The sequence below is a fragment of the Limisphaera sp. 4302-co genome, assembly GCF_049537155.1.
Taxonomy (GTDB): domain Bacteria; phylum Verrucomicrobiota; class Verrucomicrobiia; order Limisphaerales; family Limisphaeraceae; genus Limisphaera.
This window is the reverse complement of the sequence record NZ_JBMVQZ010000002.1, coordinates 1-57671: the sequence shown is the minus strand read 5'-3', so window position 1 is coordinate 57671 and position 57671 is coordinate 1. Positions and strand designations below refer to the sequence as shown.

The 57671-nt window shown below is 65.8% G+C and carries 45 protein-coding genes and 1 tRNA gene (1 of these 46 running past the window's edge); 28 read left to right on the top strand and 18 right to left on the bottom strand.

Annotation, left to right across the window (positions count from 1 at the left end):
• Both ACPDIX_RS02615 and ACPDIX_RS02610 read left to right on the top strand, forming a co-directional pair.
• Positions 1–1427 carry the 3' portion of a hypothetical protein gene (locus ACPDIX_RS02615; protein ID WP_423430222.1) on the top strand. It extends 1264 nt beyond the left edge of the window, so only the last 1427 of its 2691 coding nucleotides appear in the window; its start codon lies off the left edge, out of view; it ends in the stop codon at positions 1425–1427.
• A gap of 44 nt (positions 1428–1471) precedes the next feature.
• Complete coding sequence (locus tag ACPDIX_RS02610; protein ID WP_423430221.1) at positions 1472–2887, top strand: Gfo/Idh/MocA family protein; 1416 nt, start codon at positions 1472–1474, stop codon at positions 2885–2887.
• 13 nt (positions 2888–2900) lie between these two features.
• Here the strand turns inward: ACPDIX_RS02610 and ACPDIX_RS02605 are convergent, their stop codons facing one another.
• Both ACPDIX_RS02605 and ACPDIX_RS02600 read right to left on the bottom strand, forming a co-directional pair.
• Positions 2901–5309 (bottom strand): glycoside hydrolase family 36 protein, encoded by a 2409-nt coding sequence (locus ACPDIX_RS02605; protein WP_423430220.1) that lies wholly within the window; start codon positions 5307–5309, stop codon positions 2901–2903.
• A gap of 83 nt (positions 5310–5392) precedes the next feature.
• Positions 5393–5764 (bottom strand): metallopeptidase family protein, encoded by a 372-nt coding sequence (locus ACPDIX_RS02600; RefSeq protein ID WP_423430219.1) that lies wholly within the window; start codon positions 5762–5764, stop codon positions 5393–5395.
• Between the two features lie 311 nt (positions 5765–6075).
• Between ACPDIX_RS02600 and ACPDIX_RS02595 the strand changes: the two genes are divergently transcribed.
• The 14 genes from ACPDIX_RS02595 to ACPDIX_RS02530 all read left to right on the top strand — a co-directional run bounded on the left by ACPDIX_RS02595 (position 6076) and on the right by ACPDIX_RS02530 (position 23722).
• Positions 6076–6987, top strand: a complete 912-nt coding sequence (locus ACPDIX_RS02595; protein WP_423430218.1) for an SCO family protein — start codon at positions 6076–6078, stop codon at positions 6985–6987.
• A gap of 223 nt (positions 6988–7210) precedes the next feature.
• A complete protein-coding gene (gene pfp / locus ACPDIX_RS02590) occupies positions 7211–8509 on the top strand; it encodes a diphosphate--fructose-6-phosphate 1-phosphotransferase (protein ID WP_423430217.1) in 1299 nt (432 codons plus the stop codon).
• Positions 8510–8694: 185 nt separating this feature from the next.
• Positions 8695–10464 carry a multiheme c-type cytochrome gene (locus ACPDIX_RS02585; RefSeq protein WP_423430216.1) on the top strand — a complete coding sequence of 590 codons (1770 nt, stop codon included), beginning with the start codon at positions 8695–8697 and terminating at the stop codon, positions 10462–10464.
• On the top strand, positions 10461–11345 hold the full coding sequence (locus ACPDIX_RS02580) for a cytochrome c3 family protein (RefSeq protein WP_423430215.1): 885 nt from the start codon (positions 10461–10463) through the stop codon (positions 11343–11345). The genes ACPDIX_RS02585 and ACPDIX_RS02580 overlap by 4 nt, the downstream gene beginning before the upstream one ends.
• Before the next feature lie 6 nt (positions 11346–11351).
• On the top strand, positions 11352–13544 hold the full coding sequence (locus ACPDIX_RS02575; protein WP_423430214.1) for a hypothetical protein: 2193 nt from the start codon (positions 11352–11354) through the stop codon (positions 13542–13544).
• A 49-nt stretch (positions 13545–13593) separates the two neighbouring features.
• A complete protein-coding gene (locus ACPDIX_RS02570; protein ID WP_423430213.1) occupies positions 13594–14277 on the top strand; it encodes a 3-keto-disaccharide hydrolase in 684 nt (227 codons plus the stop codon).
• A gap of 647 nt (positions 14278–14924) precedes the next feature.
• Positions 14925–15623: a PTS sugar transporter subunit IIA gene (locus ACPDIX_RS02565; protein ID WP_423430212.1), complete on the top strand. Its 699-nt coding sequence runs from the start codon at positions 14925–14927 to the stop codon at positions 15621–15623.
• Positions 15624–15637: 14 nt separating this feature from the next.
• Positions 15638–17623 carry a proton-conducting transporter membrane subunit gene (locus ACPDIX_RS02560; RefSeq protein ID WP_423430211.1) on the top strand — a complete coding sequence of 662 codons (1986 nt, stop codon included), beginning with the start codon at positions 15638–15640 and terminating at the stop codon, positions 17621–17623.
• Positions 17620–18531, top strand: coding sequence for a respiratory chain complex I subunit 1 family protein (locus ACPDIX_RS02555; protein WP_423430210.1), 912 nt, complete (start codon positions 17620–17622; stop codon positions 18529–18531). The genes ACPDIX_RS02560 and ACPDIX_RS02555 overlap by 4 nt, the downstream gene beginning before the upstream one ends.
• A gap of 4 nt (positions 18532–18535) precedes the next feature.
• The gene (locus tag ACPDIX_RS02550) at positions 18536–19177 is read left to right on the top strand and encodes a hydrogenase (RefSeq protein ID WP_423430209.1); all 642 of its coding nucleotides are present in this window, start codon (positions 18536–18538) and stop codon (positions 19175–19177) included.
• 3 nt (positions 19178–19180) lie between these two features.
• On the top strand, positions 19181–20665 hold the full coding sequence (locus ACPDIX_RS02545; protein ID WP_423430208.1) for a proton-conducting transporter membrane subunit: 1485 nt from the start codon (positions 19181–19183) through the stop codon (positions 20663–20665).
• Positions 20662–22188, top strand: coding sequence for a hydrogenase (locus ACPDIX_RS02540; protein ID WP_423430207.1), 1527 nt, complete (start codon positions 20662–20664; stop codon positions 22186–22188). Before ACPDIX_RS02545 ends, ACPDIX_RS02540 begins: the two co-directional genes overlap by 4 nt.
• Before the next feature lie 7 nt (positions 22189–22195).
• Positions 22196–22972 carry a 4Fe-4S dicluster domain-containing protein gene (locus tag ACPDIX_RS02535; RefSeq protein WP_423430460.1) on the top strand — a complete coding sequence of 259 codons (777 nt, stop codon included), beginning with the start codon at positions 22196–22198 and terminating at the stop codon, positions 22970–22972.
• Positions 22973–23017: 45 nt separating this feature from the next.
• Positions 23018–23722 (top strand): PTS sugar transporter subunit IIA, encoded by a 705-nt coding sequence (locus ACPDIX_RS02530; RefSeq protein WP_423430206.1) that lies wholly within the window; start codon positions 23018–23020, stop codon positions 23720–23722.
• A gap of 60 nt (positions 23723–23782) precedes the next feature.
• Here ACPDIX_RS02530 and ACPDIX_RS02525 read toward each other — a convergent pair whose 3' ends face one another.
• From ACPDIX_RS02525 to hoxE, 9 genes are all read right to left on the bottom strand, one after another.
• Positions 23783–25399, bottom strand: coding sequence for a hypothetical protein (locus tag ACPDIX_RS02525; protein ID WP_423430205.1), 1617 nt, complete (start codon positions 25397–25399; stop codon positions 23783–23785).
• A gap of 9 nt (positions 25400–25408) precedes the next feature.
• A complete protein-coding gene (locus ACPDIX_RS02520) occupies positions 25409–25882 on the bottom strand; it encodes a hypothetical protein (RefSeq protein ID WP_423430204.1) in 474 nt (157 codons plus the stop codon).
• On the bottom strand, positions 25866–26471 hold the full coding sequence (locus ACPDIX_RS02515) for an RNA polymerase sigma factor (RefSeq protein ID WP_423430203.1): 606 nt from the start codon (positions 26469–26471) through the stop codon (positions 25866–25868). Before ACPDIX_RS02515 ends, ACPDIX_RS02520 begins: the two co-directional genes overlap by 17 nt.
• Positions 26472–26821: 350 nt before the next feature.
• Positions 26822–27268, bottom strand: a complete 447-nt coding sequence (locus ACPDIX_RS02510) for a hydrogenase maturation protease (protein ID WP_423430202.1) — start codon at positions 27266–27268, stop codon at positions 26822–26824.
• A gap of 37 nt (positions 27269–27305) precedes the next feature.
• A complete protein-coding gene (locus ACPDIX_RS02505) occupies positions 27306–28730 on the bottom strand; it encodes a Ni/Fe hydrogenase subunit alpha (RefSeq protein ID WP_423430201.1) in 1425 nt (474 codons plus the stop codon).
• A gap of 105 nt (positions 28731–28835) precedes the next feature.
• Entirely contained in the window at positions 28836–29384 is a 549-nt protein-coding gene (locus ACPDIX_RS02500; protein WP_423430200.1) for an oxidoreductase, read from the bottom strand.
• Complete coding sequence (gene hoxU / locus ACPDIX_RS02495; RefSeq protein WP_423430199.1) at positions 29372–30088, bottom strand: bidirectional hydrogenase complex protein HoxU; 717 nt, start codon at positions 30086–30088, stop codon at positions 29372–29374. The genes ACPDIX_RS02500 and hoxU overlap by 13 nt, the downstream gene beginning before the upstream one ends.
• A 21-nt stretch (positions 30089–30109) precedes the next feature.
• Positions 30110–31735 (bottom strand): NADH-quinone oxidoreductase subunit NuoF, encoded by a 1626-nt coding sequence (gene nuoF, locus ACPDIX_RS02490; protein WP_423430198.1) that lies wholly within the window; start codon positions 31733–31735, stop codon positions 30110–30112.
• On the bottom strand, positions 31707–32258 hold the full coding sequence (gene hoxE / locus ACPDIX_RS02485) for a bidirectional hydrogenase complex protein HoxE (protein ID WP_423430197.1): 552 nt from the start codon (positions 32256–32258) through the stop codon (positions 31707–31709). The genes nuoF and hoxE overlap by 29 nt, the downstream gene beginning before the upstream one ends.
• Positions 32259–32528: 270 nt before the next feature.
• On the opposite strand from hoxE, the gene sufT reads away from it, so the two are divergent.
• From sufT to ACPDIX_RS02470, 3 genes are all read left to right on the top strand, one after another.
• The gene (gene sufT, locus ACPDIX_RS02480; protein WP_423430196.1) at positions 32529–33083 is read left to right on the top strand and encodes a putative Fe-S cluster assembly protein SufT; all 555 of its coding nucleotides are present in this window, start codon (positions 32529–32531) and stop codon (positions 33081–33083) included.
• Positions 33084–33112: 29 nt separating this feature from the next.
• Positions 33113–34408 (top strand): cysteine desulfurase, encoded by a 1296-nt coding sequence (locus ACPDIX_RS02475; protein ID WP_423430195.1) that lies wholly within the window; start codon positions 33113–33115, stop codon positions 34406–34408.
• Between the two features lie 284 nt (positions 34409–34692).
• Entirely contained in the window at positions 34693–35436 is a 744-nt protein-coding gene (locus tag ACPDIX_RS02470; RefSeq protein ID WP_423430194.1) for a hypothetical protein, read from the top strand.
• Positions 35437–35481: 45 nt separating this feature from the next.
• Here the strand turns inward: ACPDIX_RS02470 and argS are convergent, their stop codons facing one another.
• The gene (argS, locus tag ACPDIX_RS02465; protein WP_423430193.1) at positions 35482–37221 is read right to left on the bottom strand and encodes an arginine--tRNA ligase; all 1740 of its coding nucleotides are present in this window, start codon (positions 37219–37221) and stop codon (positions 35482–35484) included.
• An 84-nt stretch (positions 37222–37305) separates the two neighbouring features.
• Entirely contained in the window at positions 37306–37773 is a 468-nt protein-coding gene (locus ACPDIX_RS02460; protein ID WP_423430192.1) for a PTS sugar transporter subunit IIA, read from the bottom strand.
• A 151-nt stretch (positions 37774–37924) separates the two neighbouring features.
• Here ACPDIX_RS02460 and ACPDIX_RS02455 point away from each other — a divergent pair, with 151 nt between their 5' ends.
• The 3 genes from ACPDIX_RS02455 to ACPDIX_RS02445 all read left to right on the top strand — a co-directional run bounded on the left by ACPDIX_RS02455 (position 37925) and on the right by ACPDIX_RS02445 (position 42532).
• Positions 37925–39406 carry a glycoside hydrolase family 28 protein gene (locus ACPDIX_RS02455; protein WP_423430191.1) on the top strand — a complete coding sequence of 494 codons (1482 nt, stop codon included), beginning with the start codon at positions 37925–37927 and terminating at the stop codon, positions 39404–39406.
• Between the two features lie 152 nt (positions 39407–39558).
• Positions 39559–42297 carry a hypothetical protein gene (locus tag ACPDIX_RS02450; protein WP_423430190.1) on the top strand — a complete coding sequence of 913 codons (2739 nt, stop codon included), beginning with the start codon at positions 39559–39561 and terminating at the stop codon, positions 42295–42297.
• Between the two features lie 150 nt (positions 42298–42447).
• Positions 42448–42532: transfer RNA gene (locus ACPDIX_RS02445), tRNA-Leu, on the top strand.
• Positions 42533–42566: 34 nt separating this feature from the next.
• Here the strand turns inward: ACPDIX_RS02445 and ACPDIX_RS02440 are convergent.
• On the bottom strand, positions 42567–43925 hold the full coding sequence (locus tag ACPDIX_RS02440; RefSeq protein WP_423430189.1) for a (Fe-S)-binding protein: 1359 nt from the start codon (positions 43923–43925) through the stop codon (positions 42567–42569).
• A 243-nt stretch (positions 43926–44168) separates the two neighbouring features.
• Here ACPDIX_RS02440 and ACPDIX_RS02435 point away from each other — a divergent pair, with 243 nt between their 5' ends.
• The 6 genes from ACPDIX_RS02435 (at position 44169) to ACPDIX_RS02410 (ending at position 51091) form a co-directional block, all read left to right on the top strand.
• Positions 44169–45140 carry an aldo/keto reductase gene (locus ACPDIX_RS02435; RefSeq protein ID WP_423430188.1) on the top strand — a complete coding sequence of 324 codons (972 nt, stop codon included), beginning with the start codon at positions 44169–44171 and terminating at the stop codon, positions 45138–45140.
• Positions 45141–45440: 300 nt separating this feature from the next.
• Positions 45441–45713 carry a WXG100 family type VII secretion target gene (locus tag ACPDIX_RS02430; RefSeq protein WP_165106231.1) on the top strand — a complete coding sequence of 91 codons (273 nt, stop codon included), beginning with the start codon at positions 45441–45443 and terminating at the stop codon, positions 45711–45713.
• Between the two features lie 3 nt (positions 45714–45716).
• The gene (locus ACPDIX_RS02425; protein ID WP_423430187.1) at positions 45717–46301 is read left to right on the top strand and encodes a hypothetical protein; all 585 of its coding nucleotides are present in this window, start codon (positions 45717–45719) and stop codon (positions 46299–46301) included.
• Complete coding sequence (locus ACPDIX_RS02420; protein WP_423430186.1) at positions 46298–46504, top strand: hypothetical protein; 207 nt, start codon at positions 46298–46300, stop codon at positions 46502–46504. The genes ACPDIX_RS02425 and ACPDIX_RS02420 overlap by 4 nt, the downstream gene beginning before the upstream one ends.
• A complete protein-coding gene (locus ACPDIX_RS02415) occupies positions 46497–50429 on the top strand; it encodes an FtsK/SpoIIIE domain-containing protein (protein ID WP_423430185.1) in 3933 nt (1310 codons plus the stop codon). The genes ACPDIX_RS02420 and ACPDIX_RS02415 overlap by 8 nt, the downstream gene beginning before the upstream one ends.
• Positions 50430–50455: 26 nt before the next feature.
• On the top strand, positions 50456–51091 hold the full coding sequence (locus ACPDIX_RS02410; protein ID WP_423430184.1) for a pseudouridine synthase: 636 nt from the start codon (positions 50456–50458) through the stop codon (positions 51089–51091).
• Between the two features lie 703 nt (positions 51092–51794).
• On the opposite strand, the gene ACPDIX_RS02405 is transcribed toward ACPDIX_RS02410, so the two are convergent.
• The 4 genes from ACPDIX_RS02405 to ACPDIX_RS02390 form a co-directional block, all read right to left on the bottom strand.
• Positions 51795–52967, bottom strand: coding sequence for an RHS repeat-associated core domain-containing protein (locus tag ACPDIX_RS02405; RefSeq protein ID WP_423430183.1), 1173 nt, complete (start codon positions 52965–52967; stop codon positions 51795–51797).
• Positions 52968–53475: 508 nt separating this feature from the next.
• Positions 53476–54450, bottom strand: coding sequence for an RHS repeat domain-containing protein (locus ACPDIX_RS02400; protein ID WP_423430182.1), 975 nt, complete (start codon positions 54448–54450; stop codon positions 53476–53478).
• Positions 54451–55539: 1089 nt separating this feature from the next.
• Positions 55540–56085 (bottom strand): hypothetical protein, encoded by a 546-nt coding sequence (locus tag ACPDIX_RS02395; protein WP_423430181.1) that lies wholly within the window; start codon positions 56083–56085, stop codon positions 55540–55542.
• 1243 nt (positions 56086–57328) lie between these two features.
• Positions 57329–57671, bottom strand: a 343-nt coding sequence (locus ACPDIX_RS02390) for a hypothetical protein (RefSeq protein ID WP_423430180.1), incomplete at its 5' end; no start/stop codon positions are given.

The following is a 57671-nucleotide window of genomic DNA, read 5'->3' as shown; positions in this document are numbered from 1 at the left end:
GCCTGCAGGGCTTGTGGCGGACCTGGGTGGAACCGCGCCCCGGCGCCCTCGAAAACCCCGGGCCGCGCACGCGATCCGCCCCGGCCGGGCCGACCGTGTTCGAACGCCGCTGGCTGGTGGGCAGCGCCGTGGCCTTCGGACTGGCCGTCGTGGCGTGGCTCCTCTATGCGCAGGCAAGGCCGAGGTTGGAAGCCTACCTGACGGACATGCATCTCCTGGAGATGCGGGCCCAAGGGATCGCAGGGGACGAACAGGCAGCGGTCCAAAAGGCCCGGGAACAGGCGGCTTTCAGTGTGGGGCGCGTGGGACGTTCGGTCTTGTTCCTGGGGCTGGCGCTCGGTTGGACCGCTCTGGTGATCAGCGGGCGATTGCGGGGCAAAGCCACACTGGCCGGAGGCGTCGGCTGTGCACTGGCCGTGCTCGATCTGGCGCCGGCCAACCGCCCCTGGGTGGTCACCTACAACTGGAAGGAACGGCTCGTGGAGGCCGGGAACAACCCCGTGTTCGATCTCCTGCGTCAGCGGCCGTGGGAGTACCGCGTGGCATTGGCCGAACCGTTTCTGCCTGCACGGTATGCCCTCCTGGCCCAGCTCTACCGGGTGGAGTGGATGCAACATCTCTTTCCTTTCTACAACATTCAGTCGCCGGACATCGTCCAGATGCCGCGCGTCCCCGTGGAGGTGGAGGCGTTCGAACGTGCATTGACACGCAGGCCTTTGCCGGGCGAGGACCTGACCAACTGGACCCGGCGCATCCTGCGGCGTTGGGAACTAACCAGCACCCGCTACCTGTTCGGAGCGGCGGGCATGGCCGAGGCATTGAACCAGCAGCTCGACCCCGAAAAACGACGGTTCCGTGAACTGCTGGCCTTCGAAATCCGCCCGAAAGGGCCGGAGGGACCGTTCCTGATCCGCACCAACACCACCGGGCCGTTTGCGCTGATGGAGTTCACCGGGGCACTGCCCAAGGCCGGGTTGCACGGCCACTGGCAGGTGGTCACCAACGACGCAGAGGCATTGGCCCTGCTGCCGGATCCGTCCTTCGACCCGCACCGAACGGTGTTGGTCTCGGATCCGCCGCCGGCATCGGCGGCAGCGGAGACCAACCGCCCCGGCACGGTGGAGTTCGAGCATTACGAGCCCAAACGGGTGGTCCTCCGGGTGCGGGCCGAACACCCGTCCGTGCTGCGGCTCAACGACAAATTCGACGTTTACTGGCACGCCCACGTGGACGGCCAACCGGCAGCGGTGCTGCGCTGCAATTATGTGGTCCGCGGCGTGTACGTGGAACCGGGGGAACACCGGGTGGAGTTTCGGTATCAACCGCCCGTGGGCCCGCTTTACGTCAGTCTGGCAGCCATTGCCGCGGCCGTGGCCTTGCTCGGATGGGCCTGCCGGATCGAGCGGGCGGGGGATCGTGACAAATGATGACGTGACAACGCCACGGTCCCGGCACAGACTCGAGCCGGCTTATGAAGACGAACCGTTCTCAACCTCGCCAGATCAGCCGACGCACCTTCCTGAGCACCGCGGCCGCGGCCGTGGCATTTCCCACCATCATACCGGCCAGCGCACTGGGCGCCAACGGACGCCCGGCCCCTTCCGAGCGGATCACCATGGGCATCGTGGGCTGGGGCATGCAAGGTCCCAGCAACACACGAGGGTTCCTGGTTGAGAAGGACTGTCAGGTCGTGGCCGCCTGCGACGTGCACAAAGGCCGGCTTCAGGCCGCCGTGGACACCATCAACCGCCACTACGGCAACAAGGATTGCAAGTCCTACACCGACTTCCGCGAGATGTTCGCCCGCAAGGACATTGACGCGGTGATGTTGGCGGTGCCGGACACCTGGCACGGAATCATGTCCGTGGAGGCAGCCCGCCAGGGCAAGGATATCTACGGGGAAAAACCGCTGGCCCGGACCGTGGCGGAGCAACAGGCCATCGTCCGCGCCGTGCGCCGCTACGGTCGCATCTGGCAGACCGGTTCCTGGCAACGATCGGAACGCCACTTCCGCTACGCCTGCGAGATCGTGCGCAACGGATTGATCGGCAAAATCCGGCGCATCGAAGTGGGTCTGCCCGCAGGGCACCATGACTTCGCCGGCACGCTCAAGGCCTTTCAGGAAAAAATGGCCCGCATCCCGGGTGCGCCCAGGAACCCCGCCGAAGTGGTCCCCGGCACACCCGCCTGGGACGCGGCGGTTTCCGACCCGCCCCCGGAGCTGAACTGGGACATGTGGCTCGGCCCGTCACAGATGGAGCCCTACATCGAGGTCCGGGCCCACATGAACTGGCGCTGGAACTACAACGTGGGCGGCGGCCAGTTGCTGGATTGGATCGGCCATCACTGCGACATTGCCCACTGGGGCCTGGGCAATGACGACCGCATCGGGCCGCTGGAGATCGAAGGGGTGGGCGAGTTCCCGCCCGCCAAGGCCATCTGGAACACCTGCACCCGTTACCGGCTGGTCGCCAGATACCCGGGCGACATCGAGGTCATCATCGCCGGAGGTCACGACGACATCCGCAGCGGCACCAAGTGGATCGGCACCGACGGCTGGGTCTGGGTCAACCGCGGCAACGCGTTCGAATCTTCCAACCCCGAATGGAACGAGCGCAGGTCGTTGCCCGATGACCTTCGCAAGGTCAGGCTGTACGAGTCCCCGGGACACTTCCGGAACTTCCTGGACTGCGTGAAGTCGCGCCAGCCGACGATCACGCCCGTGGAAGTGGCGCATCACTCCGCCATCCCCGGGCACCTCGGATTGATCGCGTTGCTCGTCGGCCGGAAGATCCGTTGGGATCCGAACAAGGAGATCATCCTGGGCGATCCCGGCGCCAGCCAGCTCCTCTCCCGCGAGCTGCGCGCGCCATGGCGGCTGACCTGAGGGCCCGCCTGACTCAGTCTGTATTCGAAGCATCCGGGCCCGGGCGCCGGTCGCCGTGCCCGGGCCACTGAACCTGCCACTCCGCCACACCGCCGTGCGGCGGAAGAAAACCGATGCGCACCAACCTGCCCTCGGTCCGCAGAGCAACAGGCACCCGCACGGCGACTGTTCCCGGCAGGCCGCGCAGGGTCACCCACGCACGCACGGGCGCTCCGTAGCCGCCGGTTTCCGGCAGGACCACCCGCAGCTCGTACGGGTCACGGCCGACCACCCGACTGCGCCCGCCCAAGGTCCGGCGCGCCCGGTCCCAATGCTCCTCCTCCACGTCCACAATGCCCTGCGTCACATGCCGCGAGGTGCTGATCACCTGCGGATGATCCGAGGTCGGACGCAGCATCCAGATCCGGCAGGCCCGTGCCGGCACCGTCGCCGACAAATGACCTTGCGCCGGCGCGGCAAGGGAATCCTCCCAGAACTCGAAGCGTTCCCAGAAACGCGCCGGGTCCAATCCCAGCTCCGCCAGTGGTTCGTCCGCGCTCCAAGGTTGCGCGTCCCAATTGAACAGGCCGACGAGCACGCGCACCCCGTTGGTCCGCTCGTCCCGCACCACCCACACCCGGGCGGGCTCGCGCTCGAACAGATCCACCGGCCGGGCCGGCCGGCCATGCGACGGCAGCGTCCGCTTCAAGATGTCAAGTCGCTCGGCCGGCAGATCCGGCAGCCAGTCGCTGTTCATCCACAGGTTCCCGCTGACGGTCACCCAGGAAGCGATCAGCCGCGCCTGTTCGAGCGGCACACTCGGGCGGACATACACCGGGTCCGGATCGTTGTACCAGACCCGACCGTTCAAAAAGTACTGTCGGGAACTGAACAGCGGTCCCCGGATCAACCGGTCCCATTCCGGTCCGTTGTCCGGTCCCACGCGCATGGCATCCACCCATCCCATGGCGGCTCCGTAGGCCCGCATGTTCTGTGCCGCGTTGCAACCCAGCAGGAAGACCTCCGGCCCCGCAGCTTCCCGCACCAGTTTCAAACCCTCACGCAACGCCTCGATGTTGGACCGGTAGGGATCGTGAAACCGTGCGTCGCCCATGTGGTCCTCCTGGTACCCGCTGTTGATGTACTGCTGCCGCGTGGCGCTGCCGGTCCACAGCCCGTCCAGCTTGAGATACCGGAAGCCCCACTCGTGCACGATCCGGCGTGTGACCGATTCCACATGGGCTCGGGCCCCGGGATGGGTCAGATCCAGACAGGTGCCGCCCCAAGCCGTCTCGTACGGTGCGCCGTCCTCGCGGCGCGCGAACCAGTCCGCATGCGGCGCAAACCACGGATCATACCACGTCCCCGCAAAGGGCATGTACCAGAGACCCGGCACGAGCCCCAGACGACGAATCGAATCAGCCGCCGCCTTCATTCCGGATGGATAGGGTCCGGCAGGATCGTGCGTGGTGAAGTTGCGGCGCGGTCCGTTGGTCGAAAAACCGGCCTGCCACTTGTCGTCAATTTGAACCACTTGAAAGCCGAAGGGAGCGAGTTCACGCGCCGCCAGCTCGGCCAGCTGCCGCAAATGCACCTCGTCGGACGCCCCTCCGTGCGGGCGCGAGTACCACGTGCAGTACCCGCACGGCTGCGGCGGCAGGCGGATCCCATAATGATGCGCCACGAGCTCCGCCCATTGTTCCAAACCAAGGCGCGCGTCTCCGAACCAACCGACAGCGAACACCTCGGAGGTCACCTCCCCGTCCGGCTTCAGCCGGACACGCCCGTAATCGAGCCTCGCCCGGAGTTGCACCCGCTCGTCCCGAACCGACGGAAACCAAACGCCACTGGCCCGGTCGTGGGTGATCCAGCCCGCAACCAAGCCGGCCCGGCTCCGCGGACGCGCCACCGCAAGCCAGACGTACGAGCCGGGACTTTGCGCCGGGGAGGCCAACCCGCCCGTTCCCAGCACGCGCCATCCCTCCGGCTCCGGCTCTTCCGTCAACCGCCCCTCCCAAACCTCCCACCGAGTCAGCTCCTGCCCGGGAAACCCTGCCGCAGGCCGGATCGCCCGGCCGCATACGAATCCCGAGCCCGCCACGGGCCAGATCTGCAAGCGGCACCCGTCCTGCAGCCGCAGCTCCCACGCCGCGCATCCGTCCGCCGGCACGTTCGACACGGCCACCCGGTGAATCGCGGTCACCGTCGCGCCGGCAGGCCGCATACGAAAGAACTCCCGCCCGTCCGACGAACGGGTCAGCACCAGCCACTGCCCGGTAGCGTCCCAGCGCAGGGCCACCGTGCCGTTGCTCAACTCCGGCGGGTCGGACCCCGCCACGGTCAGCATGGAAAGCACGAAGACCGACAGCCAGAACCGGCCCACCGCAGCCCGGCCGGCGGGGCCGTGACCCCGATTCGCACCAGCTCTTCGTGCTCGGTTCACAAGGTCGAGGGTAGCCGGGATCACACCGTATGCCTGTCGGACAAACGTTCGAGTCCGGTCGTCCCCGCTCCGCTGCGCGTCGGTCATTCCAGGCCGCGTTCCGTCAGCTCGTCCTCGCTCAAGCCCAGGTAATGCCCCAGCTCGTGCAGGTAGGTGGTCCGGACCTCCTCGCGATACACTTCTTCGTCCCCGCCGGCAAATTCCCACAGGTTCAACAAAAACAACAAAATCTGCGGCGGCAGCGGTACCAGCCCTTCCTCGGCAAAAGCGGCGCCGGTGAACATCCCCAGAGTGTCGGGCGCAAAACCTTCCTCCTGCAGGGCCCGGTTGGGACGGCGTTCGAAGGTGACCGGCACCTCGCGCGCACGCGCCTGCAGCGGCTGCGGCAGCGCGTTCAGCGTCGCCTCAACCTCCTCCTCCGCCAGCTGCTTCAGTCTTTGCCAGCAAGGTTGCATGGTCTCCAACGGTCCGAATGCGGCACGGCTGGCACCACAGGCCCGATCCGCGACCGCTCCCGCCCACCGAGTTTCCAATGTGCCGTCCCGCCAGGCCAAGCGCGAAAGCAACAGGCGGGCTCACCCTCGAGCGGAAATCCGATGCACCCCGCCGCGCGGCGCCGGGCAACAAGCCGGTGTAACCCCGGCCGCCAGTCCACGGCTCACCGGACGGACCGCCGGCGCCCTGTGCGCCCGCGCCAGGTCCGCGCAGGTCCGGCACCCGCTCATGACTTGCCGGAGCTCCCCACCTGCTGCAGGCTCCCCTCGACATGATGAACTTGGGGAGCACACGAGCCGCGGTGTTGGCAGCGTGCGCGCTGGCAGGTTGCTCCCGGGGCCCCCGGTCGGCCGAACCCGCAGGACCACCTCTGGCACCCCGGCAGTACGAGGTGCGGGGGACGGTGGTCAGACTCGACCCGGCTGCCAGCAACGTGGTGATCCAACACGAAGAGATCCCCGGTTACATGCGGGCGATGACCATGCCGTTTCCGGTCCGCGACACCAACCTGTTGGCCGGTCTTCAGCCGGGCGACACCGTGCAGTTTCGGCTGACGGTCACGGAGACCGACGGCTGGATCGAAGCCCTGGAAACGATCGCCACGCCGCGCACCAATCGGCTGCCCCTCACCGGGCCGTTTCGACTCGTCCGGGACGTGGACCCCCTCGAACCGGGCGACCGGCTCCCGGCCTATCCCCTCACCAATCAATGGGGCCGCCCGATCTCCACGACCAACTTCTCGGGCCGTGTCCTGGTGCTGTCGTTCATCTACACCCGTTGTCCGTTCCCCACCTTCTGCCCGCGCACCATGCAGCAGTTGATCACCGCCTGGCGGGAACTGGCCCGCCTCCCCGACACCGCCGAACGGGTGCATTTTCTGGTCGTCAGCTTCGATCCGGAACATGACACCCCGGACGTCCTGCGCGCCTACGGTCGCAGCCACGGTGCACCCGACGAGGGCTGGACGCTGGCCACCGGCGCCCTGATCGAGGTCACCGCACTGGCCGAACAGTTCGGACTCACCTTCTGGCGCGAAGACGGCGGCTGGGCCCACAACCTCCGAACCGCGGTGATCGCCCCGGACGGCCGCATCCGCACGATCCTACCGGGCAACCAATGGACGGCCGCGGAACTGGTGCGGGCAGTGCGAGACGCCCTGGAGGCGGCCCCTTCCGGTTCGTGACCCGGAGCCGCCGGACCCGGAACGCCCGGACTCCGCCGCGGCCGCCCCTCCCCACGCGCCGCCTGCCCGGCCCTCTCGACCAACAGGTTGGGACCTCTCGCCGCGAGTTGTTTTGACGTTGCGGCAGTTTTTGGCACACTCCCCGCGCCGGGGTCGAGGAAAAGGGGTGACAAGTCCCACTGAAACCCGACCCCGTTGGAATCAATCGGACTGAACACGATTTATGGCAAACGCAACCAACCGAGGCAAACTGGGCATCTTGGTGGGGGGCGGACCGGCACCCGGCATCAACGGGGTCATCGCCGCCGCCACCATTGAGGGAATCAATCAGGGGTTCGAAGTCATCGGGTTCCGAGACGGGTTCAAGTACCTGGCCGACGGCGACAGCCAGCATTACACCCGGCTCACCATTGACGACGTCAAACACATCCATCTGCGGGGCGGATCCATCCTCGGAACCGCACGCACCAACCCGGCCAAGTCCGACACCAGCATGCACAACGTCCTGGACGTGCTGAACAAACTCGGCGTGACGGCCCTGGTCACCATCGGCGGCGACGACACCGCCTTCTCCGCCAGCCAGGTCTACAAGCGCGCCGAGGGGCGCATCCGCGTGGCGCATGTGCCCAAGACCATTGACAACGACCTGCCCCTGCCGGGTTCCACCCCGACCTTCGGGTTCGAAACCGCGCGACATTACGGCGTCCAGCTGGTCCGAAACCTCAGTGAAGACGCCCAAACCACCTCGCGGTGGTACCTGATCGTCAGCATGGGTCGCTCGGCCGGACACCTGGCCCTGGGCATTGGCAAGGCCGCCGCCGCCACGCTGACCATCATTCCGGAAGAGTTCCGCGATCGTCCGGTCACCCTGGAGGAGGTCTGCGACATCATCATCGGTTCCATCATCAAACGCCGGGCCATGGGCCGGTACTACGGCGTGGTGGTGCTGGCCGAGGGCCTGATCGAGGCCATGGGCGAAAAGGGCCTCAAGAACGCCGTGCCGGGCGGCCAGCTCGAACGCTACGGCCGCGTGATCCGCGACGACCACGGCCACCTGCGCTTGGGCGAGATCGCCTTCGGTCGCCTGGTCAAGGACGCCCTGATGGCCCGGTTGGAACCGCTCGGTCTTAAAATCAGTTTCATTGACAAGGACCTGGGCTACGAACTTCGCTGCGCCGATCCCATTCCGTTCGACGCAGAGTACACCCGCGACCTCGGCTACGGGGCCATCAAGTTCATCCTGTCGGCCGATGCGGCCCAGTACGGCGCCATCATCAGCTTCATTGACGGGAAGATGGTGCCCCTGCCGTTCGAGAAGATGCTCAACCCGCAGACCGGCCGCTTCAACGTGCGGCGCGTCAACGTGGACGGCGAGTCCTACGAATGCGCCCTCCACTACATGATCCGTCTCGAGCGTTCGGACTTCGAGGACGTCGCTCAACTGTCCCGGCTGGCAGCCGTGGTCAAGATGACTCCCGAGCAGTTCAAGCAGCGGTTCGGTTACCTGGTCGGTCTGGCCTGAGGGCCACCCCTCCGGCCACAATTCGAACCTTCCCGCCGCAGTCGGCAAACCGCCACTGCGGCGGTTTCTCTTTTGGACCCGACTCCTCACCCGCTCCGGCCGCAACCGGCCAGAGCAAGTCCGGGAAAGGGTTCGGCAATATTCGTTTGGCCCCCCGACTCCACCGGCCTAGGCTGGCCTTGTCTATGGTCCGGCTCACGCATCGTCCACGCGATCGGTCGGGCTCCGGAGTCCCGATCCGCTGCGCCCTTGCCGCCGCCCGACAGACCGGGGCCGGGCCCGGACGCCGGCCCGCCCGGTGTGCGCATCTCCCGGCCCGCGGCCTCCTCATCCGCATTGTCCTGGCCCTGGCCGCCCTCGCCACAAGCCTCCATGCCCAGGCGCCCCACCTGAACCGCCCGGTCCGCGGCGGCATGCCCGGCCTGCCAATCCTCACCGGGATCGAATGGGTCACCAACGGACTTCGCCTGACCTGGGAAGGGCCGCCCGGCTACTACCGGGTGGAGTACCGGACCGCTCTCGACGCTCCCTGGCAGCCCCTCACCCCCGCCACCAACTTCGGGCGCATCACCACCGTACCGGCCCCGGCCCAAGCAGCCTTCTTCCGCATCGCCGGACCCGCGCCACACTACGCCGGCGCGGAAGCCTGCGCCACCTGTCATGCCGAGATCCACGCAGAAGAATTGCAGACCCGGCACGCCCACGCTCTCGAGTCGCTCGAACGGGTGGGCCAGGCCGACAACCCGGCCTGCCTGCCCTGCCATACCGTCGGTTACGGCCTGCCCGGCGGATTCGTCAGCCGGACCCTCACCCCCCACCTGGGCGGCGTCCAGTGCGAAAGCTGCCACGGACCGGCCGGCCTCCACGCCGCCAACGAAAACGACCCGCTGTTCCGGCCGCGGGTGGAAATCGCTGCCCAGATGTGCGGCGGATGCCACAACCAGGACAGCCACCGCACTCACTTCGAACAGTGGGCCGGCTCCGCACACGCGACGGTCACGGAAGACATGAACCCGCCCAACCGGATCAACTCCTGCGGCCGCTGCCATTCCGGTTCTTCCCGGATCGCACTCCTCAAGGGCGCCGATCCCGCCGCCACGGTGACCGGCGACGCCAACATGCCGGTCACCTGCGTCGTCTGTCATGATCCGCACCGCCGCACCGGTCACCCCGCCCAACTGCGCAATCCACTGGCCTCCTTCACCGATTACTCGCTCGGCACCGGCGCGAACTTTGCCACGGCTTACGATCCGGACATCCAACTCTGCGCCCAATGCCACAACCAGCGCGGCGCGACCTGGACCTCGAACACCCGTCCGCCACATCACTCGCCCCAGTACAACATGCTGCTCGGCACCGCAGGTCTGGTGCCCGAACACACCGCCTCCCGGCCGGCCGCCCATGCCTTCCTCGAAAAACAGTGCGTCTCCTGTCACATGCCCGCCGAGGGAGGCCGGGACGAGCAACATCCGGCCTTCGCCGCCCACACCTTCCGTGTCGAATCGTTCGATTCCTGCCTCGGTTGTCATCCGGCACCGGAGGCGCTCGTGGACTTCACCCGGTCGCTGGTGGACATGCAAATCCAGCGCGTCAAAGCAGCGCTGGACCTGTGGGCCCTGACGCGCGCACCGGAACCCCTCCGCCAATACGGCCCACGGGCCTGGGAGTACAACATCCCGGGCAGCCTCTCCAACCCCACCGGCTCCCCCCAAATACGCGGCCCGCGCAGCAGCAACGACCCGGCCCAGGACGAACAAGCCCTGATACCCGACCGGATTCGCAAGGCACGGTTCAACCTCTACCTCGTGGCGTATGACGGCAGCCACGGCGTCCACAACGGACCCCACGCGGCCCTGTTGTTGGACGCGGCCCTGCAATGGGTGGCCGAGGAACTGCAGATGCCGCCCGCTGCCGCGGCAACTCTGGCCCCGTCGAAAACCGATCCGCAACCATGAGCGAGCTTTCCCAACCCGTGGTGGTCCAGCGCCGCACGACCCGCCCCGTTCGCATGCGTCCGCTGGTGCGTTCCGGTCCCTGGATGCTGACGGCCTGCGCGGCCGTGGCACTGGCCGGATTGGCCTGCCGCACGGTCAATCGTGGCGTGGTCACCCTTCCCGAAGTGCCGGGCGCCACCTACGTGGGCAACGGCGAATGCGAACTCTGTCACGAGGAGATCGTGCGGGATTTCCTCACGGCGGATCACGCCCGTTTGATGGCGGCCGGCCCCCGGGCTCTGGCGGTCGGTTGCGAGTCCTGTCACGGACCGAGCAGCCTGCACGTGGAGTCAGGCGGCGAAGTCCTGCCACCTTACAGCTTCCGTGCGGGTCGTCCCCTGCCGCTGGGCGATCACCCCGTGACCGCCACCCTGGAGCAGCGCACCGTGGAACAGGCCTGTTACCGCTGCCACGGCCACATCCGCGCCCAGTTCAACCTGCCCTCGCACCATCCCCTGCCCGAGGGCCGGATGTCTTGCACGCAGTGTCATCCGCCGCACAAGGGCACGGCCCACGCGGCAGGCGGCACCCGGCTGCGAGCGGCAGAGGAAAACTGTCTCGAGTGCCACCCGGCCCAGCGCGGTCCTTTCGTCTTCGAACATGAAGCACTGCACGAGGGCTGTACCGTCTGTCACGTGCCGCACGGCAGCATCCATCCCAAGCTGCTGGTCACCCGGGACAGCAATCTCTGCCTGCGCTGTCACTTCCAGCAAATCCAGGGCGGCGTGCTGCGCATCGGCGGGGTGGACCACACCACCCGCGTGCGACAGGGCACCTGCTGGACCGCCGGTTGCCATGAAGCCGTCCACGGCTCGCGCGTCAGCCCCTCGCTCCGGTTTTGACCACCCATGAAAGCGACCCGATCCATGCTTCGTCCCCGCTCCCGGCTTCGCCGGCCCGCCCCGTTCTGGGTCGGACTGCTGCTGGCCCCGGCCCTCCCCCTGTACGCCCCCGGGGCGCCCGCCCAGTCCGAGGGTGCGGACCCCCCCGCCGAGGCGGACGCAAACACCGGAGAAACCGCGGAAGAAACCGCAGACACCGCCACGTTTTCTCCCCAGGAATGGTTCGAGGGCGGCGGCGAGGGCCTCAACAACTGGATCGAATTCGCCTTCGGCGGGTTCTTCACGCGCGGCAACCGCGCCGAGGCCCAGGCACGCCACCAGTTGAGCGACGGTCCGTTCGGCGGCATCCAGGACCTCCATTACCAGGCCGAGGTCGCCAAGGGCACCCAGCTCACCCTCGACGGCCGCGCCCTGTTCGATGAGCGGGATTATCGCCTGTCGCTCGCACTTTCCAAGGAAGACCTCGGGTTCATCCGATTCCACGCCTCGCAGTTCCGTCTCTGGTCCGATGCAGCCGGCGGCGGGTACGGCCCCGACCAACGTTGGCTCACCTTCCCCGGCGAGGAGGTCTGGGGATTGGACCGCACGGAACTCGGCGTGGAAGCCGGCCTGGTCCGGGAAAACCTTCCACGGGTCACTTTCCGCTACCGCCACCGCACCCGGGAAGGTGCGCGCGACTCGACCTCCTGGGGCATGGCCCATCCCTCCACCACCGACCCGAATCGCGCCCTCGGCGTGGGCCCGGCCTTCCATGACCTGGACGAAGCCATTGACACGTTCGAACTGGACCTGCGCCACCGAATCAAACAGACCGACGTCGGACTGAACCTTCGCTACGAAACCGCCGATCTCGACAACGCCCGCAAGGTGCTGGAGTACCCGGGCGAACCGATCGAACGCAAACTGACCGATCGCCAGGGAACCCGCTACGACCTGTTCAACCTCCACGCCTGGACCGAAACCTGGCTGCGCAAAAACCTGTGCTTCTCCACCGGCTACCTCTACGCCAACCTCGACAGCGATTTCGACGGCAGCCGCATCTACGGCAACGACTTCGACGTGGGTTACGTACCGGGTTATCCCCTCGGGTACACCACGCTCATCGGCGGAGCCCAACAACGCGAACACGTCCTCAACGCAAATCTCCTCTACCAACCACACGCACATTGGACCCTCGTGCCCTCGCTCAGGGTCCAACGACTGGATGCCGACGCAGACTCCCTTGGCCAGGGCACCCTCGGCAGCGCCGGCACGCTCTTCTCCGCACAATCGGAGCGCGATCTCATCGACGTGCGCGAACGGCTCGAGGTGCGTTACACCGGCCTGACCAACTGGTCCTTCCAGGCGGTGGCCGACTGGACCCAGAGCGACGGGAGCCTGGACGAACTCGGCGGGTTGAGCCGCGTCGGCGGCACGGGCGTGGCACCCGTCCAGCGCCGGACCGACGACAGCCGCTTCTTCCAAAAATACAGCCTGGGTGCCCGCTGGTACGCCGCCCGCTGGGCCACCCTCGAGGCGGGCGCCTACTTCAAGCGCCACCGCTACGAGTACTCCCACCAAACCGACAGCACCCCCAACAACGGTTTCGACCGCTACCCGGCCTACCTCGAGTACCAGCGCTTCGACACATGGGATGCCCATCTCGGGTTCACCCTCCGGCCCTGGACACGGCTGACCCTCATCACGCGCTACGAATTCCAACAGTCCACCGTCAACACGCGACCGGACCCCGCCTCTGGCCTGGGCCAGACCGAGTCCGCAGACATCACCACCCACATCCTGCAGCAAAGCCTCGGATTCACGCCCTGGTCGCGCCTGAGCCTCCAAGGGAGTTGGAGCTACGTATGGAGCCGGATCGAAACACCGGCCTCGGACCTCACACGCGCGCTGCTGGCCTCGCAAAACAACTACTGGATGGCCCAGCTCAACGCACTGTTCGTGGTGGACAACCGCACCGACCTGAATGCCGGTTGGTTCTACTACCGCTCCGACAATTTCGAGAACACCTGGGCCGACGGCCTGCCCCTGGGCGCCGGCGTGGAAGAGCACGGAATCACCGCCACCGCCACACGCCGCATCAGCCCGCACTTGCGTCTCACGCTGCGGTACGGCTACCTTCACCACCGCGATGAAACCTTCGGCCAGTCCCGCAACTACGAAGCCCACTGGATCGCCTCCAGCCTCCAATACCGCTTCTGAAACTGCGCCCGTCCGGGGCCGCATCCGGCACCCGGCGGCACGAACGTTCTTGCCCCCGGCCTGCACGGCAGGGTTGCTCGCCCTCCTGATCTGCGGCTGCCGCACCCCGCAACCGGCCGACACGGCCCTGGATCTGTTCAACGGCCGAGACCTCACCGGCTGGACCCACGTCCTTGAAGACCCCTCCGTGCCGAAAGAGGCCGTCTGGTCCGTGCAGGACGGCATCCTCGTCTGCCTCGGCAAGCCCACCGGTTTCCTCCAAACCACCCAGCGATTCACCAACTTCCGGCTCTTCGTCGAATATCGTTGGCCCCCGGGCAAGGAACCCTCCAACAGCGGCATCCTCACCCGCATCCAGCCGCCGCCGCGCCCACTGCCGCGCTGCATCGAGGTCCAACTCCGCCACGGCAACGCCGGGGACGTCATCGGCCTGCAGGGCATGCGCATCGGCGCCGGTCAATTGCGTTTCTTCGAAGGGCGCAGCCCGGCCGTGGGCGAGATCAGCGGCGTGCGCAAACTGGTGGACGCGGAGAACCCGCCCGGACAATGGAACCAGGTGGAAATCCTGGCCAAGGACGATGAATACACCGTCTGGATCAACGGCCAGTTGGTCAATCACGTCCGTTGCGTGACCCGCGCCGCCGGCCCCATCGGCCTCCAATCCGAAGGAGGCGAGATTCACTTCCGCCGCGTGCGGCTGATTCCCCTGCCCTCGGCAATTCCCATTCGCTGAAAACCAGCCAACGCCGGCCCACGCCACCCCATCGCCCACGGCGCCAGGGCATGACCCTCCCATTCCCCGGCATGCCCGCCCGTGCCACGACTTGTATTCGCCAAGGAAACCTCCGCCACCCACGGCCCGGCCTGATCGCCTGACCTCTTTCGGACCCGGGCAAGGGCTGCGCCAGGTCAGGTGTGGCCTCCGAGGAAATACCGGCAGCCTGCCGCAGAAACCGGCGGACACAAACCCCACCCACCCAGGCGCCCCCAAAGGACGTTTGTATGGGCAGGAACACCTCCGCCCCCAAGCGACCCGGCAGGCGCGTTCGGTTCACCTCCCTTCAGGGTCGGTTGCAGTCCGGACAACCCTCCTCATCGCGGTGCGCTGGTCGATGCCAGCCCCGCAAAGCACCCCATGCCTCCGGGCCATTGCGGGCTGTTGCGACTCAGGATCCCCTGCTTCAGAAAAGTTGCACTTGGCCGCGATTGAAAAGCCCGCTTTGCCACGGCCGGGTTTCACATCGCTGAGCCTTTGTTGCGGCTGGACCGGCCGGTTTCACGGGCAATCCCGCTTCGGACGACTTGACACGGATTGGTATTTATGTCAGAAAGCGGCGGCTTTGTCTTTTGTTCGGGATTTATGTCCATTCGAAGGGACGAATGCAATTGACCGTCAAAGACGTGGCCCGGTTGTTGGGCACCTCCGAAAAGAGCGTGTATCGGTGGATGCGCGAACGCGGGCTACCGGCGCACCGGGTGGGCGGCCAGTTCCGGTTCAACCGGGCGGAGTTGATCGAATGGGCAACCGCTCAAAAGGTGAACGTGTCGCCCCAAATCTTTGAGGAACCGGAAGCGGCCGGGCCGCTGCCCACGCTGGCCGACGCCCTCGAGACAGGCGGCGTGTTCTACCGCATCACCGGTGCGAACAAGGAGGCCGTCCTGGCCAGCGTGGTCGAGTACCTGCGTCTGCCCGAGGGGGCCGACCGCCGGCTGTTGTTGCAGATGCTCATCGCCCGGGAAAAGCTTGCCTCCACGGCCATCGGGGACGGCATAGCCCTTCCGCACCCGCGACACCCGATTGTGTTCCACATGGACCGCCCCCTGATCACGCTCTGTTTTCTGGAAAGGCCGGTGGATTTTGGTGCTCTGGACGGCAAACCTGTGCATGCGGTCTTCACGCTCGTGAGCCCCACCGTCCGTGGCCACCTGCACCTGCTCTCCCGACTGGCGTTCGCGTTGAAGGACGAATCGTTCAAGCAACTCATCCAAGAGCAGGCCGGACGGGAACAAATCCTGGCCGCCGCACGGGAGCTGAGCCGGCGTTTCGATGGGGTCTCACCCAACGATGCGCAATCTTGAGGAGAAGAAACGTCATGGAATGGCTCCTACTGGCTTTTTTCCTTTGGATGGGCTCGGGCTCGGCCGCCTGGCTGTTGTCCCGCTGGCGCGCCCTGAGCTCGCACATTGCAGCGGCGGGAACGGTCATTGCCGCGACCCTGGCGGCCCTGCCCGCCCTGCGCGTGCTGGCCGCCGGCGATGCACTGAGTTTCGTGCGGCCGTGGTCGGTGCCGTTTGGGGAGTTCGCACTGCGGCTGGATGCGTTGTCGGCGTGGTTTGTTCTGGTGATTGTGCTGGTGTCGGCGTTGTCAGCGGTCTATGGGGTGCAATACCTGGCTTCGACGCCGACCGGCAAATCGCTCGGGCCGTCGTGGTTCTTCTTCAATCTGCTGGTCGCCAGCATGGTCCTGGTGGTCGTGGCGGCAAACGCGGTGTTGTTCCTCGTGGCGTGGGAGGTGATGGCGCTGGCGTCGTTTTTCCTGGTGACGTTCGAGGACGAGAAGGAGGCGGTGCGCGAAGCGGGCTGGGTATATCTGGTGGCCACGCACCTGGGCGCGGCGTTTCTGCTGGCGTTCTTCCTGATCACCGCGCGCGAGACGGGCACGATGGATTTCGCGCGCTGGGCGGAGGCGGGGATTCATTCGCCGCAACTGGCGGGGGTGTTGTTCGTGCTGGCGCTGGTCGGGTTCGGGTCGAAGGCCGGCTTCATGCCGTTGCACGTGTGGCTGCCCGAAGCGCATCCGGCGGCGCCGAGTCACGTGTCGGCGTTGATGTCGGGCGTGATGATCAAGACCGGCATCTATGGCCTGTTGCGCGCGCTGACCTTTCTGGGCACGCCACCGGTGTGGTGGGGTTGGGTGCTGGTCGGCGTGGGGCTCAGCTCGGGCATCCTGGGCGTCTTGTTCGCACTGGCGCAGCGCGATCTGAAACGGCTGCTGGCATACAGCAGCGTGGAGAATCTGGGGATCATCACGCTCGGGCTGGGCGTGGGGCTGCTGGGTGTCAGCCTCGATCTGCCGGCGCTGATGGTGCTCGGGTTAGGCGGCGGGCTGTTGCACGTGCTGAACCACGCGTTGTTCAAGAGCCTGCTGTTCATGGGCGCGGGCAGCGTCCTGCACGCCACCGGCACGCGCGATCTCGAGCACCTCGGCGGGCTGCTCAAAAAAATGCCGTGGACGGGCGTGACGTTCGTCATCGGCGCGGCGGCGATTTGCGGACTGCCGCCGTTCAATGGGTTCGTCAGCGAGCTGCTGGTTTACCTGGGCGCGTTCCATGGCGGCAACGCGGCGGCGCAGGCGGCGTTCCCCGGCTGGCTGGTGATCGGCGGCCTGGCATTGATCGGCGGACTGGCGACGGCGTGTTTCACCAGGGCGTTCGGCATCGTCTTCCTCGGTGAACCGCGCACGGAACACGCGGGGCACGCGCACGAATGCGGCCCTTCGATGCGCTGGCCGATGGTGTTGCTGGCCGCGGCTTGTCTGGCGGTGGGCTTGGGTGCGCCGGTGGTGTTGCGCGGTGTGGCGCCGGCGATTGGCGCGTTGACGGGATTGAACGCGGAGCAAGTGGCGACGCCGTTGACGCGGGCGGGCGGTTGGCTGCAACCGGTGACCGTCGTGGCGTTGATCCTCATCGCGCTGGCGATCGGGTTGACCGCGCTGCGCCGGCGATTGCTGGCCGGACGCGAGGTGGGCGAAGCCGGCACGTGGGATTGCGGTTACACGCGGCCCACGGCGCGGATGCAATACACGGCGTCGTCGTTCGCCCGGCCGTTGACGTCCTTGTTCGCGCCGCTGTTGCGCACGCACGAACACGCGCACGCCCCGGAAGGGTTGTTCCCGAAGCACGGAAGCCTTGCCACGCACACGGAGGATGTCTTCCAGGAAGGTTTTTACGCGCCGCTGTTCCGCGCGGTGCGGTCGGGCCTGGGCCGGTTGCGTCGGCTGCAACAGGGAACGGTGCAGCTTTACATCCTTTACCTCGCGCTGGCATTGCTGGCGCTGCTGATCTGGAAACTGCGATGAGCCCGCTTTCGATTCTTTCCCCGATCCTGGCGCTGGGGCTGTCGCCGCTGTTGTTGGGCGTGATCAATCGCACCAAGGCGGTGTTCGCCGGGCGCAAGGGCACGCCGCTGCTGCAGGCCTATTACGATCTCTGGAAGCTGTTGCGCAAGGGCGCGGTCTACAGCCGCACGACGTCGTGGATGTTTCGCGCCGGACCGATCATCGGACTGGCGGCGGTGTTGACGGCGGCCCTGCTGGTGCCGCTGGGCAACGTGCGCGCGCCGCTGGCGTTTGCCGGCGACCTGATCCTGTTCGTCTACCTGCTCGGGCTGATGCGGTTCGTCACGGTGCTGGCCGCGCTGGACACTGGCTCGGCGTTCGAGGGCATGGGCGCGAGCCGCGAGGTGTGGGTGTCGGCGCTGGCCGAGCCGGCGTTGCTCCTGGGGCTGGCGGTGATCGCGCGGCTGACGCACAGCCTGTCGTTGAGCGAGATGTTCGCCGGGCTGCGCGTGGCGCACTGGCTGCAAATCGGCCCGGCGCTGGCGCTGGTGCTGGCCGCGTGGATCGTGGTGGTGCTGGCCGAGAACGCGCGCATCCCAGTGGACGATCCCAACACGCACCTCGAGCTGACGATGATCCACGAAGTGATGGTGCTGGATCACAGCGGGCCGGACCTGGCGTTCATCGAATACGGCGCGGCGCTGAAGTTTTGGGTGCTGGGGACGCTGGTGGTGAACACGCTGTTGCCCGTGGGCGGCGGGCACGCGGGCCCGAGCCTGGTGGTGGCGGTGGGTGGGTTGTTCGGCCTGGCGGTGTTCGTGGGCGTGGTGGAATCGGTCATGGCCCGGCTGCGGCTGGTGGTGCTGCCGCAGCTGTTGGTGGGCGCGGGCGCGCTGGCGGCGGTGGCGTTGATTCTGGTGATGAGGTAGGGCGATGAATCTCGATTTGATCCTGGTGCTGGTGATTCTCATGAACCTGCGCGTGCTGGCGTCGGGCCGGCTGGGCGCGGCGATCCGCATCGTGGCGTTGCAGGGCGTGTTGGTGGGGTTGGTGCCGTTGCTGGCGCCGGGGCACGCGCCGGGCTGGCGCGCGGCGAGCCTGGCGGCCGGCAGCGCGGTGTTGAAGGGCGGCGTGTTTCCGTGGTTGTTGTTCCGCGCCCTGCGCGAGGCGGAGATCGACAGGGAAATGCAACCTTTTGTCGGTTACGTGGCTTCCAGCCTCGCCGGCGTGGCGGCCCTGGCGGTGTCCTTCTTCCTGGGAACCCGATTGCCGGCTCCGGCTGTGGAGACGGCCGAATTGCTCGTCCCAACGGCATTGTTCTCGATCCTGACGGGCTTGTTTCTCCTGGTGGCGCGGCGACGGGCGGTGACCCAGGTGCTGGGTTTCATCATCCTTGAAAACGGTGTGTTCGTGTTCGGCACGGGCGTGATGCCCGGGACTTCCCTGCTGGTGGAGGTGGGGGTCCTGCTCGACCTGTTCGTGGCGGTTTTCATCATGGGCATCATGCTGTTTCACATCCGCCGGGAGTTCGATCATCTCGATGCGGATCGGCTCAGCACCCTGCGGGACGTGTGACATATGATCACCGGGACACTGCTGATTCTTCCCTGGTTGGCGGGACTGCTGGCCTTCGCCCTTCGGCCTGCCGGCCTGCGCAGGGCTCTGCTGGTCGGCACGGCGCTCGCCCATCTCGGGCTGACTGGCTCCCTGTGGTGCCGGCGGCCGTCGGTGGGGGGCACCGGCTGGTTCGGCCCGGATGGGCCGGGGCTGTTGTTCCTGGGCATCACGAGCGGGCTGTTTCTGGCGGCCTCCGTTTACGCCCTCGGCTACCTGGCACGCGAAGCCCGCGTCACCCACCGGGATTTCGAGGAGGGATTCCTGTTCCAAAACGAACCGGAAAGGGTCTTTGTGGGCTGCCTGCTGTGTTTCCTGGGAGCCATGACATTGGTGTGCCTGAGCCGGGAGCTGGGGCTGCTGTGGGTGGCGGTGGAGGCGACCACGCTGGCCAGCGCGCCCTTGATCTATTTTCATCGTCACCACCGCTCGCTCGAAGCCACTTGGAAATATCTGTTGGTCTGCTCGGTCGGCATCGCGCTGGCCTTGCTCGGGAACTTCTTCCTCGGGATGGCGGCGGCCCGGGCGGGGTCGAACGGCCAACCCGTGCCGCTGTCGCTCGACGCACTGCTCGTGGCCGCGCCCGGGCTGCAGATGCCCTGGCTGAAGGCGGCGTTCATTCTGTTGCTCATCGGCTACGGCACAAAGATGGGTCTCGCGCCGATGCACACCTGGTTGCCGGATGCTCACAGTGAATCCCCTTCGGTGGTGTCCGCCCTGCTGTCCGGGGCGGTGCTGAATTGTGCCTTCCTGGGAATCCTCCGCGCCTACCAGGTCTGCGCGGCAGCGGGGCAGGGGGAATTCGCCCGCGAGTTGTTGATTCTGTTTGGACTGCTCTCCATGGGTGTGGCGGCGGTGTTCATCCTGGGCCAGACCGACTACAAACGGCTGCTGGCCTACTCGAGCGTCGAGCACATGGGGATCCTTGCCCTGGGCGTCGGCCTGGGCGGTGCGGGCGCATTCGGCTCGGCCTGGCACGCCATCAACCATTCGCTGACGAAGGCCGCGCTGTTCCTCGTGGCGGGCAACATCCTCACGGTCTATCAAACCAAGTCCATCCACGACGTGCGCGGCGTGTCGCATGCGTTGCCATGGACGGGCGCACTGTGGACGGCCGGTTTGCTGGCCGTCACCGGCACACCGCCGTTCGGATCGTTCCACAGCGAACTGCTGATTCTCAAGGCGGCCCTGGACGGTCATCAGGGGTGGATTGCCGGGTTGTATCTCGCTTTGCTGGGTCTGATTTTTGTGGGCATGGCCACCGCCTTCCTGCGCATGGCGCAGGGCCGGACCCCGGGAGGGTTGGAGGTCCAACGGCTGCAGTACCTCGGTCTGGCCCAGGCACCACCGGCGGTGCTCCTCCTGCTGGTGCTGGCGCTGGGCGTGCATCTGCCCGAGGGCCTGCGCCTGTGGCTGCAGGAGGTGGCCCACGCATGGGGAGGCGCATGAGCACGGCTCAAAAGAGACTCTGTTTTCCCAATGCGCGGCAGCTCGGACAGGGCGAGATACCCGTGCTGCCGCTGGAAGCGTTCCGCAGGGAGGTCACCGCGGCAGTGGAACGCGGTGCGCGGGTGGCTGCGTTGTTCGCCCGGCCGCACGGTGCAGAAGGAATCCGCCTTCATGCCGTCCTGGCCGACGGCGCCCGGGGTCTGCTTTCGTGGTGCGCAGCCGACGTGGGCGATCGGTATCCCGCGCTCACGCCGGACTGCCCGCAGGTCCATTGGTTCGAACGGGAGATTGCCGAGCAATGGGGCGTCCTCCCGGTGGGACATCCCTGGCTCAAACCGATTCGATTCCACCGCGCTTATCGCGACGGCAAGGACGCCTGGAGCCGGCCGCCCCAAGCGCCCATCGAGCCGGGCGTCACCGATTTCTTCCGAGTGGAAGGAGACGAAGTGCACGAGGTCGCCGTGGGCCCCGTGCACGCAGGCATCATCGAGCCGGGGCATTTCCGCTTTCAATGCCACGGCGAACGCGTCTTGCACCTGGAGATTTCGCTGGGCTTTCAGCATCGCGGCGTGGAGCGGGCGCTGATCGGCGGGCCGAACAAGCGTACCGTGCCCTGCATGGAGACGCTGGCCGGCGACACCACCATCGGCCACACGCTCGCTTACGCGCAGGCCATCGAATCGCTGGCCGGCTGCAAGGTGCCCGCGCGGGCGCAGGCGCTGCGGGCCATTGCGCTCGAGCTGGAACGGCTGGCCAACCACACCGGCGACCTCGGCGCATTGGCGGGCGACGTGGGATTCCTGCCAACGGCCAGTTATTGCGGCCGGATCCGCGGCGATTTCCTGAACCTCACCGCGCTGATTTGCGGCAACCGGTTCGGACGGGGCCTGGTGCGGCCGGGCGGCGTGGCCTTCGACCTCGACGCCGATCGCGTGAAGGAATTCCAGCAGCGGCTGGACCAGGCTTATGCCGACGCGGCCAACGCCATCGAGCTGTTGTGGAACACGTCGTCGGTGCGCGCTCGATTCGAAAACGCCGGGCCGGTGTCGCGCCAGACCGCGTTGGATCTCGGACTGGTGGGCGTGGCGGCGCGGGCCTGCGGCCTCGAGCGCGACGTGCGTCACGAGTTTCCGCACGGCATGTATCAGTTCGCGCAGATCCCGGTCTCGACCTTCCCGACCGGCAACGTGTTCGCTCGGGCGTATGTGCGATGGTTGGAGATTCAACGGAGCGTCAGCTTCATCCGCGAACAACTCCGAGCCCTCCCCGATGGCCCCCTTTGCACGGACGTAGGCCCGCTGAGTCCCCACGCCGCCGTCGTATCGCTCACCGAAGGTTGGCGCGGCGAGATCTGCCACGTGGCGATGACCGATGCAGGCGGCCGATTCGCACTCTACAAGATCGTGGACCCCTCCTTCCACAACTGGGCCGGCCTGGCCATGGCTCTGCGCGATCAGCAGATTTCGGATTTTCCACTGTGCAACAAGAGCTTCAATCTCAGCTACTGCGGCCATGACCTCTGAGATTCCCATCCTCAACATCGTTGCGGCCCGGCTGCGCCAGGGGCACCGGACCATCCGCTACCCCGACGCGCCGCCGACATTGCCGGACCGGTTCCGGGGACGGCCGACCCTGGATCCGTCAAAATGCCCTCCGGATTGCCGCCTCTGTGCCGAGGTCTGTCCCACGGATGCAATCCGGTTCGAGAACGGGCAGCCACGGGTGGACCTCGGCCGCTGCCTCTTCTGCCCCGAATGCGAGCGTGCCTGCCCCGGGGAAGCCATCCGCTTCACCCCGGAACACCGCCTGGCCGCGCGAGCCCGTGAAGACCTTTTCCTGACCGGGAAGGAGTTCAAGCTCGCCAAAGCCCTTGACGAAGAATCGCGCCGCCTTTTCGGGCGGTCGCTCAAGCTCCGCCAGGTCAGTGCCGGCGGTTGCAATGCTTGCGAAGCGGACGTCAACGTGTTGAACACGGTGGTGTTCGACCTGGGCCGGTTTGGCATCCAGTTCGTGGCCTCGCCCCGTCACGCCGACGGCCTCCTGATCACAGGACCCGTCACCGCAAACATGAAAGCCGCCCTGCTCAAGACCTACGAGGCGGTGCCGCACCCGAAGTTGGTCATCGCCGTCGGTGCCTGCGCCATCAGCGGCGGACCCTTCGTGGATCATCCCGAGCAGCACAACGGCGTCACCGGACTTCTGAAAGTGGACCTGTACATCCCCGGGTGCCCGCCCCATCCGGTCACCATTCTGGACGGGTTGCTGCGGTTGCTGGGCCGGTTGCACGAACCGCACGCAGCCTCCTGAGCGTTGACCGATCGGACGCCGCGCCCGACACTGGAGGACGTTGCCATGCCGCATCGCACCCTGTCGCTCCACGAAGCGGCCGAACTCCTGCACGTGCCCGTGCCGGAACTCGAACGGCTCGTGAAGAAGCAGCTCATCCCGTTCGAGCGCCGGGCCGGTCGCGTGGTCTTCCGCAAGGCCGACCTCGAAAACTGGGCCTCGCAACGCATCCTCCGGGGCGATCCCGGCGAGTTGTCCCGCTTCCATCCCATGCGGCCCGACACCCTGGGCGCGCAACAGCCCATGCTGCGCGGCCTGATCCGACCCGAGTGGGTGGAGCCGGCGCTTGCCGCGCGTACACGCCCCTCCGTCATCCGCGAGATGGTGGCCGTGGCGGCGCGGACCGGTTGGGTTCACGACCCCGCCGAGCTGATCCAAACCCTCGAGGCCCGGGAAGAACTCTGTCCCACGGCCGTACCCGGCGGGGTGGCCTTTCTTCATCCGCGCGTGCAACAACCCTGGCGATTCGAACGTTCCTTCGTCGCTCTGGGCCGGGTCGAGCACCCGATCTACTTTGGTGCCCCGGATCAGGAACCCACGCGCTTGTTTTTCCTGCTTTGTTGCCTCGACGACGCCTCACACCTGCGCTTGCTGGCACGGCTCTGTCTGCTGGCCCAACGGACGGCCATGATCCAGGTGCTGTTGGCCGCTGCGGATGCCGAGGCCATGTGTGAAGCCGTCCTGGCAGCGGAGGAGGAAGCCCTCGGTTGATCCGCGCGCCGCGTCGGGTTCCCCCGGGACCCCGTTTCTCCCATCCTCCTTTGCGAAGCCTTATCGACCTCCTGCTCCGGCCGGTCTGTCACCGGACGCGGCAGGTGGCACGCGCCACACCAGATCCTCGGGCCACCGGCTGCCCTTGGCGACCTCGCTCTGCCCGCCATCGTCCCGGCGGTCCGGCCCGATGGAGTACAGCACGAACGCTTGCGGGCCCGTCCGACTGTAGCGCAGGGGTTTCCCGTCGAACGGATCGCGTGCCCACGAAGCCCCGCCGGCGACAGACTGGAGATCCGCCGGGAATTCCCCCCGCTCGACGCGGTACTGCTCCAGAACAGCCGCGGTACAGCACTCGCGAGCCACCGCCTGCGCAGTAACGATTCTCCGGACGATGTTGAAAACCGGCGGTGCCCAGATCCGGACCACGAAGTTGTAGGGCCCGGCCACGCCATGAGGTTCCACCTGCCTTTGCAACCGCTCCAAAGCCTCCCAGTCCGGCACCAAAGGATCGGCGGCCGGCACCGACGCAATCACCGCGGAATAAAACCGGCTCAACCGCACCATGTTCTGCCGGTACCAGCCCGATGGAACCCAACGTGCCAGTTCAACCAAGAGGGAAGGGTCCGAACCTTCGAAGATGGGAGTTCCCGCCACCAGACCCCGGTTGCGACGAACCTGTTCGATGCTGCTCAGTTCGAGGACCCGTTCCCCTCGCAGGGCCCGATGCAACGGCAGAATGAAATCCGACCGCTCCATCTCCTTCCGGACCGCCTGCCACTTCGCGACGTCCCACGCCCGAAGTGCCATGGCCTCCCACGGGATCTGAACGGTCATCAAATGCGCCGCCACCCGTGCCATCTGACTCACAAGGATCGGCTCCTCCTCCAGCGCCGCAACCAGACGCCGGGCCGTCTGCCAGTCCCTGTAGGCCTCGTCCGCGCGGCCCAATCGCAAATAACTCACGCCCCGCAACACCAGCGCGGTCACGTGAGAGCGAAGCAGATAGAGGTGAGGCAGCAACGCATCGGCGTTGTCCTCGTACCGGACGGGGAACCGTGCACGGGGCCGGCGCGCGGCTTCTTCGATCTGGCGAAACTGCTCCTCATAGAGGGAGAGCGCCGCCAGGACCTGTGCAGCCGCCGGGCTTCCCTCCGGCGCACCCGGAAACGGGCGTTCCACCTGGTCGGGCTGTTCAGGGTTCCGGAAATGCGCCGCCCACGCCTCCAGATCCACGAGCCTGCCCTGCATCCATGGTCTGATGTCCGGCAGACGGGAGCCGTAACCCCGCGGTGCCAACTCAATCACGACGCGGCGCTGAACGGCGTGCATGGCATCGAGCCGGTTGCTCACCCCCGGCTCAGCAAGCTCCCCATACAAGGCATCGAACATTTGCGCGTAAATCGGCGCAGCAGCCAGGTTCTCCTCCGGCTGGGGCGCGGCTGACAGCAGGTCCTTCCAGGTGAGCGGTTCACCGGACTGCCGCAGCCGGGCCTCCTCGGCCTTCCACGCACGCCATCCGCGATAGTTCTCCACCGCGTAAAACAGCACGAGACCGGAAACGACAACGAGAACCGCCCACAACAGCAGTCGCGTCCATTGTGCCCCGCCGGTACCGGCGTGGGCATCGCCCGCCGGGGCCGCTGAACCGATATGCATGTCTCGTTTCATGTTCACGGCAGCACCTCACGCAAGGAGGGAACGGCTTGACACCACGTGGTGCCGGTGCGCCCGCCCGGACAACGGCCTCACCGGGTCGGTCTGCCAGTCCGCATCGTCACCGGAAGCGTCCCATCGGCTGACCGATACATCGTGAAGGTCGAACTCCAGCAAGCGCCTTAGTTCGGCCCGCTCCCGGGCCGCCCCCACGGGGGCGGATGATTTCCCAGCCACGGCCGAGGCCAGCACGCCGTGACGGCTGTCCCACGCCACCCAGCCCTGCAACAGCGCGGCCATCAACCAGGTGACAGCCAGCCCCAGCCGGAGCCTCCGCGGCATGCCGAACCACTGCCCCCACCAGCCGGCAACCGCGGCGCTGAAGACCCGCACCGACGACCGACGCCGCCGATCGAGCGAAAGCAACAGCCCGGCACGCACGGCATCCAGCCGCGGCGTGGCGTCCCGATGGCGTTCCAGCAAAAGTTCACGTACGCTTTTCATCCTTTCTCTCGACCTCCCATCCTGGCTCCCCGCATTCGGCCCGAAGCCGGCGGCGCGCGTGGTGGAGCCGGCTTTTCACCGTGCCCACAGGGACCTCAAGAATTCGCGCAATGTCTTCGAGGGAAAAATCCTCCAGGCAATGAAGCACCAGCACCGCCCGCTGACTCTCCGGCAGACCCGCCAGCGCCCGGAAAAACCGCTCTTCGTCCTCGCGCCGGATCAGCCATTCATCGGGCGAAGGTCCCGGATCGGGCGCAGCGGTGAGATCGCATCCAACCTCCTCCTCCGAAGGGTCCGGCCCCTCCGGATGGTGGCCCCGGCGGCGCAGCAGGTCCGCACAACGCTGGCGTGCAATGCCAAAGAGCCACGGCCCAACCCTTTCGGGATCCCGAAGCCGGTCCACGTACCGGACGGCCCGCGCGAAGGTTTCCTGCACAACGTCCAGGGCGTCCTCTTCGCTCCGGACCAGCTCCCGCACCCACACGAACAACGGCAACTGGTATCGGCGGAACAACCGATCCCAAACGGCCGCGTCGCCCCGGCAGGCGCGTTCCCATTGCTCGCGCGTCCAGTGGCCGTTTTCTTGCATGGCCACCAGTAGGAACGCACACGGGGTGCAAAGGTTCAACCCCCCGCAGGACAGCCGCATGGCACCCCCCACGATGTCGCCCCGCCGGCAAACGGCCTGCCCGATCGCGACGCGAATCGGACTGCGCCCGGGTTCACACGGAGCGCCGGTTCAAGCGCGGCCGGGGGAGACTTAAGCCCGTACGTCCAGCCCGCCACTGCACGAGGCACGCCACTTCTGCCCCATCACACCATGACGTGCAGAGAACAGGAAAACCGGGGACCATCGTTGGCAACTCGGGGGGCGCAGCCCACCACACCGGCAGGGATGAAGATCATCCACAGCGGCGCTTCAACGGCGTGCGGTATTCCTCAGCCCGCTGCGGACCGGCAGCGGCGGTCGAGCCAGCGCCGGAGTCGGTGGAGCCCTTTTTGAAGCGACTCGACCCCGCGTGCGGAGAGTCCCTCGCCCAGAGCGAAATCCTCGCCCGGCAGCTCCAGCAACCACGCCGGGGGCACCCGGCCGTACAGCGCGCCCGCCAGACCGAGAATGCTCTCGGGCGCGCAATCGTGCGAACCGACCGTGGCGGCGGTGTTCGGACGCAGGCGCCGCAGTCGCACGGACCCGATGCCCGGCAGGGCGGCATCCACAAACACCACGGCCGCCGCCCGACTGACCGGTTCGGCCAGCTCGGGTGTGAGCTGGTGACAGGCGCGCACCTCCACGCCGGCCGGACTTTCGGCGGCCAGTGCCTCGGCCAGCGCCACACCGAGTCCGTCGTCCCGGCGGAGGGTGTTGCCGTAACCAAGGATCAGCACCGGTCCCTCCGGCTGGGTCTCAGGCCGCCGGAACGCTTCAGTCGCGCCGCAGTTCCTGGAGAAGCCGGCCATCCGGACCGAGGATCCGCACCACCATCGGCATGCGCCCCACTGCATGCGTGGAGCAGCTCAGACAAGGGTCGTAACACCGGATGCCGTGTTCGATCCGGTTCAGCACGCTCTCCGGCACGGGCACGCCCCGCACGTAGTGACGGGCGATCTGGGCCACCGTCCGATTCATGGCCAGGTTGTTCTGCCCGGTGGCGATGATCAGGTTGACCCGGCGCAGCAAACCGTGCCGATCCACCGTGTAATCGTGGAAAAGGGTGCCGCGCGGGGCCTCGCTCACCCCCACGCCGCGCAAACTGTTGATGCCGGCGTCGGCCCGCAGCTCGTCACTCAACAGGTCCGGATCGTCCAGCAAACGCTCGATCCGTTCCACGCACGCCAGGATCTCGATCAGCCGCGCATAGTGATAGAGGAACGAGGAATTGACCGCCCCGCGCCCCAGCTTCTTGAAATACTGGAGTTCCGCATCCGCCAGGGGCGTCCCCATCCGGTGCGCCACGTTCAACCGCGCCAGCGGACCCACCCGGTACATTCCCTCCGGCAACCCCAGCGGCTTGTAGAACGGCGATTTGAGGTAGGAACTCGACTGGACCGCCTCCCCGATCACCTCGTCGTAATGCTGCGGATCCACCGCATCGGCCAGCACATTGCCGCTGCCATCCACAAACCGCAAACGGCCGCCATAATGTTCCCACGTGCCGTCCTCGGCAACCAGGCTCATGAACAGCGAGGGAAAATTCCCGTAAATCTGAACCTCGCGCCCGTGGGTCTTGAGGGTTTTCTTGAACAGATCAATGGCCGTGAGCACGGTGCTGCGGGCTTCCGGAATCCAGCCACGCAACCGGTCGCGTCCCTCGGCCGTCAGGGCGTTGCGCACGCCGCCGGGCACCGCCCAGGAGGGATGGATCTTGCGCCCGCCCAGCCGTTCGATCACCTCCTGACCGAACTGGCGCAGCCGGATGCCCGCCCGTGCCAGATCCGGCTGCGCCGCGATCAACCCAAACACGTTCCGTTGCTCGGGTGGACTGTCCCAGCCCAGCACGAAATCGGGCGCGCTCAGATGAAAGAAACTCAGGGCATGACTCTGGATGATCTGCCCCATGTTCATCAGCCGGCGGAGTTTCTCCGCCGCCGGCGGGATGTCCACCGCCATGATGGCATCGCCAGCCTTGGCCGAGGCCAGCAGATGACTCACCGGACAGATCCCGCAAACCCGGGCAGTCAGGCCCGGCATCTCGGAGAACGGCCGGCCTTCGCAGAACTTTTCAAACCCGCGAAACTCGACCACGTGAAACTCGGCGTCGGCCACGTTGCCGGCCTCGTCCAGGTGCAGACTGATCTTGGCGTGGCCTTCGATACGGGTGACCGGATCAATGACAATGCGTTGGGCCATGGTGTCTCGTCAAAAGGCTCGCACTCGCCGCGGCCGCGCGCCGCGGCGCGCCGTCCGGTAAAACGCTCGGGAACGGTTTCCGGACATGTCGCGCAGCTCCTCCATTCAACCAAACTTCAGTTGCGGCCCCTCCAGCACCGGCGGCCGCCCCTCCAACAGCGCCGTAAGCACGGCACGAATCCGATCGGCCGGAGGCGGGCACCCGGGCAGGTAATGCTCCACGGGCACCACCTCGTGCACGGGCATCACCCGCGGCAGCAACGGCGGCACAATGCCCTCCTCCCGCGGGATGCCCGGATTTTCCTGCGCGCATTCCACATAGGCCCGCTGCAGCACCAGCTCGGCATTGCGCGGGCCGAGCTGATTGCGGATGGCGGTGACGTTGCCGGTCACGGCGCAATCCCCGAAGCTCACCAGCACCTTCGTGCAGCGGCGGATCCGGGCCAGCAGTTCCAGGTGATCCGTGTTGCACACGGCCCCCTCGATCAGGCACACGTCCACGCCCTCCGGATACTCCTTGTGATCCACCAGCGGGCTGTAGACCACTTCGACCCGCCGGGCCAGTTCCAGCAGGAACTCGTCCAGGTCGAGAAAGGACATGTGGCAGCCGGAACAGCCGCCCAGCCAGACAGTGGCCAGTTTTAGGCGATCCATTGTTTCTCCTCCCGCGCCGTCACAATGAACTCGAGTTTGTGCCGGTCATGCCGCATCTCGCCGGTCGCGACACCCTTGTAGTACAGGGCGCCGGTGGGACAGGCCATGACGCACTTGCCGCAGTTGGTGCAGGAATCCGACTCGCCCCAGGGCTGGTTCAGATCGGTGATGATCCGACAATCGGCGCCCCGACCGGCCACGTTCTTGGTGCCCGCCCCCTCGATGTGCCAGCACACCCGCACGCACCGCGTGCAGAGGATGCACCGGTTGTGGTCCATGCCGAACAACGGATGGCTCTGGTCCACCTCCAGCTGCGGATGCTGATAGGCGAAACGCACGTGGTCCATGCCGGCCTCGTAGGCCAGCGCCTGCAATTCGCAGTTGCCGTTCGACACACAGACCGCGCAGACGTGATTGCGCTCCGCAAACAACAGCTCCAGCGTCATCCGCCGGTACTTGCGCAGTCGCTCGGTGTCGCTCCACACCTCCATGCCCTCCGCCACCCTGGTGGTGCAGGCCGGCAGCAGCTTGTTCGATCCGGCCACCTCCACCAGGCAGAGCCGGCAGGCGCCCACGTCGTACACACCCTCCAGATGACACAACGTGGGGATGCGGATCCCGGCGTCCTGGGCCGCCTCCAGCACGGTGGCGCCCGCGGGCGCGCTCACCGGTTTGCCATCAATCGTCAGAGTGACTGCAGGCATCGCCTAAAACCTCCTTTCTCCTCAGCAACGGACCGCGGCGGCCGGGTGCAGCGGCTGCTCCGGTTTGAGCCGGCGCTCGTACTCGTGCCGGAAAAACCGGAGCGTGCTGAGCACGGGATTGGGCGCGGTCTGACCCAGCCCGCACAAGCTGGTGTGCTTGACCATGTCGCACAATTCCTCCAGCACGGCCAGATCCCGGGCCGTGGCCCTGCCCTCCAGAATCCGCGTCAGCAGGCCGTGCATCTGCACCGTGCCGGCGCGGCAGGGGATGCACTTCCCGCACGATTCGTCCTTGCAGAACTCCATGAAAAAACGCGCCACGTCCACCATGTCGGTGGTCTCGTCCATGACGATCATGCCGCCCGAGCCCATGATGGATCCCAGCCGCGTCAACGATTCGTAATCCACCTCCACGTCCATCAGCTCGGCCGGCACGCAACCACCGGAGGGCCCACCCGTCTGCACCGCCTTGATCTTCACACCTCCGGGGGCGCCGCCGCCCATTTCCTCCACAATCGTGCGAAGGGTCGTGCCCATGGGAACCTCGATCAGGCCGGTGTTCTTCACCTTTCCCGCCAGGGCAAAGACCTTGGTCCCCTTGCTCTTTTCCGTGCCGATGCCGGCAAACCATTCGGCGCCGTTGCGGATGATGGCCGGCACGTTGGCAAAGGTCTCCACGTTGTTGATCAGGGTCGGACACCCCCACAACCCGCTTTCGGCGGGGAAGGGCGGCCGCGGCCGGGGCGTGCCCCGCCGGCCTTCGATGGACGCCATCAGCGCCGTCTCTTCGCCGCAGACAAACGCGCCCGCGCCGATGCGCAGCTCCACGTTGAAGTTCAGCGGCGAGCCGAAGATCCCGCTGCCCAGGATCCCCAGCCGCCGCGCCTGCTCGATCGCCAGGCGCAGCCGTCGGATCGCCAACGGGTATTCAGCCCGCACGTAGATGAACCCCTGCTCGGCCCCCACCGCATAAGCCGCGATGGCCATGCCCTCCAGCACGCTGTGCGGATCGCTCTCCAGCACGCTGCGGTCCATGAACGCACCCGGATCACCCTCATCCGCGTTGCAAACCACGTACTTCTTCGGACCGGGTGACTTGGCCACCGTGCTCCATTTCAGGCCGGTGGGGAAACCGGCGCCGCCCCGGCCCCTCAGGCCGCTGGCCGTGATGGCCTCGATCACCTCGCGCGGTTCCATCTCGATCACCGCGTCGTGCAACGCCCGGTAACCGTCGGCCGCGATGTACGACTCGATGCGTTCCGGATCCACCACCCCGCTGTTGGCCAGGACAATGGGCAGTTGTTTGGTGAAAAAAGGATGCTGCAGATCCGCCTGCTCCAGCGCCGGCCGGCCGCCCCGGATCCGTTCCAACAACTGGCGCGCATTCTCCGGCGTGATCCTCTGGTACAGCTCGTTGGCGGGATCCACGTGCACCAGCGGCCCCTGGCAGCAAAGCCGCAGACAGCCCACACCGCGCACCTCGACCTGGTCCGACAACCCCAGCTCGTTCACCGCCTGTTCGAGCTGTTTCTTGACCTGGTCGCTGCCCGCCGAGAGGCACCCCGCGGCCGTGCAACAGCGCAGCGTGTACGGTTTCCGCGCGGCCAGTTCCTTCTCCTTAATGGCCAGAAGTTGGGTCAGATCCATGGTTCAACCAAGGTTGCAGGGTGGCAAGCACACTCTCCGGCGTCTGACGCGGGGCCACCTGACCGTCGTACACGACGGCAGGCGCGATCCCACAGGCCCCGATGCACCGGGCCGTCAGGACCGACACCTGCCCGTCCGGCGTCGTCTGGCCGGCCCGGATGCCGAGTTCCCGTTCCAAAGCCGCCAGAATCTTGTCCGCGCCCTTGACGTAACAGGCCGTCCCCATGCAGACCACGCAGGTGTGTTTGCCCGCCGGTTTGAGCTGGAAAAAGTGATAGAACGTGGCCACGCCGTATACCCGGCTCGGCGGCAGCCGGAGGCGATGCGCCACGTACAGCAGGAGATCATCGTCCAGATACCCGAACAGCTCCTGGCCCTTGTGCAGGATCTCGATCAGCGCGTCCTGGCGGTGCTGGTGCTTCTTCATGTGCGCATCCAGGATCTTGTAGCGCTTGTCCGCACCCACCCGCGCCAGCACATCCTGGATCCGCTTCCGTTTGGGCGTCGCTAACGTGGCAATCATGGTCACTCTTCCCGGGCCGACCCCACCCCTCCGGAGCCCGGCCTCTTACCACGCCAAAAGTTGTCGGAGAGGTCCGGAGAAGGCTTTGCGTGAATTGGTTTTCGCTGCACCAAGATTGTTCCAACGCCGGACGGTGGTCAACCCTCGCCGAATGGGCCCGGGGCGACGCTCCTCCCGCACGGGTCCACCGGGCGGCAGAGGGATCTTTGCCGACCGGTTCGGACGGTTTCCGACAAGACTTCGGCGGATTTTCGGCTATACTTCGCCCGTATGAGCGGCAGCAATCCGGTTCAACTGACGCGTGACGTGGAAGCCACCCTGGTGCCCGTGGGCACCAAGGTCACCCTCATGAAGGGCGAGCAGGCCTACATCACCCAGTCGCTGGGCGGCAGTTACACCGTGGTCGTGAACGGCAACATGTTCCGCATCGAAGGCAAGGACGCCGACGCACTGGGCCTGCCGGTCCAAACCCAGGTCGTCACCACCGGCAAACCCATGACCAGGGAAGAGGTCGAAAAGCAGGTCTGGGAGGTGCTGAAGACCTGTTACGACCCGGAAATCCCGGTCAACATCGTGGACCTCGGGCTGATTTACGACTGCGTGGTGACGCCCATCGAAGGCAAGGAAAACGCCTACCGCGTGGACGTGAAGATGACCCTCACAGCCCCCGGCTGCGGAATGGGCCCCATGATCGCCCAGGACGCCCAGAACAAGATCCTCTCCATCGAGGCCGTGGAGGAAGCCAACGTCGAGGTGGTCTGGGACCCGCCGTGGAACCAGTCCATGCTGTCCGAGGCCGCCAAGCTCCAGTTGGGCCTCATGTGAAGGCACGACCACCGTTACGGACCATGGGCATGGAAACGGCAACGGACGCGGCGGTCACGGGCCGGGAGAGGGCGGAGCTGCCGGGCGCGGGTGCGTCCGCTCCGCCGGACTGGCAGCGGTTGCGGGACGATTTCCCCATCCTGCACCAGACGGTGCACGGCAAGCCGTTGATCTATTTCGACAACGCCGCCACCAGTCAGAAGCCGCGCGTGGTGATCGAGACCCTGCGCCGCTATTACGAACGGGACAACGCCAACGTCCACCGCGGCATCCACGAACTCAGCAACCGGGCCACCCGGGCCTACGAAGGCGCACGCGAACGCGTCGCACGCTTCCTCAACGCGCGCAACGCCGAGGAAATCGTTTTCACCCGGGGCACCACCGAAGGGATCAATCTCGTGGCCCAGACCTGGGGCCTGCAAAACCTCGGCCCCGGCGATGTCATCCTGCTGACCGAGCTGGAACATCACAGCAACCTGGTGCCCTGGCAGTTGCTGGCCCGCCGGGTCGGCGCCAGACTGGCATTCGTGCCCGTTACCGGGGACGAAGGCACCGTGGATGCGCGCCGCCTGGAGGAGCTGCTGGCACCGCCGGTGAAACTCTTCGCCATGGTGCACGTCTCCAATTCGATCGGTGTGGTGAATCCCGTGGCGGAATGGTGCGCGCGAGCACGCTCCAAGGGGATCGTCACCCTGGTGGACGGCGCCCAAAGCGCGGGGCACATGCCCGTGGACGTCCAGGCACTGGGCTGCGACTTCTTCGTCTTCTCCGGTCACAAGACCTGCGGCCCCACCGGGGTGGGCGTCCTGTACGGCCGACACGAACTGCTCCAACAAATGCCCCCGTGGCAGGGCGGTGGCGAAATGATCCTTTCGGTCGATTTTCAACACACCACCTTCAAGGCCCCACCCCACCGATTCGAGGCCGGCACACCCGACATATCCGGCCCCATCGCGCTCCACGCGGCATTGGACTACCTCGACGCCGTGGGCCGGGCCCGCATCTGGCAGCACGACCAGGAACTGGCCCAGTACGCCTACGATCAGCTGGCCACCATCCCCGGCATCCGCCTGTTCGGTCCCAAACGCGGCCGGGCCGGCCTCGTCAGTTTCCTCCTGCACGACGTCCATGCCCACGATGTGGTCACGCTGGCCGACCGGGAAGGAATTGCCCTGCGGGGTGGGCACCATTGCACCCAACCGCTCATGCGCAAACTGGGCGTCGAATCCACCGCCCGCGCCAGCTTCTACTTCTACAACACCTTCGAGGAAGTCGATCGGTTCGTCGAAGTCATCCGCGCCATCCAGAAGTTCTTCAATCGCTGAACTCCGCGCCCCGCGCCGCAACTGCCCGTCCAGAGGCGCCTCCGGGATCCGCCCAGGCCCGGCCCGTCCGGCCGCGCTCCGCACCCCGACGGCCGCCCCGGCCGATCCACCCCCTCCAGCCAGCCACGCAGCAGCCCCGAACGCCGGTTTCCCCCCCAGCAGTGTAAACCTTTCCTCATGCCTGGCATCGGTCCTGCTCCTTTGCAGACGAAAAGAAGCCGAGTAGGTTGACTCGGACAGACCGGGTGGGATCACCCGGTCACCAGTCGCTGGCCAACAGGCTTATGCATGTGGTGCAACCATGCTGTCGGGCACGGTTGACGGCCGAGGATCTGGAGCTGGTCCGCTCCGTCCTCGCCACCGAGGAGAAGCAACGTCAAAACCTGGATCGCCTCTTGACGGAAGAGGAAACCCGGGACCTGGTGCTCGACCACCCGGCACTGGTCCGGACCCTCTTGGAAGCCCGCACCTGTTTGCCCGTCTCCACCCGGCTCTACTTCTACGTCCTGGTCCGGCACGTACTGCTCCAGGGTGGCCTGGACGACCGGTCCCTGGCGGATTACCTGGCCGAAATGCTGGCCGAGTTCGCCCGGATCGAACGGTGGCGCAGACCCCTGCCTGATCGCGACCTCGGCGTGGATTACCTGTACGAAATCCTGGCCGCCCTCCGGGAGGTGGACGACGTGACCGGCTTCGTGCTCCGCACGCACCTGGCCAATCACACCCTGTTCCTCTCCGGCCTGTTCGCCTCTTACCTGGAGCGGCGCGTCCAGCGCAAGGGCGCCCCGGGCCTCCACTACTACGAAGCCGTGGGCCGCGCCAGTTACCGCGCTGCCCGCGATCATCGCCTCGCCCGCCATTACGGATTGACCGAGATTTTCGACACGTTGGCCGAACGGTTCGCAGAGGTCCGACAGGCCCTCGGCGAGCTGGCCGACCGCCTGCTGGCACTGGAGGGATTGGACCCGCAACTGGAAACGGCACTCCGCCAGTGGACCCGCCGGGAGGGCGACACCCTCTCCAATTGACCCGGCCCCCGCCCTCGCACCGGGCAGCCGCCCCCGACCGCGCCGCTACATCTGCTCGAGGACCTCCACCCCCAGAGTGTCCAAACCGAGCCGCAGCACACGGGCCGTCACCTCGCACAGGTAAAGGCGGTGACTCCGTTCCGGCTCGGCCGCCTTCAACACCGGACAGGTCTCGTAAAACCGTGTGAACCGACCCGCCAGCTCGTAGAGGTAGTTGCACAAATAGTTCGGCCGGTAATCCTCAGCCACCGCCTGCAGGACCAGCCCGAAATCCAGCAGATGCCGGCCCAGTGCCAGCTCTTCCGGGGTCTGGAGGCTCAACCCCTTCTCCACCGAGGCACGAGCCGCCTCCTGCGTCAGCCCCCCCTTGCGAAAGATGCTGGCAATCCGCGCATACGCATACTGGAGATAGGGCGCCGTGTTCCCGCTCAATGACAACATCCGGTCCCAACTGAACACATAGTCGCTCTGCCGATTCGACAGCAGATCTGCGTACTTCACCGCTCCGATCCCCACCACCCGCGCAATCCGGCGCCGCTCCGCCTCGGGCAGCTCCGGCTGCTTGGCCGTGACCACCTCCAGGGCCCGCTCCTCCGCCTCGTCCAGCAGATCCTCCAGCTTCACCGTGTCGCCCGACCGGGTTTTGAACGGTTTGCCGTCCTCCCCGAGGATGGAACCGAACCAGACGTGGACCAGCTTCACGTGGGCCGCGTCGGGCCGCCACTTTCGAAAAGCGGCAAAAACCTGGCGGAAATGCAACTGCTGGCGCCCGTCCGTCACATACAGAATCTCGTCCGGGTGCCACGTCTCGACCCGATACGCCAGCGTGGCCAGGTCCGTGGTCGCGTAATTGAAGGCACCGTCGCTCTTCTGGATGATCAACGGCGTGTCCTTCAGCTCGGGTACGTCGTCAAAGAACACCACCTTCGCCCCCTCGCTCTCCCGGGCCAGTCCCAACCGGACAAACTCGTCCACCACCGATTGCAGCCGCGGATGATAGAAACTCTCGCCCAGCGTGTGGTCGAACCTCACGCCCAACCGTTCGTAAATACGGTCGAATTCCGCCCGCGAACGCGCGGTCATCTCCCGCCAGATCGCCAGGTTCTCCTCGTCCCCGCGCTGCAGGGCCACCAGTTCCCGCCGCGCCGCCTCCATCAGGGCAGCATCCTCCTGGCAGGCTGCATGAACCGTCTTGTAAAGCCGCTCCATCTCTCCGATGGCGTCGCGGGCCAGGGCATCGCGATCCAGAAACCGCTTCCAACCCAGCAGCAACATGCCGAACTGCGTGCCCCAGTCGCCGAGGTGATTGTCGGTGATCACGTGGTGCCCCAACCGGCGGAGCGTCCGGGCCAGGCTGTCTCCGAGGATCGTGGACCGGATGTGCCCCACATGCATCGGCTTGGCCACGTTGGGGGAACTGAAATCCACCACGATCGTGCGCGGCACCGCCGCCCGGGTCACGAACGGCACCGGCTCATGAGCCGCCGCGGCCAGCGCAGCCGCCACCGCCTCCGGCCGCAACCGGAAGTTCACAAAACCCGGCCCCGCCACCTCCACCGATTCGCACAGATCCCTCACATCCAGCCGCCCCAACACCTCGGCCGCCAGCTGGCGGGGTTGGATCCGCCGGGCCTTCGCCAGGCTCATCAAAGCCACAGCCTGATAATCCCCGAACTTCGGGTCCGGACACGGACGCACCTGCACGGTGGTCAGGTCAGCCTCGGGACAGACCTCCGCCACCGCCGCGCGCAAACGTTCTTGAATGATCTCTGCAGGCAGCAACATGAAATCCCGTTCCCAACCTGAAGAACCCAACCAGGCCGCCGGCCCGATCCCGTGCCTGCCCCGGGCCCGCCCGCGCAGGCACCGTCACTTCTTCCCGCAATGCTGCCGGATGATCGCCATCATCGTCTCGGCATCCGGCGCCTCCTCCAGCGCCTTCCGGAACTCGGCCTTGTGCAGCAGCTTGGCAATGTTGGCCAGCGTGTGCAGATGCTTCTGGAACTGCCCTTGCGGCACCAGAAACAACATCACCAGCTTCACCGGCTGGTTGTCCAACGCCTCAAAATCCACCCCCTTCCTGGACCGGCCCAGCGCCCCTACTACGTCCTGAATCACATCCGTCGAGGCATGGGGAATCGCGATGCCAAACCCGATGCCGGTGCTCATGGAGGTCTCGCGCTTGCGCACGACCGACGCCACCGCCTCACGGTCCTCGGGCCGGATCTTCCCCGTGGCCACCAAAACGTCGATCAGCTCGTCAATCGCCTCCCAGCGGTTGCTCGCCCTGAGGTCCGTGACGATCTGATCCTTGGTCAGGATGTCGGCCAAATCCATAATACGCCGCAATCAGCCGGTGCATTTGGCCCCAAGCTCCCTCCCATAGCAAGAAGGAACTGACCCCACCCCGAGGCCCTCCGGCACACACAAAAGTCGCCTCCGGGTCTCGACCCTTGCCTGGCCCGCCCCTGCAAACCAAACTCCCCCCATGACAACTTTCGCCACGCACAAACCCGATCTCTTAAGCGCCCGCATGACCCTCCCCTCCCGCGCCCCCATCCACCCCTCCCCGCGACCCCTCCACTGGCTCCCGCTGCTGTACACGCTCGCCGCCTCCACGGCCATGCCACGAAGCGAATGGAACGTCCGGGAGTTCGGCGCCCGCGGAGACGGCCAGACTCCGGACACCGCGGCCATCCAGAAAGCCCTCGACTCGGCAGCCGCCGCCGGCGGCGGCGTGGTCCGCATCCCGCCCGGCCGCTATCTCACCGGCACCCTGCAGCTCCGCAGCCACATCACGCTCGTCCTCGAACCCGGCGCACGCCTCGTCGGCACCACCAACCTCGATGCCTACCTCCACCCCGCCCCGCCACCCGACAGCCCTGAAGCCCGCTGGGGTCGCTGGCATCGCGGCCTGCTCATCGGCGAGAACATCGAAAACGTCACCATCCGGGGACCCGGCGTCATCGACGGCAACCGCGTCTCCGACCCGGAGGGAGAAGAACACATGCGCGGGCCGCATGCCCTCGTGTTCATGCATGTGCGTGGGCTTACCCTCGAAGACCTCACCATCACAGACGCGGGCAACTACGGGCTCTTCTTCATGGCCTCGGACGACGTGACCCTGCGCCGGGTCCGGTTCGTGGGCGGTTGGGACGGCGTTCACTGGCGCGGCACGCCCGGCTCACCCTGCCGCCGGGTCGAAATCCGCGATTGCGAGTTCGAAACCGGCGACGACGCCATCGCCGGTCGCTACTGGGAACAAACCCTCATCACCGGCTGCTCCATCAACTCATCCTGCAACGGCATCCGCCTCATCGGCCCGGCCCGTGACCTGACCATTCGCAACTGCCACTTCTTCGGCCCCGGGCGCCGTCCTCATTTGACCTCGCGCGAGCGCCGCCGCAACAACATGTTGGCCGGAATCCTCCTGCAACCCGGAGCCTGGGACCCCACGGAAGGGATCCTTGACCAGGTCTGGATCGTCCAAAACACCATGCGAAACGTCGCCGCCCCCGTGGCCCTCTGGACCCGGCCCGGCAACCGCGCAGGCCGCATCGTGATCCAGTCACTCGACGCCTCCGGCATCTACCGCGCCCCTCTCTCGCTCGAATCCTGGGCGCCTGACCCTCTCGACACCGTCGTCCTGCGAAACGTCCGCCTGGAATTCACCGGAAAAGACCCAAACAGCCCGACCCCGGAAACCGTCTCCCAGCCCGGCGTGGACGTTCGACCCTTGCCCGCCTGGGGACTCTACGCGCGCCGCATCCGTCAGCTCTCGGTCGAAGGTCTGCACCTGCGCACCCAGGAGCCGGACCCTCGACCCGCCGCCACCATCGAGTCCGTGGCCCATGTAGCCTTGGATGAACTGGACCTCCCCGGCCCGTCGGCCCGCACGGAGGCGCTGGTGCTCAGGGACTGTGCCCGGGTATCGGGCCGGGACACACCCGCCACCGTCCCCGCACACTGAACCATCCCGCTCGCCACACGGCAGCCTCCAACCGCCCGCTGTCCACTTGCCCGCAACCGCCGGTGTGTTAGAGTGCCGCCGACGCCATGGACAGTATCCATCGCACCGTAGCGCCCCAGCTAAGATCCCGTCTCTCTCGGCTCCTGCCTCTCTTGCTGGCGGCCCTCATTCTCACCCACCCCGCCGCCGCGGCCGTCTTCACCGTCACCCACGCCGGCGACACCGGCGCCGGGTCCCTGCGCCAGGCCATTCTGGACGCCGAAAACACTCCGGGGCCCGATTCCATCCGATTCCAAATCCCCGGCACGGGCCCTTTCACCATCGCCCTGCAAAGTCCTTTGCCCGCCATCCGCGAACCGATCATTTTGGACGGCGCCTCCCAGCCGGGTTACACGGGCCGGCCACTCATCGAACTCAACGGCGCCGCCGCCGGCCCCAACGCCCACGGCATCTACCTGCTCACCTCCAACTCCGTCATCCGCGCCCTCTGCATCAACCGCTTCAGCGGCGACGGCATCCGCATCGAGTTCGGAGCCAGCAACGTGGTGGAAGGTTGTTACGTGGGCCTGCGGCCCGACGGCCGGACCGCCGCCCCCAATCAACAGGGCGGCATCACCATCCGCAGCCCCGGCAACCGTATCGGCGGGAACGACCCCACCCAGCGTAATGTCATCGCCGGTGGAAATCAGGGCGGCATCTTCCTCCTCGACCCCCCGGCCACCGGCAACACCATCCAGGGCAATTACATCGGCACCGACGCCACCGGCACCAACGCCCTCGGCAATCTGCAGAACGGCATCCTGATCTCCTCCGCACCCGGCAACCTCATCGGCGGCACCAACCTCCACGCCGGCAACCTTCTCTCCGGAAACGGCCAGGCCGGCGTGTACCTCATGTACCCCGGCGCCGCCTTCAACCGGATCCTCGGCAACCGGATCGGAACCGACGCCTCCGGCCTCCGCAGCCTCGGCAACCTCTACGGCGTGGTCCTGTTCGGCGCCACGAGCAACTGGATCGGCGGCCTCGAACCCGGCGCCGGCAACCTCATCTCAGGCAACCGATCCAATGGCGTCCACGTCACCCTCGGCCCAGGCGGCGGCGGTTCCTTCAACCAAATCGCCGGCAACTGGATCGGCCCCGACCTCTCCGGAACCAACGCCCTCGCCAACGCCGGCCGCGGCATCGAACTCTTCCGGGCAGCCGCAAACCGGATCGGCCCCTCCAACGTCATCTCCGGAAACCAACTCAGCGGCATCACCCTCTCCGGCCCCGGCACCACCAACAACGTCCTCGTGGGAAATCGCATCGGCACCGACCCCGCCGGCCTCCGCGCCCTCTCCAACCGCTTCGACGGCCTCCTCCTTCTCAACGTCTCCAACAACATCGTCGGAGGCACCAACCCCGGGGACGGCAACCTCATCTCCGGCAACGGCGCCAACGGCATTTACCTCGCAGGCACCAACAGCCGGGCCAACCACGTCCTCGGCAACTTCATCGGAACCGACGCCGAAGGCCGCCAACCGCTGCCAAACGCCCTCTCCGGCGTGCGCATCGAAGGACCCGACAACCGGATCGGCGACACACTCCCGGGCGCCGGCAACCTCATCAGCGGCAACTTGGAAAACGGCGTGTTCCTGGTCGAACGCAGCGCATCCCACAACGTCCTGGCCGGAAACATCATCGGCCTCGACTCCCGGGGACAAACCCTCCTCGGCAACCAGGTCGCCGGCATCGGCATCACCAACGCACCCGCCAACCTCATCGGCGGCCCCGAACCCGGCGCCGGCAACCTCATCTCCGGCAACGCCGACAGTGGCATCTACCTCATCGGCCCGCTCGCCACGGGCAACCGCATCCAGGGCAACCGCATCGGCACCGATCTCTACGGCCTGCTGGCCCGCGGCAACGGCCGGGACGGCATCTCCGGCTACAACGCACCCACCAACTTCATCGGCGGTGACCTGCCCGGCGCAGGCAACCTGATCTCCGGCAACCTCTGGAACGGTCTCTACCTCACCGGACCCGGCACACGCGGCTGGATCCTCCAAGGCAACTGGATCGGCGTGCAGGCAGACGGCTGGAGCCCCCTCGGCAACCTCTATCACAACATCGAGTTCCTCACCAACAGCTCCCAGCACCTCGTCGGCGGCATCTCACCCTTCGCCGCCAACCGCATCGCCTGGGCCCGCAGCAGCGGTTGGGACGGCATCCGCATACGACCCGGATCCACCAACATCACCATCGCCGGCAACGCCATCTTCAGCAACGGCGGACCCGTCCCCAACGGCCTCGGCATTGACCTCGGCAACGACGGCGTCACACCCAATGACGCATGCGACAGCGACACCGGCGCCAACTTCCAACAAAACTTCCCCGTCCTCACCCAGGCCGTCGCCTCCGCTTCCGCACTCGCCGTGCGCGGTTGGCTCGAAAGCGCATCCAACCGCTCCTACCTCCTCTGGTTTTACCTGCACCCCACCAACGAACCCTCCGGACACGGCGAGGGCATGTGGCCCCTCGGCCAGGCCACCGTGGTCACCGACTCCTCCTGCCGCACCAACTTCTCCATAACCCTGCCCGTCAGCGTCCCGCCCGGCATGCGCATCACCGCCACCGCCACCGACCCCAACGGGAACACCTCCGAATTCGGCCCCGGCATCCCCGCAGAAGCCCCGCCCCAACTCCAAGCCCACTTCTCCAGCAACCCGACCCGCCTGACCCTGCGCTGGCCCGCCTCCCCAGCAGGATTCATCCTCCAACAAACCACCAACCTCGCCCCGCCCGTGCTCTGGCAACCCGTGCCCGAAAACTTCTCCCTCCTGAACGGCTGGTACCAACTCACCCTCACCAATCCGCCCGGCCCACGATTCTACCGGCTCGCCCTGCCCTGAAACCACCCCGCCCCCGCCACATCCCCAAACCCGGCACCACCGGCGCCGGCCGCCCACCACTCCGTTCCCCCCACCGCACCCATGCCCCGCCGACCGCCAGCCGGACTTGAGAACCACCCGCCCCTGACGCATGCTCCTTTCCGGTGGCGTGCGCGCGTGGCGGAATCGGTAGACGCGCCAGACTTAGGATCTGGTTCCGCAAGGAGTGGAGGTTCGAGTCCTCCCGCGCGCACCAGCTTCCTCTCACCCGACCCCACCGCCGCAAGCCCTCAGGCCCCCGCCATCCCCACCCCGCCGCTCACCCCCGCCTCCTCACACACACCCGCCCGGCGGTACGCCTCCGCCAACAACGTCATCGGATGAACCACCCGCAGCGACAACCCCCCCCGCCGAACCCCGTTCTGCAACTGCAGCAGACAACCCGGATTCGCGTTGGCCACCACCGTGGCGCCCGTGCTCCGGATATGCGCCATCTTCCGTTCCAACAGCCTGTCGGCCATCTCGGGCTGAATCAGGTTGTAAATCCCGGCACTCCCGCAACACCAACTAGCCTCCGGCAGCTCCACCAGGGTCACCCCGGGTATGCCCCGTAAAATCGCCCGCGGCGCCTCCACCACCTTCTGACCGTGCGAGAGATGACAAGACTCATGGTAGGTCACCACCAGGGCCGGCTGACCGTGCGACCGCGGCCGTCTCCAACCGATCGCCACCAGCCACTCGTGCACGTCCTTCACCTTCCGGTCCCATAACCGCGCCCGTTCCGCGTACCGGCGGTCGCCGGCCAGCAACCGGCCGTAATGCTTCAGGTGCGAGCCGCACCCGCCCGCATTGCTGATGATCGCGTCGTACCGTTCGGGCGGAATCTGATCCAAATTCCGCCGCGCCAGCTCCGCCGCAAGCGCCGGCTCCCCGTTGTGCGCGTGCAACGACCCGCAACAATGCTGATGCGGCGGCGTGTGCACCTCGCAGCCGTTCCACGCCAGCACCTCCGCCGTGTCCCGATTCACCTCGCTGAAGATCACGTCCTGCGCACAACCCGTCAGCAACGCCACGCGATACCGCCGCGCACCGCGCGCAGGCAGCACCGGCGGTATCAACTCGTCCGAAAAGGCCGGCGACACCCGCGGCGTCATCGCCTCCAGCTCCCGCAACCGCGCCGGCAACAGCCGGAGCAAACCACTCTCCCGCACCCACGCCTGCAACCCGGTGCTCTGATACAGCCGCAGCAGCCGCGCCACCCATTGCAACCGCCCCGGCGCCATGAACAACCACCCGATCGTCAGCGCCCGCACCAACCGCCTCGCCGGCCCGCCCAACAAACGACGCTCCTCCACCTCCGCCCGCGCCGCCTCGAACAACTCCGCATAATCCACCCCAGCCGGACACGCCGTCATGCACGCCAGACACCCCAAACAGAAGTACATCTCCTCGGCAAACACCCGCGTCGGCTCCAGACGATCGTCCGCAATCGCCCGCATCAGGGCAATCCGACCCCGCGGACTGTGTCGTTCCACCTTCGTCGCGTCATACGTGGGACACGTCGGCAGACACAAACCACAATGCATGCACTGCTGGACCACCGAGTAGTCCAGCGACCTCAACCACGATTCCCTCTTGCCGGCACTCATCAAGTGGCTTCCCAACCAACCCGCCACGCCCGGTGAAACCCGGCCCCCAAACCCCGCCAAAAACACCGGATCCGGGTCTCCAGACCCCGGGGACGCTAATCCAACCACCGCCCCTCCATCAAATCCAAAGGCCGGCCCGCACCACCTGGCAGACGCCGGAACACACCGGCCGGCTGCCCGCCGGCGCAACCCCCCAACCCCCGGGTTGCAACCCGCTCGCCCTTGTGGCAACCATTGGGAGCCATGCAAACGCCGAACCAGTCCCAACCGACGTCCCATCAAAAACGCAAACCCCTCACCGGCATGCGGCGACGCGAATTCCTCCGTCGCACCGCCCTCGCAGCCGGCGCCGTCGCCTTCACCGGCCCCTGGCTCCGCGCCGCCGAAGACCAGCCCCGCTACTTCGACCCCTTCGAAACCGTCATTCTCGGCAAGTCCGGCATCCGTACCTCGCGCTTCTCCCTCGGCACCGGCATGCGCGGCGGCAACCGCCAGTCCAATCACACCCGCATGGGCCGCGAAAAACTCATGACCCTCCTGCGCGAATCCTACGAACGCGGCACCCGCCTCTTCGACCTGGCCGACCTCTACGGCACCCATCCCTACCTCATCCCCGCCCTCGAAGGCGTGCCCCGCGACCGCTTCCAAATCGTCACCAAAATCTGGTTCCGGCCCGGCGGCATCCCCGAACCCGACCGACCCGACGCCGACGTCGTCGTCCAGCGCTTCCTGCGCGAACTCCAAACCGACTACATCGACCTCGTCCTCCTCCACTGCGTCACCTCACCCGACTGGCCCACGGAACTGAGCCGCCAGATGGAAATCCTGGCCAAACTCAAACAAAAAGGCGTCATCCGCGCCCACGGCGTCTCCTGCCACTCCCTCGAGGCCCTCAAGGCCGCCGCACGCGAGCCCTGGGTGGACTCCGTCCACGCCCGCATCAACCCCTTCCAAATGAGCATGGACGGCCCACCCTCCGAAGTCGTGCCCGTCCTGCGCCAAATCAAGGCCGCCGGCAAGGGCATCGTCGGAATGAAACTCGTCGGCGAAGGCCGCCTGCGCAACGACCCCGACAAACGCGACGAATCCATCCGGTTCGTCCTCCAACTCGGCTGCGTGGACGTGCTCACCGTCGGCTGCGAGTCCATCCAGGAAGTGGACGATTTCACCGCCCGCATGCGCAAGGTGCCCGTCCCCCAACAAAAAGCCGCCTGAACCGGCCCGCCCTTTCCCCGGACCGCACCCTCCGGCCTCTGCCTCCCCGGCCCGCCGGTGTTCCCCCGCCGGCGGGCACGTTCAGTCCCTCCCGGCCCTCGGTCGCCCGGACCCATCCCGCACACGCCATCCGCGCACCACCACCGCCGCCGTTCACCCCTTCCATCCAGCCGGCCACCCACACTTCCGATTGGCCTGCACCCGCCCTCCCTGCTAGTTTCCCGCTGTGGCAAACCCGACGAGCACCGGCGTCACCACGCCCAAACGCCCGGCCGGGCACGCCAACACGAGGTTGCGACCATGGCACAAGCCATCATCGATCCGGAGGAGGTCCGCAGGTTCGCCGAGGAACTCAAACGGTTCAACGTCGAACTCCAGAACCGCATGGCCGCCCTGCAGGCCCGGTTCAATGCCTTGGGCGACACCTGGCAGGACCAGGAACACGCCAAATTCGCCGAGGAATTCCGCGACACCATGAAGGTCCTGCGCAAATTCATCGAGGCATCCAATCGCCAGGCACCTTTCCTCCTGCGCAAAGCCCAGCGCATCGAGGAATACCTCAAACAACACTGATCCATGGCGGACCGCGCCCGGGTCACCTCCATCGAAGCCATCGAGGCCTTCCGCAACCGCCTCATCCTGTTCCGCGACCGCGCCGCCCGCATCCTCGACGAGGTCTCCGAACACCTCCTCCGCACCCGCAACTGGCTCGAAAACGACTGCCCCGAACTCCATCACCAGGAACTCCGCCGCCTCCGGCGCCAACTCGAACAAAAGCAACAGGAACTCTTCTCCGCACGACTCTCCCCCTTCCAGGAAACCGCACCGGCCGAACAAGCCGCCATCCACCGCCTGCGCCACGCCATCGAAGACCTCGAACAAAAACTCCGCCGCGTCCGTTCCTGGCAACAACAGTTCGAACCCCGCATCCAAACACAAGCCCGCCAAATCGAAAAATTCAGGCATCACCTCGACCAGGACCTCGGCCGCGCCCTCAACTTCCTCACCGAAGCCCTCCGCTCGCTCGCCGCCTACGCCGAACTCCACACCGCCCCGCCGGCAGCCGCCCCCACCGAACCCGCCGCGACCACGACCACCCCGGAACCACCCCCACACACAACCCAGGCCCCACCACCACCCCAAACAGATCCCCACACATGACCGGCGCACAAAACCGCCTGCTCGCCCTCCTGAAAGAATTGCGGTCCGAATGGGACCAAACCCGAACCTGCTGGACCGATGCCAAAGCCATCGAATTCGAACAACGCTACCTCAACGAACTCCAGCAACAGGTCCAACAAACCGTTGCCGCACTCGACACACTCGAACGACTCCTCCAACAACTCCGCCGCGACTGTGAATAACCACCTGCCCTCCATCTCCGACACCCTCGCCCGGCTCGAACAGTTGCGCACCCTCGTGCACGACCTGGCCGCACGCGCCCGACACCTCGACGACGACCTCGCCACCCGCACACACCGTGTCCGCTACCAACACGAGGAAGCCCTCCGCGTCGCCCGTGAGCAACACGACGCCGGCCGCGTCCGCCTCGAGGCCCACGCCCGCGAACGCCGCACCTTCCTCGAACGCACCTTCCACCAACGCCAGCAACGAATCGACCAGGCCGCCGAAAACCACCGCCGGCACGCCCTCGCACGCATCGAGTCCCACGCCGCCAAAATCACCTTCGAAATCCAACGCGCCCAGCTCGACGCCGACCGCAGGCGCGACGAAGCAATCCAAACCGCCAGGGCCGAGTACGAAACCTTCCAAACCCGACTGGCCGAAGCACGCCAAACCCTCGAACAAACCCTCCATCACGCCTGCCTCCTCTTCAGCCCCTGGCCCGCCCTGGTCCGACTCTGCACCCCGACCCCCCCACCCACCCCGCCCGAACCCGCACACACCCTCGAAGCATTCCAGTCCACTTGGACAACCCGACTCCGGAACCTGGACCTCACCCTCCAGAAAGGCCGGCGCCTCTTCCTCCCCACCCTCCTCCGGTACTGCCCTTGGTGGCTCGGCGTCCTGCTCGCCCTCACCCTCCCCGCCCTCCTCCTCTTCGGCCTGCTGCGCCTCGACCCCGCCGCCCTCCGGCCGCTCCACTGGTCCCTCTGGACCGCAGCCGTCCTCCTCTGGCCCCTCCTCCACCTGGCAGGCCGCCGGCTCGCCCAACCCGTCGCCGCCACACTCGGCCGTGAACTCGCCACAACAGCCGCCTGGATCGAGTCAACCGCCCAAACAGCCGAGGCCGATCACCAAGCCCGGCTCACCGCCATCCACTCCGAACACGCCCGCACCATCGAAACCCTCAACGCCCGCTGGCGCCAGATCCGCGACGACACCCGCCTGCAACAAAACGAAACCATCGAACGCATCGAATCCCAGGCCCGCCGCGCCCACCAAACCAACCGCCGCCTCCACGAACTCCGCCTCCGCCAGCTGGAAACCGACCTCGCCCATCAACTGGCACGATTGGAAGACGAATTCCGGCATCAGTGCCAAACCCTCGAAACCGCCACCCAACAACAACTCCAGCGCCTCCGGGACAACCACCGCGAAGCTTGGGAACGCATCCGCACCGACTGGCACCAGTCCATCCTCCCACTCCACGCCCGCCTCCTCGCCGATGCCCGCGCCGCCCGCTCCCTCTTCCCCCCCTGGTCCGACCCAACCTGGGCACATTGGTCCCCACCCGACTCCTTCCCCCACGCCGCACCCTTCGCCCGGCTCTCCGTGCACCTGCCCACCCTGTGCGGCGCCGACCTCGCCGCGCACGGACTCGATCTTCCGCAACCCGCCCAGCTCGAGCTCCCCCTCCTCCTGACCCTCCCCAACGAAGGCTCCCTCATCCTGGAAACCGCACAAACCGGCGCCGAAACCGCCGTCGCCACCCTCAACAACCTCATCCTCCGCCTGCTCACCGCCGCCCCCCCCGGCCGCATCGCCTTCACCATCCTCGACCCCGTCGGCCTCGGACAGAACTTCGCCGGCCTCATGCACCTGGCCGACTACGAAGACCGCCTCATCCACGGCCGCATCTGGACCCAACCCGCCCAAATCGAAGATCGCCTCGCCGAACTGAACGAACACATCGAAAAAGTCACCCAAATGTACCTGCGCAACGACTACGCCACCCTCACCGAATACAACCAACGCGCAGGTCGCCTCGCCGAAAAATATCACTTCCTCGTCGTCGCCCATTTCCCCGTCAACTTCACCGACCTCGCCGTCAAACGACTCCTCAGCCTGGCATCCAGCGGACCTCGCTGCGGCGTCTACCTCCTCCTCCACTGGGACCTCCGCAGACCCGCCCCGCCCGAACTCGTCCCCGACGAACTTCGCAAAGCCGCCCGCAGGATCGTCGCACACCAGGACCAGTTCACCCTGGCCGACACCAACTTCGAGGGCACCCGCCTCGAACTCGAACCACCGCCCCCACCCGACCTCGCCACCCATCTGCTCCACCGCATCGGCCAGCACAGCCGCGACGCCTTCAAGGTCGAGACCCCCTTCGCCGACGCCGCACCCCCACCCGACCAGTTCTGGTCCGCCGACGCCACCGACGAAATCCGTGTCCCCATCGGCCGCACCGGCGCAACCAAACTCCAGTACCTCGCACTCGGCCGCGGCACCCGTCAGCACGGCCTCATCGCGGGCAAGACCGGCTCCGGCAAGTCCACCCTCTTCCACGTCATCATCACCAACCTCGCCCTCTGGTACAGCCCAGACGAGGTCGAGTTCTACCTCGTCGACTTCAAAAAAGGCGTCGAATTCAAGTGCTACGCCACCCACAAACTCCCGCACGCACGCGTCGTCGCCATCGAAAGCGACCGCGAATTCGGTCTCAGCGTCCTCCAGCGCGTCGACGAGGAACTCCGCCGCCGCGGTGACCTGTTCCGAAAAGCAGGCGTCCAGGACCTCCCGGGCTACCGCAAGCTCAACCCCCCCGAACCCCTCCCACGCGTCCTCCTCCTCATCGACGAGTTCCAGGAATTCTTCGTCGAAGACGACCGCATCGCCCAAAACGCCGCCCTCCTCCTCGATCGCATCGTTCGCCAGGGCCGCGCCTTCGGCATCCACGTCCTGCTCGGCTCCCAAACCCTCGGCGGCGCCTACACCCTCGCACGCTCCACCATGGGCCAAATGGTCGTCCGCATCGCCCTCCAATGCAACGAGGCCGACGCCCTCCTCATCCTCAACGAAGACAACCCCGCACCGCGCCACCTCACCCGGCCCGGCGAAGCCATCTACAACGATGAAGGCGGCGCCCTCCAGGGTAACAGCCCCTTCCAGGTCGTATGGCTCCCGGACGAAGAACGCGACCTCTGGCTCCGCCAGGTCCGGTCCCTGGCCGAAAACCATCCCCGCCACGGCCGCCGCTTCGCCACACGCGAACCCGTCGTCTTCGAAGGCAACGCCCCCGCTCACATCGTAGCCAACCGACTCCTCCGCCAACTCCTCGAGGCCCCCGCCCTCCAACCCACACCCACACCCAGACTCTGGCTCGGCGAACCCAACGCCATCAAAGGCCCCACCGAGATCACCTTCCGCCGCCAGAGCGGCAGCCACCTCCTCATCGTCGGCCCCCGCGACGAAGCCGCCTTCACCATGCTCGCCCTCACCCCCATCATCCTCGCCGCGCAACTCCCCCGCCACGCCGCCCGCTTCTACATCTTCGACCCCAGCCCACCAGACGCACCCGAAACCAGCCTCTGGCAACAACTCCTGCCCCGCCTGCCTCACCCCGCCAGACTCGTCCGCCCGGCCCAAACCGACGAAACCCTCCGCTCCCTCCTCATTGACCTCCAGCAACGCACCGAGAACCCGTTACCCAACCACCCCGAACTCTTCCTCCTCGTCCACCGCATCCAATACCACAAAAAACTCCGCTACGACGAGGACGCCGCCTTCTCCCTCGACGCCGACACCGCCCTCCAACACCCCGGGCTCATCTTCGACCGCATCATCACCCAGGGCGCCAACCTCGGCTGCCACGTCATCCTCACCTGCGACACCTACGCCAATCTCCTCCGCCAACTCAGCCGCAAGGCCATCGCAGAATTCGAACTTCGCGTCCTCTTCCAAATGAGCGCCAACGACTCCGCCAGCCTCATTGACTCGCCCCAAGCCAACCGGCTCGGCCTCCACCGCGCCCTCCTCTTCCACGGCCAGGAAGGCTGGATCGAAACCTTCCGCCCTTACGCCCTGCCCGACACCGCCTGGTTCGATCTCGCCCTCGAACAAATCGCCCGACTCCACGCCCTCTCCGTCTCCTCGCCCACCTGACATCGCAACCACCCGCCCGGGTCACCATGCTCATCGCCCTCCACAAACCCTTCGGCGTCCTCTCCCGTTTCACACCCGACCTCCCCGGCCAACGCACCCTCGGCGAGTTCGGCCTCCCCCCGCGCGTCTACCCCATCGGCCGCCTCGACGCCGACTCCGAAGGTCTGCTCCTCCTCTCCGACGAACCCGCCCTCATCACCCGACTCCTCGACCCCCGCAACGCTCACCCCCGTGAATACTGGGTCCAGGTCGAACGCATTCCCACCCCGGAAACACTCCGCCAACTCGAACGCGGCGTCCCCATCGGCAACTATCTCACCCGCCCGTGCAAGGCCCGACTCCTCGAACCCCCGCCGCACGTCCTGCCCCAGGAAACCGACCCCGACCGCGTCACCCCCGCCATCGGCCCCCAACCACCCTACATCCTGCCGCCACGCTACCCACCCATCCGCTACCGCAAAACCGTGCCGGACTGCTGGATCTCACTCGAACTGCGCGAAGGCAAAAACCGTCAGGTCCGGCGCATGACCGCCGCCGTCGGCCATCCCACCCTCCGCCTCATCCGAGTCCGCATCGGCGCCTTCTGGCTCGGTTCACTCCCTCCGGGTCACTGGCGTGAACTCACCCCAGCCGAACGCCGCGCCGTCCTCACCCGCCCCTGATCCGGGCCTGCCATCTTTGGCCCGCCACCCCACTCTCCCCCGAGCCGGCCACCCGCATGTCCTCCTTCCATCCGCGCCAGACCCCCAGGTCTCCCACGCCTCGCGCCGCACCCACCGCCCCCACGCGTTACCGCCACAGCCCCTGTACCCCATCACCCGCCCCCGAACCTCCTTCCCCACGACCAGATCGACCGCCCCCGCCTCCTTGGGCTGCCGCGCGTCCGGCCCGCCCAGCCCCGGATGCCCGCACGCAACCCCAGGCCGGCCCCGGCAAACCGTCCGCCTGACGCGCTCCACCCGCCCCACCCATCCGACGCCATCCATCCGCCGCCTGCAGCAAAGACGACCGCATTCAGCAAGCAGTTGAAGAACCGGCACCCAAGACCCGCGCCACACCAATCGGCCGGCCTCCCGCTACAGCCGCTCGACCCCTTCCTGGCGTACCAGTCCTTGCAAGATCCGGTTCCCGGCGCTTTTCGAGCCCACCTCTCGGGCAGAGCCCTCCATTTGCCTCCGTTGTCCAACAACCAGAAAATCCCCGCCGGCGCCTTGTACTTGTCCGCCCGCGGGTGGCCGCCCATGGGGTTCTTCGGGCGATCCGGAATCCGTGCGCAGAACCACACCAACAACCTCTCCGTGCGTTTCAGCTCACACTCCATAATGGCTACCTCACGAACGCCTGTCATGGGTTTTGGGATACGTTCTAATTCAAACGCTTATAACCTGCCGGTGCGATTCTGATCCTGCACCCCGTGCGAGGGCAACCCGGTCTGCACAATCCTAGCACGTCCACATTACCAAGAGGGTTGTTACGCACCAACAAGTAAGACGTCTCCTCGAAGACCAATCTCGTGGTCCGCGTATGTGATACAAGCCTAAGCCCTGTGTCTGTCAACGGATCCCTGCCCAACCACCGGCCAAGGGTGGGATTGTAGCCGTGGTATTCGTACAGCACAAAGTCGGTCGTGTTGTCCGTGCGCTTGGTGGAATATCGGAACGAATTCGATTTGGCCATTGGTCCGGTGACGCGGATGGGTTCGTCCCGCCCATGCGATAGCCCATATTCGTGCCGGGCAGTTTCCGTCCCAGTCGTCCCGCTGACTAGGCCAACTACATTGCCGTTGCCATCGTAGGTGCAGAAGTGCGAGCCGTTGGCGGCGCTGTTCAGCCACAGCAACCCGCCCACGCCACCAGTACCATCCATCGTCCCGGAAAAATCAAGGCCCCACACATAACTCCGGACCAGTGAGTTGTTCGTAGCATTCAGCTCCAAGATGTACCGGCTGACTGGCATCGGGTCGCTGATGAATTTCAGATCCTCGATCACTCGCCGAGCGCTATTGGTCCACACCGACGTTGTCTGCCTTATCCTACGCCCCTTCGCGTCGTATGTCCACTGAACCCGCCGCCAGGATGTTTGGGGCGTGTTGGATCGGCTCTCCACTTTCACCAACCGATTCTCAGCGTCCCAGGTGAAACTCCACCTGCCATCATTGGTCATGTTCCCGTCGGCGTCGTGGCCGCACTGTTCAGGTGTCCGCGGCACAAACACGTGCCCGCCGACACTCTGTTCGCCCGGCGCTTCGACAATCACCGATTGCCACACCGGTGCACTTGCGCTGTTCACACTCAGTTCCTTGCGGAAATACCCGCCTTTCCGATAAGCCAACTCATCGTTCACATACACAGGCTTTGTGGCCAGCGCAACCCCTATGATGTCGATGTACCCGGGTACGGTGCGATTGGTGTATTGGTTCAGCAGATTCGCTGTGTAAGTTGCAGTGCGCAGGTTCCAGCCGTTCTCATCCCCGCCGGTGCCCGTTTTTGTCCGGTTGCCAATGTGGTCAAAGCTGTACTCGAACTGTTGCCTTACCACAGGCAATGCTTTCCTACCGTTTACGTGGAATTACGGCAGCCCACCTGCTGTCAGTACAACCAACCCTGCCTGCCAGTGGGCCTCTTTATATAGCCGCTTGTAAAAGTAGGCACCCTACTTCGTAACTTGTCTCACGCTTCGTAACTTGCCTCACGCTGCCCAGCTACTGAGCGTGTAAACCCGGAAAGACAATCCTGCAAACCACAAATAAATTGCTTTGCCACCTCCCCCTGCGAGTGGACCGGTGTGCCAACCGTAATCGGCGTAAACTGCCAACGGCGCAACCGCTACGGTGCGGCACCAATAAACTTTCTGCCCCGGACTCACCCGTTTTTCGGCGCCCGTGATATCTTCCATCTCCGACCGATACGCCGGTCGAATTTCACTTGCCTAGATTCGTTCCCTTACTTGCCTCGTCCCTATTTCGTGTGTCAAAACCCACCCACAAACCACTAATACCAAAATACTCAAATACACCCGTGTTCTTTGGTGGACAATCATATACAAGCTAAAATGTGCTGTACTTGTCGCAACCCAAACATGCGTGAACCCTGTTAAAAACCCGGCCCCATGTCGGGTGCTTGGCTTCTGGGATCGCCAAGTGCACAAACTCGTTGGCGGGTATGCAATAATACGGCCAATCGCAAAGCCTCGCTTCCCAATACGTCAAAGGAGTGGTTATGGTCCGTTTCCTCCAATCGGCCCACGCACAAGCCACACGCGGGACAGGTTCAAGCAAGCATTTTACCCGAAAGTTTTTGGTCCTACACAAATCGCGTTGACCACGTAGAACTTGCCGGGCTAGCGAATTCCCCGACATGCAGCATCCGTACGAGGCATCGTTTATCCGGCGGCAGGCCTCGTCAATATGCCTTTGCAAAATAAGCTGGGCTGCCGGTGAACAATCTTCAAATGTGATAAGGCCGTTGAGATCGATTGCGCAAATCGAATTGTTTCCCACGAACACGTAAAACCAAATTGCATCATTTGGGCATATTTTTTCTGGCCTGTTGCCAGAGGCCCGCTGACCGAGGTCATATATCGGATCCCGGCTCAGCCAGCGGCCAAGGGTGGGATTGTAGGCGCGGTATTCGTACAGGACCAGCCCGGTGAAGTCTTCGGTGCGTTTGGTGCTGAAGCGGAAAGGTTTGGTGCAGGCAGCAACGCCACTCTGGCGTAAGGGCTCGCCAAAGGGACTGTATTCGTACCGGGCGGTTTCAGAGCCCGTGGACGCCGAAACCAGGTTCCACACATTCCCGTTGCCGTCGTAGCACACAAAATGCGTGCCAGAAGCGGCACCGCCGGCTACCCGAACCCAGAGCAGACCGCCCACACCACCGGCGCCGTCCAGGGTCTCTGACAGGTCCAAGCCCCAGATGTACGCGCGCACCAGGCTGTTGTTGGTGGCGTTCAACTCCGCCACATGCCGGCCGAACAGCTCAGGATCGCTCACGAACTTCAAGTCCCCCACCACCTGCCTCACCCCGTTGCTCAAGACGTACGATGTCTGCCGCACCCGCCGACCCAAAGCATCGTACTTCCATTCCACCCAACACCAACTGCCCCGGTCTGTCGCTCCGTAGCTCATCACCCTCGTCAGCCGGTTCTCTGCGTCCCAATAGTGCATCCACCTGCCGTCCCGGACAAGCCCGCATCCATGGCACCCGCGTTCCTCACAGAAACCAATCTCCTCATCATCCTGCTCTCATACTGCTCCAACCACAGAGGCACCGAGACCACCGAGACGCAAAAAAGGCCGCTGATTCAGCGGGGTCGTGCTGCCAGCAACGATCCCTGTTCCTGTCCAACAAACTCTGTCACACCGCCCTGAGGGCTCTGAACTCCTCTCCCTCGGCCGTGCAGTTCTACTGCCGCCCCGAAAGCGCTCTCCAGAAACTCAACGCCCAGCCGGCGGTTTTCCAATGCCCCTCCACCCAGGCCGGTCAAGCCACCGAGAGCCGACTGCCTTTCCCGGGCAGGACACAAAACAGGTCACGTCCGCTGTCCAGAGCCCCTTTCCCCCAGCCCCAATGTATCCGTCCGCCCTCCTGCCCTCCATGGCCATCCGTTCACAGTACTTCCCAGTGTCCCACTACGGCCCCTGACGCCCACAGTCCCGCCTCTCAGTGATCCACAAGGTAGCCACAGCTTCAACACGGGCTGATGTACGCAAGGGAAACCTGCATGCGATTTTTCCGCAGCCTGACCATCCGCCGCGAGATCCTCCGTTTTTTCGAAGTCCATCTGCAGATGCCTTGCCCCCTCTGCCCAGCCAGCAGCTGTTGGGCTGACACGCAATGCTAGTTCTCTTGTTCTTCCCAGAGCCGGCGCACCGCTGTGCCCTTCAGACTCTCATTTCGGCTGCCCCCTGCGCCATGCAAGGCCGCAATCCGCCTGGCTTCCAGCCAATGCCGCTACCAAACCAACACCCGTCGTCTGTCCCCCTGAAACCCTGTCCCCGTCGAGGTCCTGCCACCACTACAAGGGTGAAGTCGTGAGCCAGGTTGCAACTCTTCTCCTGAACATGCCGCCCCTCCGCCTGCTCCTTATACCGAGCTCGCGTCCAATGTTCTCACAGCAAGCCTTGTCCCGGCCGCCCAGACTCGGCCTTCGGCTCCTGCGCGGTTGCCGACCGAGGTCCGGCGCACCCGGGCTCACGATTGTCGTGCCTTGCCGACCGCAAACAGCATGGACACCACCGAAACAAATGGGATACCCTTCCCAGAAATGCTATACCCAGAGCCGCTCCCACCATGACATCCGCAGCCAATAACAGCGCCCCTTCACCCGGTAGATAGACCTGTACGCCGCCGATCAGCGCAATCACCACGTACACCACCAGCAATATCAGCACCAGGCCACGGGCCGGCCCCCACAGGCATGCCGTGCCTATGAGCGAGGCGTACCACAACAACAACAAACCCCAGTGCAACCACATCGGTGGCTCCCACAGTGCTCCCTCTCCGGCATTTTCCTTCGACATCTCCATGAATGGCGGCAACGAAGCAACCCGCTCATCGCCGATCCAATAGGCCAGCATATACAAACCACACGCCCCGACAATCAGGGTGCGCAGCCACAGAAGCTCGTTTCGCAACTCGTCGGGAAGCGGAGTCATACCTCACCTCGCTCGTTGCTTTTCCTGCTCCTCTTCAGCCTTGCACCGTCGCCCGGCCACTCGACCAACCTCACCCACAACATTCGACAGATACAGATGACACCGCATGACAATCTTGTGCTCACACCAGGTGCCGCCGTGCTCCATGCGTTTTGTTCCCGCATTCCGGATCCTCTGAAGAACCGCCATGAGGGCACCACCTTCCAACTCACAAGCGCCACGCGCAGGTCTGAAGCTTCTGGCTGCCTGAGGACGGTGCCACAGGGAACGATCTGCCGCGACAGTTCGGCTTCAAGAGTGCAGTTCACCGATTCATTCATTGCTGGTGCAGGAGAAAGTGTTTGAGCAACTGCTGCAGGAGGTCGGTCAACGGGCGGAGAAGCGCCGCCACGATCGGCTCTACGAATACTTCTGAGATGCCGCCTTTCGCCCGGCCCGGGACATGGAGCTGATTGCGCCGCACCGGAGCAGTCGTCGGCCGGAGAATCGGACCCAAGATCGGCGGTCGCTGCGGCCGTATCGTCGGCGCTGGGTGGTGGAGCGTACGGTGCTCTGCCTGCCGGCAGGCAGACCTGGCTGCAGCATTTTCGGCGGCTGTGCATCCGGTGCGAAAAGGCGTGTCGGGCGTTTGATGCATCTTTGCAGATGGCCAGGTCGTTTCTGATGGTCCAGCAGGTGCTGCATTGAGCCAGAAGTAGAGTAACGCCAGGCTGGCCTTCCCTGACGTGAGGCTCCATGGCCCTCCGGCAGATTGAGAAGCACTGCTTGGACGGGGCATCTGCAGAGACAAACAGCTGGTTTCAACTCTCCGCGGTGCGCGCAAGGGTGCTGCTTGAGTGCCTCCATAACCCACGAGCCACCCCCGGATCACACCGGTTACCGACTGGTAAAGCCACCTTTTGGTTTGGGTGACGAGAACCATGTGGCACCCTCATGATCAATCTGTACCCTGACTGGTACGCTCCAAGCCCGCCATCAACGCTCACGTTGCACCAATCTCCACACGTGTCTCCATAGCCAGGCACCCTCCGTCGACGTCGTTTGTGCACGAAAGCCAGCATTCTCGTGCGGTGGAGTACCGGGCCTGTTTATATGCCCGATCACAGACACAGTCAGGAACCCATTCACAGACATTGACTCTCGAACGTGCATCTTTCAGCGCTGCATCCCCCGTGCGTATCGAGGCGTCCACAGCCGGGAGTCCGGTTCTGATGCACGCGTACCCATACGTTCTCAGTCGCCCTCATTCGCCTCTCGAACCATCCCCGCGCAACGGCGTCCACGGCTCACCTGGCATGCTCGCTCCGGACAGCCCCCAGTCGGCGACTGCGCCGTTGGTCAGCTGGACCCGGATGTATACGTCCGGTGCATCGGGGCCGTCGGCATCCAACCCGACCCGAAGCCAATACTCCCACAACTCCTCAGAGGCGCCCGTAATCGTGACTTTGTAGGGACGACCAAGCGCGGCCCTGACCGTGCGCGCACCGGTCCCCGAACGGAGGAGTCGCTCCAGCTCGTCCCACTCCAGGGCCGCACCATATCCCGTCCAATCCGTCAAGCGACCAAAAGGCGTCCATACCCCGTGG

Excerpts from the sequence above, each read along its gene's own strand:
- ACPDIX_RS02395 (WP_423430181.1), bottom strand. The coding sequence starts at position 56,085 with ATGACTCCGCTTCCCGACGAGTTGCGAAACGAGCTTCTGTGGCTGCGC.
- ACPDIX_RS02555 (WP_423430210.1), top strand. The coding sequence starts at position 17,620 with ATGAGCCCGCTTTCGATTCTTTCCCCGATCCTGGCGCTGGGGCTGTCG.
- hoxU (WP_423430199.1), bottom strand. The coding sequence starts at position 30,088 with ATGCCTGCAGTCACTCTGACGATTGATGGCAAACCGGTGAGCGCGCCC.
- ACPDIX_RS02515 (WP_423430203.1), bottom strand. The coding sequence starts at position 26,471 with ATGCAAGAAAACGGCCACTGGACGCGCGAGCAATGGGAACGCGCCTGC.
- pfp (WP_423430217.1), top strand. The coding sequence starts at position 7,211 with ATGGCAAACGCAACCAACCGAGGCAAACTGGGCATCTTGGTGGGGGGC.
- ACPDIX_RS02580 (WP_423430215.1), top strand. The coding sequence starts at position 10,461 with ATGAGCGAGCTTTCCCAACCCGTGGTGGTCCAGCGCCGCACGACCCGC.
- ACPDIX_RS02420 (WP_423430186.1), top strand. The coding sequence starts at position 46,298 with ATGACCGGCGCACAAAACCGCCTGCTCGCCCTCCTGAAAGAATTGCGG.
- ACPDIX_RS02575 (WP_423430214.1), top strand. The coding sequence starts at position 11,352 with ATGAAAGCGACCCGATCCATGCTTCGTCCCCGCTCCCGGCTTCGCCGG.
- nuoF (WP_423430198.1), bottom strand. The coding sequence starts at position 31,735 with ATGGATCTGACCCAACTTCTGGCCATTAAGGAGAAGGAACTGGCCGCG.
- ACPDIX_RS02595 (WP_423430218.1), top strand. The coding sequence starts at position 6,076 with ATGATGAACTTGGGGAGCACACGAGCCGCGGTGTTGGCAGCGTGCGCG.
- ACPDIX_RS02410 (WP_423430184.1), top strand. The coding sequence starts at position 50,456 with ATGCTCATCGCCCTCCACAAACCCTTCGGCGTCCTCTCCCGTTTCACA.
- ACPDIX_RS02425 (WP_423430187.1), top strand. The coding sequence starts at position 45,717 with ATGGCGGACCGCGCCCGGGTCACCTCCATCGAAGCCATCGAGGCCTTC.
- ACPDIX_RS02460 (WP_423430192.1), bottom strand. The coding sequence starts at position 37,773 with ATGGATTTGGCCGACATCCTGACCAAGGATCAGATCGTCACGGACCTC.
- ACPDIX_RS02600 (WP_423430219.1), bottom strand. The coding sequence starts at position 5,764 with ATGCAACCTTGCTGGCAAAGACTGAAGCAGCTGGCGGAGGAGGAGGTT.
- ACPDIX_RS02455 (WP_423430191.1), top strand. The coding sequence starts at position 37,925 with ATGACAACTTTCGCCACGCACAAACCCGATCTCTTAAGCGCCCGCATG.
- ACPDIX_RS02440 (WP_423430189.1), bottom strand. The coding sequence starts at position 43,925 with ATGAGTGCCGGCAAGAGGGAATCGTGGTTGAGGTCGCTGGACTACTCG.
- ACPDIX_RS02520 (WP_423430204.1), bottom strand. The coding sequence starts at position 25,882 with ATGAAAAGCGTACGTGAACTTTTGCTGGAACGCCATCGGGACGCCACG.
- ACPDIX_RS02475 (WP_423430195.1), top strand. The coding sequence starts at position 33,113 with ATGGAAACGGCAACGGACGCGGCGGTCACGGGCCGGGAGAGGGCGGAG.
- ACPDIX_RS02540 (WP_423430207.1), top strand. The coding sequence starts at position 20,662 with ATGAGCACGGCTCAAAAGAGACTCTGTTTTCCCAATGCGCGGCAGCTC.
- ACPDIX_RS02550 (WP_423430209.1), top strand. The coding sequence starts at position 18,536 with ATGAATCTCGATTTGATCCTGGTGCTGGTGATTCTCATGAACCTGCGC.
- argS (WP_423430193.1), bottom strand. The coding sequence starts at position 37,221 with ATGTTGCTGCCTGCAGAGATCATTCAAGAACGTTTGCGCGCGGCGGTG.
- ACPDIX_RS02585 (WP_423430216.1), top strand. The coding sequence starts at position 8,695 with ATGGTCCGGCTCACGCATCGTCCACGCGATCGGTCGGGCTCCGGAGTC.
- sufT (WP_423430196.1), top strand. The coding sequence starts at position 32,529 with ATGAGCGGCAGCAATCCGGTTCAACTGACGCGTGACGTGGAAGCCACC.
- ACPDIX_RS02560 (WP_423430211.1), top strand. The coding sequence starts at position 15,638 with ATGGAATGGCTCCTACTGGCTTTTTTCCTTTGGATGGGCTCGGGCTCG.
- ACPDIX_RS02430 (WP_165106231.1), top strand. The coding sequence starts at position 45,441 with ATGGCACAAGCCATCATCGATCCGGAGGAGGTCCGCAGGTTCGCCGAG.
- ACPDIX_RS02545 (WP_423430208.1), top strand. The coding sequence starts at position 19,181 with ATGATCACCGGGACACTGCTGATTCTTCCCTGGTTGGCGGGACTGCTG.
- ACPDIX_RS02610 (WP_423430221.1), top strand. The coding sequence starts at position 1,472 with ATGAAGACGAACCGTTCTCAACCTCGCCAGATCAGCCGACGCACCTTC.
- ACPDIX_RS02435 (WP_423430188.1), top strand. The coding sequence starts at position 44,169 with ATGCAAACGCCGAACCAGTCCCAACCGACGTCCCATCAAAAACGCAAA.
- ACPDIX_RS02470 (WP_423430194.1), top strand. The coding sequence starts at position 34,693 with ATGCATGTGGTGCAACCATGCTGTCGGGCACGGTTGACGGCCGAGGAT.
- ACPDIX_RS02500 (WP_423430200.1), bottom strand. The coding sequence starts at position 29,384 with ATGGATCGCCTAAAACTGGCCACTGTCTGGCTGGGCGGCTGTTCCGGC.
- ACPDIX_RS02505 (WP_423430201.1), bottom strand. The coding sequence starts at position 28,730 with ATGGCCCAACGCATTGTCATTGATCCGGTCACCCGTATCGAAGGCCAC.
- hoxE (WP_423430197.1), bottom strand. The coding sequence starts at position 32,258 with ATGATTGCCACGTTAGCGACGCCCAAACGGAAGCGGATCCAGGATGTG.
- ACPDIX_RS02530 (WP_423430206.1), top strand. The coding sequence starts at position 23,018 with ATGCCGCATCGCACCCTGTCGCTCCACGAAGCGGCCGAACTCCTGCAC.
- ACPDIX_RS02565 (WP_423430212.1), top strand. The coding sequence starts at position 14,925 with ATGCAATTGACCGTCAAAGACGTGGCCCGGTTGTTGGGCACCTCCGAA.